41 protein-coding genes and 1 pseudogene are annotated in these 54642 nt (G+C 70.7%); 22 read left to right on the plus strand and 20 right to left on the minus strand.

Annotation, left to right across the window (positions count from 1 at the left end):
- Positions 1 to 151 precede the first annotated feature (151 nt).
- The 5 genes from ACFVS9_RS05685 (at position 152) to ACFVS9_RS05705 (ending at position 5906) form a co-directional block, all read left to right on the plus strand.
- The gene (locus ACFVS9_RS05685; protein ID WP_389930278.1) at positions 152 to 886 is read left to right on the plus strand and encodes an ABC transporter ATP-binding protein; all 735 of its coding nucleotides are present in this window, start codon (positions 152 to 154) and stop codon (positions 884 to 886) included.
- 451 nt (positions 887 to 1337) lie between these two features.
- Positions 1338 to 3881 carry a DUF4118 domain-containing protein gene (locus ACFVS9_RS05690; protein WP_383115324.1) on the plus strand — a complete coding sequence of 848 codons (2544 nt, stop codon included), beginning with the start codon at positions 1338 to 1340 and terminating at the stop codon, positions 3879 to 3881.
- 55 nt (positions 3882 to 3936) lie between these two features.
- On the plus strand, positions 3937 to 4644 hold the full coding sequence (locus ACFVS9_RS05695; protein WP_389930281.1) for a response regulator: 708 nt from the start codon (positions 3937 to 3939) through the stop codon (positions 4642 to 4644).
- Between the two features lie 71 nt (positions 4645 to 4715).
- Entirely contained in the window at positions 4716 to 5132 is a 417-nt protein-coding gene (locus tag ACFVS9_RS05700) for an OB-fold nucleic acid binding domain-containing protein (RefSeq protein WP_383115326.1), read from the plus strand.
- A 3-nt stretch (positions 5133 to 5135) separates the two neighbouring features.
- Positions 5136 to 5906 (plus strand): DUF3159 domain-containing protein, encoded by a 771-nt coding sequence (locus ACFVS9_RS05705; RefSeq protein WP_383115327.1) that lies wholly within the window; start codon positions 5136 to 5138, stop codon positions 5904 to 5906.
- Between the two features lie 102 nt (positions 5907 to 6008).
- On the opposite strand, the gene ACFVS9_RS05710 is transcribed toward ACFVS9_RS05705, so the two are convergent.
- Together ACFVS9_RS05710 and ACFVS9_RS05715 are read right to left on the minus strand one after the other, a co-directional pair.
- On the minus strand, positions 6009 to 6686 hold the full coding sequence (locus tag ACFVS9_RS05710; RefSeq protein ID WP_104789637.1) for a TrkA family potassium uptake protein: 678 nt from the start codon (positions 6684 to 6686) through the stop codon (positions 6009 to 6011).
- On the minus strand, positions 6686 to 7354 hold the full coding sequence (locus tag ACFVS9_RS05715) for a TrkA family potassium uptake protein (protein ID WP_205021562.1): 669 nt from the start codon (positions 7352 to 7354) through the stop codon (positions 6686 to 6688). Before ACFVS9_RS05715 ends, ACFVS9_RS05710 begins: the two co-directional genes overlap by 1 nt.
- A gap of 627 nt (positions 7355 to 7981) precedes the next feature.
- Here ACFVS9_RS05715 and ACFVS9_RS05720 point away from each other — a divergent pair.
- Both ACFVS9_RS05720 and ACFVS9_RS05725 read left to right on the plus strand, forming a co-directional pair.
- Positions 7982 to 10033, plus strand: coding sequence for an APC family permease (locus ACFVS9_RS05720; RefSeq protein ID WP_383118205.1), 2052 nt, complete (start codon positions 7982 to 7984; stop codon positions 10031 to 10033).
- 420 nt (positions 10034 to 10453) lie between these two features.
- Positions 10454 to 11797, plus strand: coding sequence for a class I SAM-dependent RNA methyltransferase (locus tag ACFVS9_RS05725; RefSeq protein WP_389930285.1), 1344 nt, complete (start codon positions 10454 to 10456; stop codon positions 11795 to 11797).
- Between the two features lie 508 nt (positions 11798 to 12305).
- Here ACFVS9_RS05725 and ACFVS9_RS05730 read toward each other — a convergent pair.
- Together ACFVS9_RS05730 and ACFVS9_RS05735 are read right to left on the minus strand one after the other, a co-directional pair.
- Entirely contained in the window at positions 12306 to 12581 is a 276-nt protein-coding gene (locus ACFVS9_RS05730) for a helix-turn-helix domain-containing protein (RefSeq protein WP_383118207.1), read from the minus strand.
- The gene (locus ACFVS9_RS05735; protein ID WP_383118208.1) at positions 12578 to 13321 is read right to left on the minus strand and encodes a hypothetical protein; all 744 of its coding nucleotides are present in this window, start codon (positions 13319 to 13321) and stop codon (positions 12578 to 12580) included. The genes ACFVS9_RS05730 and ACFVS9_RS05735 overlap by 4 nt, the downstream gene beginning before the upstream one ends.
- Positions 13322 to 14165: 844 nt before the next feature.
- Between ACFVS9_RS05735 and ACFVS9_RS05740 the strand changes: the two genes are divergently transcribed.
- The gene (locus ACFVS9_RS05740; RefSeq protein ID WP_389930289.1) at positions 14166 to 16739 is read left to right on the plus strand and encodes a tetratricopeptide repeat protein; all 2574 of its coding nucleotides are present in this window, start codon (positions 14166 to 14168) and stop codon (positions 16737 to 16739) included.
- 30 nt (positions 16740 to 16769) lie between these two features.
- Here ACFVS9_RS05740 and ACFVS9_RS05745 read toward each other — a convergent pair whose 3' ends face one another.
- Positions 16770 to 17669, minus strand: coding sequence for a serine/threonine protein kinase (locus ACFVS9_RS05745; RefSeq protein WP_383118210.1), 900 nt, complete (start codon positions 17667 to 17669; stop codon positions 16770 to 16772).
- 48 nt (positions 17670 to 17717) lie between these two features.
- Here ACFVS9_RS05745 and ACFVS9_RS05750 point away from each other — a divergent pair, with 48 nt between their 5' ends.
- The 4 genes from ACFVS9_RS05750 to ACFVS9_RS05765 are packed head-to-tail and all read left to right on the plus strand — an operon-like array spanning position 17718 to position 26725.
- Positions 17718 to 19286 (plus strand): PD-(D/E)XK nuclease family protein, encoded by a 1569-nt coding sequence (locus tag ACFVS9_RS05750; protein WP_389930292.1) that lies wholly within the window; start codon positions 17718 to 17720, stop codon positions 19284 to 19286.
- The gene (locus ACFVS9_RS05755; RefSeq protein ID WP_383118212.1) at positions 19283 to 20425 is read left to right on the plus strand and encodes a hypothetical protein; all 1143 of its coding nucleotides are present in this window, start codon (positions 19283 to 19285) and stop codon (positions 20423 to 20425) included. The genes ACFVS9_RS05750 and ACFVS9_RS05755 overlap by 4 nt, the downstream gene beginning before the upstream one ends.
- On the plus strand, positions 20418 to 23930 hold the full coding sequence (locus tag ACFVS9_RS05760) for a hypothetical protein (RefSeq protein ID WP_389930294.1): 3513 nt from the start codon (positions 20418 to 20420) through the stop codon (positions 23928 to 23930). Before ACFVS9_RS05755 ends, ACFVS9_RS05760 begins: the two co-directional genes overlap by 8 nt.
- A 32-nt stretch (positions 23931 to 23962) precedes the next feature.
- Positions 23963 to 26725 carry a pPIWI_RE module domain-containing protein gene (locus tag ACFVS9_RS05765; RefSeq protein WP_389930297.1) on the plus strand — a complete coding sequence of 921 codons (2763 nt, stop codon included), beginning with the start codon at positions 23963 to 23965 and terminating at the stop codon, positions 26723 to 26725.
- 755 nt (positions 26726 to 27480) lie between these two features.
- On the opposite strand, the gene ACFVS9_RS05770 is transcribed toward ACFVS9_RS05765, so the two are convergent.
- A complete protein-coding gene (locus ACFVS9_RS05770) occupies positions 27481 to 28182 on the minus strand; it encodes a hypothetical protein (RefSeq protein ID WP_389930299.1) in 702 nt (233 codons plus the stop codon).
- Between the two features lie 516 nt (positions 28183 to 28698).
- Between ACFVS9_RS05770 and ACFVS9_RS05775 the strand changes: the two are divergent.
- Positions 28699 to 29139, plus strand: a pseudogene (locus ACFVS9_RS05775) (restriction endonuclease); the annotation flags it as partial.
- 35 nt (positions 29140 to 29174) lie between these two features.
- Here ACFVS9_RS05775 and ACFVS9_RS05780 read toward each other — a convergent pair.
- Together ACFVS9_RS05780 and ACFVS9_RS05785 are read right to left on the minus strand one after the other, a co-directional pair.
- Positions 29175 to 29642 carry a hypothetical protein gene (locus ACFVS9_RS05780; protein WP_389930302.1) on the minus strand — a complete coding sequence of 156 codons (468 nt, stop codon included), beginning with the start codon at positions 29640 to 29642 and terminating at the stop codon, positions 29175 to 29177.
- On the minus strand, positions 29639 to 30889 hold the full coding sequence (locus tag ACFVS9_RS05785; RefSeq protein ID WP_389930304.1) for an IS256 family transposase: 1251 nt from the start codon (positions 30887 to 30889) through the stop codon (positions 29639 to 29641). Before ACFVS9_RS05785 ends, ACFVS9_RS05780 begins: the two co-directional genes overlap by 4 nt.
- 382 nt (positions 30890 to 31271) lie before the next feature.
- On the opposite strand from ACFVS9_RS05785, the gene ACFVS9_RS05790 reads away from it, so the two are divergent.
- From ACFVS9_RS05790 to ACFVS9_RS05800, 3 genes are all read left to right on the plus strand, one after another.
- Positions 31272 to 31523, plus strand: a complete 252-nt coding sequence (locus tag ACFVS9_RS05790) for a hypothetical protein (protein ID WP_389930307.1) — start codon at positions 31272 to 31274, stop codon at positions 31521 to 31523.
- Positions 31524 to 31766: 243 nt separating this feature from the next.
- On the plus strand, positions 31767 to 32165 hold the full coding sequence (locus ACFVS9_RS05795; protein WP_383114494.1) for an RHS repeat-associated core domain-containing protein: 399 nt from the start codon (positions 31767 to 31769) through the stop codon (positions 32163 to 32165).
- Positions 32166 to 32226: 61 nt separating this feature from the next.
- On the plus strand, positions 32227 to 32670 hold the full coding sequence (locus ACFVS9_RS05800; RefSeq protein ID WP_383114493.1) for a hypothetical protein: 444 nt from the start codon (positions 32227 to 32229) through the stop codon (positions 32668 to 32670).
- A gap of 99 nt (positions 32671 to 32769) precedes the next feature.
- Here the strand turns inward: ACFVS9_RS05800 and ACFVS9_RS05805 are convergent, their stop codons facing one another.
- The 6 genes from ACFVS9_RS05805 to ACFVS9_RS05830 all read right to left on the minus strand — a co-directional run bounded on the left by ACFVS9_RS05805 (position 32770) and on the right by ACFVS9_RS05830 (position 37941).
- Positions 32770 to 33360 carry a hypothetical protein gene (locus tag ACFVS9_RS05805; protein ID WP_389930310.1) on the minus strand — a complete coding sequence of 197 codons (591 nt, stop codon included), beginning with the start codon at positions 33358 to 33360 and terminating at the stop codon, positions 32770 to 32772.
- A gap of 507 nt (positions 33361 to 33867) precedes the next feature.
- Complete coding sequence (locus tag ACFVS9_RS05810; protein WP_389930313.1) at positions 33868 to 34524, minus strand: contact-dependent growth inhibition system immunity protein; 657 nt, start codon at positions 34522 to 34524, stop codon at positions 33868 to 33870.
- An 11-nt stretch (positions 34525 to 34535) separates the two neighbouring features.
- Positions 34536 to 34835 (minus strand): RNase A-like domain-containing protein, encoded by a 300-nt coding sequence (locus ACFVS9_RS05815; protein WP_383114490.1) that lies wholly within the window; start codon positions 34833 to 34835, stop codon positions 34536 to 34538.
- A 58-nt stretch (positions 34836 to 34893) separates the two neighbouring features.
- Positions 34894 to 35454, minus strand: a complete 561-nt coding sequence (locus ACFVS9_RS05820) for a hypothetical protein (RefSeq protein ID WP_389930315.1) — start codon at positions 35452 to 35454, stop codon at positions 34894 to 34896.
- 26 nt (positions 35455 to 35480) lie between these two features.
- Entirely contained in the window at positions 35481 to 35825 is a 345-nt protein-coding gene (locus tag ACFVS9_RS05825) for an RNase A-like domain-containing protein (protein ID WP_389930318.1), read from the minus strand.
- A 922-nt stretch (positions 35826 to 36747) separates the two neighbouring features.
- On the minus strand, positions 36748 to 37941 hold the full coding sequence (locus ACFVS9_RS05830) for a helix-turn-helix domain-containing protein (protein WP_389930321.1): 1194 nt from the start codon (positions 37939 to 37941) through the stop codon (positions 36748 to 36750).
- A 124-nt stretch (positions 37942 to 38065) separates the two neighbouring features.
- On the opposite strand from ACFVS9_RS05830, the gene ACFVS9_RS05835 reads away from it, so the two are divergent.
- Genes ACFVS9_RS05835 through ACFVS9_RS05850 form a run of 4 tightly spaced genes read left to right on the plus strand, consistent with a single transcriptional unit; the run spans position 38066 to position 45320 of the window.
- On the plus strand, positions 38066 to 38764 hold the full coding sequence (locus ACFVS9_RS05835; protein ID WP_389930323.1) for a toll/interleukin-1 receptor domain-containing protein: 699 nt from the start codon (positions 38066 to 38068) through the stop codon (positions 38762 to 38764).
- Positions 38765 to 38774: 10 nt separating this feature from the next.
- Positions 38775 to 40985, plus strand: a complete 2211-nt coding sequence (locus ACFVS9_RS05840) for a PQQ-binding-like beta-propeller repeat protein (protein WP_389930326.1) — start codon at positions 38775 to 38777, stop codon at positions 40983 to 40985.
- A 16-nt stretch (positions 40986 to 41001) separates the two neighbouring features.
- Positions 41002 to 41433 (plus strand): hypothetical protein, encoded by a 432-nt coding sequence (locus ACFVS9_RS05845; protein ID WP_389930328.1) that lies wholly within the window; start codon positions 41002 to 41004, stop codon positions 41431 to 41433.
- Positions 41430 to 45320: an AAA family ATPase gene (locus ACFVS9_RS05850; RefSeq protein ID WP_389930331.1), complete on the plus strand. Its 3891-nt coding sequence runs from the start codon at positions 41430 to 41432 to the stop codon at positions 45318 to 45320. The genes ACFVS9_RS05845 and ACFVS9_RS05850 overlap by 4 nt, the downstream gene beginning before the upstream one ends.
- Before the next feature lie 120 nt (positions 45321 to 45440).
- On the opposite strand, the gene ACFVS9_RS05855 is transcribed toward ACFVS9_RS05850, so the two are convergent.
- The 3 genes from ACFVS9_RS05855 to ACFVS9_RS05865 all read right to left on the minus strand — a co-directional run bounded on the left by ACFVS9_RS05855 (position 45441) and on the right by ACFVS9_RS05865 (position 49705).
- Positions 45441 to 46592, minus strand: a complete 1152-nt coding sequence (locus ACFVS9_RS05855; protein WP_389930333.1) for a M20 family metallopeptidase — start codon at positions 46590 to 46592, stop codon at positions 45441 to 45443.
- Complete coding sequence (locus ACFVS9_RS05860; protein ID WP_389930336.1) at positions 46589 to 48013, minus strand: aldehyde dehydrogenase family protein; 1425 nt, start codon at positions 48011 to 48013, stop codon at positions 46589 to 46591. The genes ACFVS9_RS05855 and ACFVS9_RS05860 overlap by 4 nt, the downstream gene beginning before the upstream one ends.
- Before the next feature lie 129 nt (positions 48014 to 48142).
- Positions 48143 to 49705, minus strand: coding sequence for a GMC family oxidoreductase (locus ACFVS9_RS05865; RefSeq protein WP_383114470.1), 1563 nt, complete (start codon positions 49703 to 49705; stop codon positions 48143 to 48145).
- 142 nt (positions 49706 to 49847) lie between these two features.
- Between ACFVS9_RS05865 and ACFVS9_RS05870 the strand changes: the two genes are divergently transcribed.
- Positions 49848 to 50345, plus strand: coding sequence for a GbsR/MarR family transcriptional regulator (locus ACFVS9_RS05870; RefSeq protein ID WP_383114469.1), 498 nt, complete (start codon positions 49848 to 49850; stop codon positions 50343 to 50345).
- Between the two features lie 160 nt (positions 50346 to 50505).
- Here ACFVS9_RS05870 and ACFVS9_RS05875 read toward each other — a convergent pair whose 3' ends face one another.
- Entirely contained in the window at positions 50506 to 51546 is a 1041-nt protein-coding gene (locus ACFVS9_RS05875) for a hypothetical protein (protein ID WP_383114466.1), read from the minus strand.
- Between the two features lie 245 nt (positions 51547 to 51791).
- A complete protein-coding gene (locus ACFVS9_RS05880) occupies positions 51792 to 52715 on the minus strand; it encodes an RNA polymerase sigma-70 factor (protein WP_389930339.1) in 924 nt (307 codons plus the stop codon).
- A gap of 198 nt (positions 52716 to 52913) precedes the next feature.
- Between ACFVS9_RS05880 and ACFVS9_RS05885 the strand changes: the two genes are divergently transcribed.
- Entirely contained in the window at positions 52914 to 53399 is a 486-nt protein-coding gene (locus tag ACFVS9_RS05885; protein ID WP_389930342.1) for a carboxymuconolactone decarboxylase family protein, read from the plus strand.
- Between the two features lie 91 nt (positions 53400 to 53490).
- On the opposite strand, the gene ACFVS9_RS05890 is transcribed toward ACFVS9_RS05885, so the two are convergent.
- The gene (locus tag ACFVS9_RS05890) at positions 53491 to 54531 is read right to left on the minus strand and encodes a restriction endonuclease (RefSeq protein ID WP_389930344.1); all 1041 of its coding nucleotides are present in this window, start codon (positions 54529 to 54531) and stop codon (positions 53491 to 53493) included.
- Positions 54532 to 54642: the final 111 nt, after the last annotated feature.

Below are 54642 nucleotides of genomic sequence, written 5' to 3' on the forward strand. Positions count from 1 at the left end.
CGCGCACCCGGCAGTACCCGGCCGGTGGGCCGCACCCCGGGGAGGGGGTGCGGCCCACCGGCCTTTCCGTTGCCTCACCGGGTGCCTCATGCACATACTGGCGGCTGCCGAGGGAGCGGTACGCACGGCCGCGTACGCACGGGGGAGAGCGATGACACGCAGCACCGACGGACAGAGCGGCACCGCCCTGGCCGAGAGCCCGGCCGACGGCCCCATGGTGCGGGTCGAGGACCTGCACCGCTCGTACGGGACCGGCGCGGCCGCCGTGCACGCCCTGCGGGGTGTCTCCTTCGAGATCCCGCGCGGAGAGCTCGTCGCGCTCAAGGGCCGCTCCGGGTCCGGCAAGACGACCCTGCTGAACCTGGTCGGCGGCCTCGACGCACCGGACAGCGGCCGGATCACCGTCGGCGGCACCGCCCTCTCCGGCCTCGGTGAGGACGGGCTGCTGGAGCTGCGCAGGGACCGGGTCGGTTTCATCTTCCAGTCGTTCGGACTGATCCCGATCCTGACCGCGGCGGAGAACGTCGGCGTACCCCTGCGCCTGCGCAGGACCGACCCCCACGAGCGCGAGGAGCGCGTTGCGCTGCTGCTCTCCCTGGTGGGCCTCGGCGACCACGCCCGGCAGCGGCCCGGGGAGCTCTCCGGGGGCCAGCAGCAGCGCGTCGCCATCGCCCGGGCCCTCGCCAACCGGCCCGCCCTCCTGATCGCCGACGAGCCCACCGGGCAGCTCGACGCGGAGACCGGGCTCGCGGTCATGCAGCTGCTGCGGGCCGTCGTGCGCAGCGAGGGCGTCACCGTCCTGGTCGCCACCCACGACCCCCAGCTGCTCGCCTTCGCCGACCGGGTCCTGGAGCTCAGCGACGGGCACATCGTCGAGCACGCGTAGCCCCGCGGACCGCGCCGGGGCCGGGCCGCAACGGTACGGCGGCGGGGGAGTGCCCCTCATGCCGTACGCCGCGGGGGTGTGGCCCCCGGGGCCGCACCAGCCGGTTCCGCCTGTACGCGTCGTACGGCCGCCGGGTCCGGCGGGGCCACGCACCGGGGGCGGCAGGCTCCACCCGCACAGGCCGCACGGCGTCCGTGGGCCCGGTCCGGTGCGCGGTGCGGCAGGGCGCGGCCCCTCGCGCCGTACGGGGGCCGCCGGCCCGCTGCCCCGGGTCGTCCCGCACCCGGGTTCCGTGCCGGCCGGCCCGGTCGGCATCCGGTACGGCCGCATCAGAATCCCGTCAAGACGTTCCCCGCGTCCGGCCCTGACCCCATATGCCGGAATTTCTCGGGGTAACTTCGACACCGGCTCCCGGATCGGCGGCGGCCGGTTCAGAGAAGACAATGGGGCCATGGCACGCGGCAAGCTTCGGATCTACCTGGGTGCGGCACCCGGCGTCGGCAAGACGCACGCGATGCTGTCCGAGGCCCACCGCCGGGTGGAGCGGGGCACCGACTGCGTCGTGGCCTTCGTGGAGCACCACGACCGGCCGCGCACGGAGGTGCTCCTGCACGGCCTGGAGCAGATCCGCCGCCGCGACATCGAATACCGCTCCGCGGTCTTCGCCGAGATGGACGTGGACGCCGTCCTCGAACGGGCGCCCGCCGTCGCGCTCGTCGACGAACTCGCCCACACCAACGTCCCCGGCTCCCGCAACGCCAAGCGCTGGCAGGACGTCGAAGAGCTCCTCAGGGCCGGCATCGACGTGGTGTCCACCGTCAACATCCAGCACCTGGAGTCGCTCGGCGACGTCGTGGAGTCGATAACGGGCGTGCGGCAGCAGGAGACCATCCCCGACGAGGTCGCCCGGCGCGCCGACCAGATCGAGCTCGTCGACATGTCGCCCCAGGCGCTGCGGCGCCGGATGGCCCACGGCAACATCTACCAGTCCGACAAGGTCGACGCGGCCCTGTCCAACTACTTCCGCCCCGGCAACCTCACCGCCCTGCGCGAGCTGGCCCTCCTGTGGGTCGCCGACCGGGTCGACGAGTACCTCCAGCAGTACCGCGGCGAACACGACATCAGCGCCCCCTGGCAGGCCCGTGAGCGCATCGTCGTCGGACTGACCGGCGGCCCCGAGGGGCGTACGCTCATCCGCCGCGCCTCCCGGATGGCCGCCAAGGGCTCCGGGAGCGAGATCCTCGCGGTGTACATCGCCCGCAGCGACGGTCTGACCTCCGCCTCACCCAAGGAGCTGGCCGTCCAGCGCACCCTCGTCGAGGACCTCGGGGGCACCTTCCACCACGTCATCGGCGACGACATACCCTCCGCACTCCTCGCGTTCGCCAGGGGAGTCAACGCCACCCAGATCGTCCTCGGCTCCAGCCGCCGCAAGACCTGGCAGTACATCTACGGGCCCGGGGTGGGCGCCACCGTCGCCCGTGAGTCCGGGCCCGACCTCGACGTGCACATCGTCACGCACGAGGAGGTCGCCAAGGGGCGCGGGCTGCCCATCGCACGCGGAGCCCGGCTCAGCCGCACCCGGATCATCTCGGGCTGGCTGGCCGGCGTCGGAGGCCCGGCCCTGCTGACCCTGCTGCTCCAGGGCATGGAGAACGGGCCGGGACTCGCCAACGACGTCCTGATCTTCCTCTTCATGACCGTCGCCGCCGCCCTCCTCGGAGGCCTGGCACCGGCTCTCGCCTCGGCGGCGGCGGGGTCGCTGCTGCTGAACTACTGGTTCACGCCGCCCACCCACACCCTGACCGTCCAGGACCCCGAGAACTTCGTCGCCATCGTGATCTTCTTCGCGGTGGCCGTCGCGGTCGCCTCCGTGGTCGACCTGGCGGCCCGCCGCACCCACCAGGCCGCCCGGCTGCGGGCCGAGTCGGAGATCCTCTCCGCCCTCGCCGGAAGCGTCCTGCGGGGCGAGACGGCCCTGGACGCACTCCTCGACCGGGTCCGGGAGACCTTCGCCATGGAGTCCGTCGCACTCCTGGAACGGCAGAGCGACGTCGATCCCTGGACCTGCGCCGGATCCGTCGGACCCGCGCCGGTGGCCCGGCCCGACGACGCGGACGTGGACATGCCGGTCGGCGACCACATGGCGCTGGCCCTCTCCGGCCGTGTGCTGCCCGCCGAGGACCGCCGCGTCCTCGGCGCGTTCGCCGCGCAGGCCGCGGTCGTCCTCGACCGGCAGCGCCTGGTGGGGGAGGCGGAGGCGGCCCGGCGGCTCGCCGAGGGCAACCGGATCAGGACCGCCCTGCTCGCCGCCGTCAGCCACGACCTGCGCACCCCCCTGGCCGCCATCAAGGCCGCCGTGAGCTCCCTGCGCTCCGACGACGTCGCCTGGTCCGACGCCGACGAGGCGGAACTCCTCGCGGCCATCGAGGACGGCGCCGACCGTCTGGACCACCTGGTCGGCAACCTGCTGGACATGTCGCGCCTGCAGACCGGCACGGTCACCCCGCTGATCCGCGAGCTCGACCTCGACGAGGTCGTCCCCATGGCCCTCGGCGGCGTACCGGAGGGCAGCGTGGACCTGGACATCCCCGAGACCCTGCCCATGGTGGCCGTGGACCCGGGGCTGCTGGAGCGGGCCGTCGCCAACATCGTCGAGAACGCCGTCAAGTACAGCCCCGGCCGGGAACGCGTCACCGTGGCCGCCAGCGCCCTGGGCGAACGCGTCGAGCTGCGGGTGGCCGACCGCGGCCGGGGAGTCCCCGACGACGCCAAGGAACGCATCTTCGAGCCGTTCCAGCGGTACGGCGACGCCCCGCGAGGCGCCGGCGTCGGCCTGGGCCTCGCCGTCGCCCGCGGCTTCGTGGAGTCCATGGCCGGCACGCTGCACGCCGAGGACACCCCCGGCGGCGGTCTCACCATGGTCCTCACGCTCACCGCCGCGCCGGGGCAGGTGCGGGCCGGCCCCGTCCCTCCCGCGCACCTGAGCTCATGAGATCCCCGGGGCGCACCCCCACCCCGTACACGTACTCCGGAAAGGCAGGTCCGCGATGACCAGGGTGCTCGTGGTCGACGACGAGCCGCAGATCGTGCGCGCCCTCGTGATCAACCTGAAGGCGCGCAGGTACGAGGTGGACGCGGCGCCCGACGGGGCGACCGCCCTTCAGCTCGCGGTGGCGCGCCACCCCGACGTCGTCGTCCTCGACCTCGGGCTGCCGGACATGGACGGCGTCGAGGTGATCCGGGGGCTGCGCGGCTGGACCCGGGTGCCGATCCTCGTCCTCTCCGCCCGTCACACGTCCGACGAGAAGGTCGAGGCCCTGGACGCGGGGGCCGACGACTACGTGACCAAGCCGTTCGGCATGGACGAGCTGCTGGCCCGGCTCCGCGCCGCCGTGCGCAGGGCGGAACCGGTCGGCCAGGACGGCGGCGACGACCAGGTGATCGTGGAGACCGAGGGGTTCACCGTCGACCTCGCGGCCAAGAAGGTCCACCGCGAGGGCCGCGACGTCCGGCTCACCCCCACCGAGTGGCACCTGCTGGAGGTCCTGGTCCGCAACGCCGGCCGGCTGGTCAGCCAGAAACAGCTCCTCCAGGAGGTCTGGGGGCCCTCGTACGGCACCGAGACCAACTACCTCCGGGTCTACATGGCCCAGCTCCGCCGCAAGCTGGAGACGGATCCCTCGCACCCCCGGCACTTCGTGACGGAGCCCGGCATGGGCTACCGCTTCGAGCGGGGACGGTCCGTTCCCGAGTGACCGGGCCTCACTCGTTCGGGTGGTGACCGTCCGGGCCCGCCCCGGCCCCGGGAGACCGGTACCCTTCGGGTATGAGCGCCGTTCCCCGATCCGAGAAGCCCGACAGGGCTTCGAGGCCGTCCAGCCGCTTCCGCCGCATGCTCGACCGGCTCTCCAGCTCCCAGGAGGACCTGGAGTCCGAGGAGCTGCGGGAGGACTCGCACGCGTCGGGATGCACGCGGATCTCCGAGTGCTCGGACCGCCAGATCGTCAAGGTCACTGGTACCTTGCGGACCGTCACCCTGCGTCCGCGGGCCGGAGTGCCCGCCCTGGAGGCGGAGCTCTTCGACGGCACCGCGCCGCTCGACGTGGTCTGGCTGGGCCGGCGTTCCATCGTCGGCATCGAGCCGGGGCGCAAGCTCATCGCGTCGGGCCGCGTGGCCATGAGCCACGGGCGCCGGGTGCTGTTCAACCCCAAATACGAACTCCGACCGCTCGGCAAGGAGTAGCCGGTGACGTCTCTCGACAAGCCGACGTCCGACACGGACCAGCCCCACCGCACCGACCAGCAGGACGCCGACGCGAAGGCGGTCACGGAAGCCGCGCTCTTCGAGGCCTTCGGCGGCGTGCGCGGCATGGTGGAGACAGTCCTGCCCGGGCTGCTCTTCGTCACGATCTTCACCATCAACAAGGACCTGACGGCCTCGGCCGTCGCCGCCCTGGCGGTCTCGCTGGCCCTCGTCGTCGTACGGCTGATCCGCAAGGACACCGTCAAGCACGCCTTCAGCGGCGTCTTCGGCGTCGCCTTCGGCGTGGTCTTCGCGAAGATGACGGGCAACGCCAAGGACTTCTACCTGCCGGGCATGCTCTACACGCTCGGCCTCGCGCTCGCCTACCTCGTCACGACCCTCGCGGGCGTGCCGCTGATCGGGCTGATCCTCGGCCCGGTCTTCAAGGAGAACCTCTCCTGGCGCACCAGGAACCCCGGCCGTAAGAAGGCCTACGCCAAGGCCAGTTACGCCTGGGGCCTGATCCTCCTCGCCAAGTGCGCGATCCTCTTCCCGCTGTACTGGTGGGCCGACACCGCCCAGCTCGGCTGGGTGCTGGTCGCGCTGAAGATCCCGCCGTTCCTGCTCGCGGTGTACCTCACCTGGGTCTTCCTGGCCAAGGCGCCGCCGCCCATCGACGTGTTCGCGGAGATGGAGGCGGAGGAGCAGGCCGAGAAGGCCCGCAAGGCGGAGCAGAGCGCCCCGGCCGCGGACGCCCGTTCCTACGATCGCTGAGGGCCAGCCCGTGCGAGGGGCCCCGGACCGTTCCCCGGTCCGGGGCCCCTCGCGTTCGTACCGCTCGTACCGCCCCGCCCAGTCCTCGGGCTCCCGGCGGACTCAGTCCTCGGCGGGCTCCCGGCGGACCGACAACAGGTCCTCCAGCTGCTCCTCGCGCGCCTGCGCGGCCACGAACAGCAGCTCGTCACCGGCCTCCAAGGTCTCCTCCGGGCTCGGCGTCAGCACGCGCGTGCCCCGGATGATCGTGACGAGCGAGGTGTCCTCGGGCCAGGCCACGTCGCTCACCCGGATGCCGGCCAGCGCCGACTCCGGGGGCAGCGTCAGCTCGACCAGGTTGGCGTCGCCGTGGCTGAAGCGCAGCAGCCGGACCAGGTCGCCGACGCTCACCGCCTCCTCGACCAGGGCGGACATCAGGCGCGGCGTGGACACCGCGACGTCGACGCCCCAGGACTCGTTGAACAGCCACTCGTTCTTCGGGTTGTTCACCCGGGCCACGACCCTCGGGACGCCGTACTCGGTCTTCGCGAGCAGCGAGACGACCAGGTTGACCTTGTCGTCACCCGTCGAGGCGATCACGACGTTGCACCGCTGGAGCGCCGCCTCGTCGAGCGACGTGATCTCGCAGGCGTCCGCGAGGAGCCACTCGGCCATCGGGACCCGCTCGACCGAGATGGCGGTCGGTGCCTTGTCGATCAGCAGGACCTCGTGCCCGTTCTCCAGGAGCTCGGCCGCGATGGAACGGCCCACCGCACCGGCACCGGCAATGGCGACGCGCATCAGTGACCGCCCTCCTCGGGACCTTCGGCGAAGGCCTCCTCGACCTTCGCGATCTCGTCCGTACGCATCATCACGTGGACGAGGTCGCCCTCCTGCAGAACCGTCTGCGACGTGGGCAGTATGGCCTCACCCAACCGGGTGAGGAAGGCGACGCGGACCCCCGTCTCCTCCTGCAACGTGCTGATCTTGTGCCCGATCCAGGAGGGCGTGGTGTGCACCTCGGCGAGCTGCACGCCCCCGCTCGGGTCGCGCCACAGCGGTTCCGCGCCCGACGGCAGCAGCCGCCGCAGCATCTGGTCCGCGGTCCAGCGGACGGTGGCGACGGTGGGGATGCCCAGGCGCTGGTACACCTCGGCGCGCTTCGGGTCGTAGATGCGCGCCGCGACGTTCTCGATGCCGAACATCTCGCGCGCCACCCGGGCGGCGATGATGTTGGAGTTGTCGCCGCTGCTGACGGCCGCGAACGCTCCGGCCTCCTCTATCCCCGCCTCACGCAGGGTGTCCTGGTCGAAGCCGACTCCGCTGACCCGGCGGCCGCCGAATCCGGAACCGAGGCGGCGGAACGCCGTGGGGTCCTGGTCGATCACGGCGACCGTGTGCCCCTGCTGCTCCAGGGTCTGCGCGAGAGCGGCTCCAACGCGCCCGCAGCCCATGATGACGATGTGCACCTCGCGCCTACCTCGCCGTCCTGGTCGTCCGGATGACCTGCGAAAACACCCTGCTCACACTTCTCTCTCAGCTTGCGGGGCAAACAATGGGGCAACCACCTTCGGTGGTGCCCGTGGATGAGCTTATGCGGCGGCGCCCGGGCCGCCTCATCCGAGTGTGCGTATCCCCGGGGCCGATGAGCAAAAGGGAGGGCGGCGGCTCGGCCCAGGGTGTCGGCCGAGGGGCGCGAGGGCGTCGGCTCGGCCCAGGGTGTCGGCGGAGGGGCGCGAGGGCGTCGGCTCGGCCCAGGGTGTCGGCCGAGGGGCGCGAGGGGCGTCGGCTCGGTCGTGGGCGGAGGAGCATCGGCCGGTGGGTGCGGTCCGTGGGTGCAGGCGCTGGGTGGAGACGGTGGATGCGGCTTGTGGGTGCGGCCGGTGGGTGGAGACGGCGTCGGTGCGAGGGCTCCGGGTGGGCCGGGAGCGGAGCGGCGGGCGACGGCGTGGTGGCTTCCACCCGCACGTGCCGCAAGGATTTCGTTAAGGATTCCATGGACTTTTCCCATGACGGCGGGTAAATATGAAGGTTTTCCGGCTGTCGAGGGGGTGGTGCCTCGGCGGGGTGTCCCGGCAGCGCTTACGATCCTCACCGTGTCCAAACTGACCGACGTGCCCAAACGGATCCTGATCGGACGGGCGCTGCGCAGCGACAAGCTGGGGGAGACGCTCCTCCCCAAGCGCATCGCGCTCCCCGTCTTCGCATCCGACCCGCTGTCCTCCGTTGCGTACGCACCCGGGGAAGTCCTCCTCGTGCTGTCCATCGCGGGCGTGTCGGCGTACCACTTCAGCCCCTGGATCGCGGTCGCGGTCGTGGTCCTGATGTTCACCGTCGTCGCCTCGTACCGGCAGAACGTGCACGCGTACCCCAGCGGGGGCGGCGACTACGAAGTCGCCAACACCAACCTCGGCCCGAAGGCCGGTCTGACCGTCGCCAGCGCCCTGCTCGTCGACTACATCCTCACCGTCGCCGTGTCGATCTCCTCGGGTGTGGAGAACCTCGGTTCCGCGATCCCCTTCGTCGTCGAGCACAAGACGACGTGCGCCATCGGTGCCATCGTGCTGCTGACGCTGATGAACCTGCGCGGGGTCAAGGAGTCGGGGAAACTGTTCGCCATCCCGACGTACCTGTTCGTGGCCGGCGTCTTCGTGATGATCATCTGGGGTGCGTTCCGGGGTCTCGCCCTCGGCGACACCATGCACGCGCCCACCTCGGACTACGAGATCAGGCCCGAGCACCAGGGGCTGGCGGGCTTCGCGCTCGTCTTCCTGCTGCTGCGCGCCTTCTCCTCCGGCTGTGCGGCCCTCACCGGAGTCGAGGCGATCAGCAACGGCGTCCCCGCCTTCCGCAAGCCGAAGAGCAAGAACGCCGCGACCACGCTCGCGGCGATGGGCCTGCTGGCCGTCACGATGTTCTGCGGCATCATCGGCCTCGCCATGGCCACCGACGTGAAGATGGCGGAGAACCCCGCGAAGGACCTGATCCACAACGGTGTCGCGGTCGGCGCGGGCTTCACCCAGGACCCGGTGATCTCCCAGGTCGCCGAGGCGGTCTTCGGCGAGGGCACCTTCTTCTTCGTGTTCCTCGCGGCGGCCACCGCCCTGGTGCTCTTCCTCGCCGCGAACACCGCGTACAACGGTTTCCCGCTGCTCGGCTCCATCCTCGCCCAGGACAGTTACCTGCCGCGCCAGCTGCACACCCGTGGAGACCGGCTGGCCTTCTCCAACGGCATCGTGCTGCTGGCCGGGGCCGCCATCCTGCTCGTCTGGATCTACGGGGCCGACTCGACCCGGCTCATCCAGCTCTACATCGTCGGCGTCTTCGTCTCCTTCACCCTCAGCCAGACCGGCATGGTGCGGCACTGGAACCGGCACCTGCGCACCGAGAAGGACCCCGGCGTACGGCGGCACATGATCCGCTCCCGCGCCATCAACACCTTCGGCGCGTTCTTCACCGGCCTGGTCCTGGTGGTCGTGCTGGCCACCAAGTTCACGCACGGCGCCTGGGTCGCGCTGCTCGGCATGGTCATCTTCTTCGGCACGATGACCGCGATCCGCAAGCACTACAGCCGGGTCGCGGAGGAGATCGCCGCTCCGGAGACCCGGCCCGACGACAGCATCCGGCCCTCACGCGTGCACTCGATCGTCCTGGTCTCCAAGCTCCACCGGCCCACGCTGCGCGCGCTCGCGTACGCCAAGCTGGTGCGCTCCGACCAGTTGGAGGCGCTCTCCATCAGCGTCGACCCGGCCGAGACGAAGGCACTGAGGGAGGACTGGGAACGCCGGGGCATCGACATCCCGCTGAAGATCCTCGACTCGCCGTACCGCGAGGTGACCCGCCCGGTCATCGACTACGTGAAGGGCCTGCGCAAGGACCGGCCGCGCGACGTGATCAGCGTCTACATCCCGGAGTACGTGGTCGGCCACTGGTACGAGCACCTCCTGCACAACCAGAGCGCGCTGCGTCTGAAGGGCCGGCTGCTGTTCACGCCGGGGGTGATGGTCACGTCGGTGCCCTACCAGCTGGAGTCCTCCGAGGCCGCGAAGGTGCGCGCCAGGAGGAGCGCGGACTGGACGGCACCGGGCTCGGTACGCCGCGGCCCGGTGGAGGGCCGCCAGCCCAGGGAACCCAGCGGGAAGGGCTGACGCCGGGTTCGGCGGGTTCGGCGGACGGTGCGGGTTCGGCGGACGGGGCGGTGGGGGTCGGGGTCGAGGTCGGGCTGAGCTGGGCTTGTGGGGGCGGGCTCGGCCGGTGGGGGCGGGCCCGGCCCGCTCCACCCCGTGGTGCCGTGGCTTGGTCCGGGGTTTGGTCAGTGGCTGTGCACCCGGCCCGCGGCGCTGCTGGGCCCGCGGCGCTGCTGGGCCCGCGGCGCTGCTGGGCCCGCGGTGCTGCTGGGCCCGCGGTGCTGCTCGGCGGAGCGGTGCCGCGCGGTGCCGCTCCGCCCGTGGTGAGCGGCCGGGCTACGCCGACGTAGACTGGTGGGCTGTTGTCCGGCTGTTCTCCGTTTTCCTCTCCGGGCCTCTTCTCCTCGTGCCACTCTTTCCCACCTCTGGAGCCACCCCCTCATGCAGAACGAATCCACGTCGTCGCAGGCCGGGGAGTCGCTGATCGGCCAGGAGTACGAGGTCGAGGTCGGCCCGGTCGCCCACGGCGGCCACTGCATCGCCCGTACCTCCGAGGGCCGGGTGCTCTTCGTGCGCCACACCCTCCCCGGCGAGAAGGTCGTCGCGCGGGTCACCGAGGGCGAGAGCGACTCGCGCTTCCTGCGCGCCGACGCGGTCACGGTCATCGAGGCGTCCAAGGACCGGGTCGAGGCCCCCTGCCCGTACGCGGGTCCCGGCAAGTGCGGCGGCTGCGACTGGCAGCACGCCAAGCCGGGCGCCCAGCGCCGCCTCAAGGGCGAGGTGATCGCCGAGCAGCTCCAGCGCCTCGCGGGCCTCACTCCCGAGGAGGCGAACTGGGACGGCACGGTCATGCCGGCCGAGGGCGACAAGCTCCCGCCGGGCCAGGTCCCGGCGTGGCGCACGCGTGTCCAGTACGCCATCGACGCGGACGGCCTGCCGGGCCTGCGCAAGCACCGCTCGCACGAGGTTCAGCCGATCGACCACTGCATGATCGCCGCCCCCGGCGTGAGCGAGCTCGGCGTCGAGAAGCAGGACTGGCCCCAGATGGCCACGGTGGAAGCGATCTCCGCCACCGGTTCCAACGACCGCCAGGTCATCCTGACCCCGCGCGAGGGCGGCCGGCTCCCGCTGGTCGAGCTGGACAAGCCGGTCTCCGTGATGCGGGTGGACGAGAAGGACGGCGGGGTCCACCGGGTCCACGGCCGGGCCTTCGTCCGCGAGCGCGCCGACGACCGTACGTACCGTGTCGGCTCGGGAGGCTTCTGGCAGGTGCACCCGCAGGCGGCCGACACCCTCGTACGCGCGGTCATGCAGGGGCTGCTGCCGCGCAAGAACGACACGGCGCTGGACCTCTACTGCGGCGTCGGCCTGTTCGCGGGGGCCATCGGCCAGCGGATCGGCGAGAAGGGCGCGGTGCTGGGCATCGAATCCGGCAAGCGCGCGGTCGAGGACGCCCGGCACAACCTGAAGGACCTGGACCGGGTCCGCATCGAACACGGCAAGGTCGACCAGGTGCTGCCGCGCACGGGCATCACGGAGTGCGACCTCATCGTCCTGGACCCGCCCCGCGCGGGCGCGGGCAAGGCCACGGTCAAGCAACTGGTCACCCTGGGCGCGCGCCGCATCGCCTACGTGGCCTGCGACCCGGCGGCGCTGGCACGGGACATCGCGTACTTCCGGGAGGGTGGATACCGGGTGCGGACGCTGCGGGCGTTCGACTTGTTCCCGATGACGCACCATGTGGAGTGCGTGGCGATTCTGGAGCCTGCTGCAAAGGGCGTCTGACCTGCTGGTTTCCTAGGTTGCGCAGGTGCGGCGTGGTCTGATCGACCTGTTTCCCGGAGTGCATGACGTGGAGCCTGTCACGTGACGGATGCGCGCCTCTGACCTGCGCTTCTGTGGAGGTCGTGCTGGATGAACGGTTCGCTGGCCTGGTCATCGCGGGAACGCTGAGGAGTCATCTCGACGCTCGTCCGACGCTGCTTCTGACGATGTGTCATGCCTATCGGTCTGCTGCCCATGCTCTGTGGCTTCCTTGCCTTGGATCCCCGGTGCGCATACGGAGGTCTTCCTCCGCATAGGGAACTCGAACCCTGGGTCACAACCGGCGCCGAGGTCTCACCTCAGGTCGACCAGGCCGCTCTGCCATGGCACACGATCATCCGGGTGCGGCGACTCGGTGGGACAGCACCGGCTGACGGACCGGGTGAGCGTGGAGACGCAGGGCCGTGCGGCCCCGTGGCTGATGCCACGGGGCCGCGCGCGGGGGACATGAGGCCCCTCTTCTTCCTTGTCAGAAGTCGGGGCTCGGGCCGTCCGTGTCCAGTTTCAGGTCCACGCTGTACAGGGGACGGTCCTCGATCCCCAGGGCGCGCATCAGCTCGTTGGTCGGAATCCTGTACCTGCGTCCGACGCGGCGGATGGAGCAGGGGAACTCGCCCTCGCGGATCAGCCGGTACGCGGTCGTCGAACCGATCCCGAACGCTCGGCACGCCGTCCGCAGGTCCACTGTCACGGGCAGGTCGAACATCTCGGAGAAACTGAGTCGGCCCTCTGCCGGGTCCTTCATGCTCGCCTCCCCGCAGGGCGGACCGGCCGGGTGCCCGCGCGGCGCTCGGACCGTCGGTTCTTCCGGGGTGCGTGGTGCGTCGAACGGTTCCTCGTCCCGTCGTCGGTGTCGGCGAGAGCACCCTTGCGCAGATGCTCCGGGCGCACCCGGAAGCGCAGCGGGGCGCGCAGCCCGTCCGGGCCGTCCGGACGGTCGACCCGCACGTCCAGGCACTCCTCGGCCGGAGCGTCCGCCTCCCCGTCGGACGCGCTGAGCGCGCGATCCTGGGCGATGCGCTCGACATGGGTGGAGGGGAGCTCTCGCAGGCCGTCGCGGGCGAAGCACCACGCCCTGGTGCGCGCGGCGTGGATCAGGGACGAGTCGGAGAGGCGGCTCGCGGCGTCCGGAGCCGCCAGTTCCTCCAAGAGGGTCAGGATCATCTCGGCCTCCACGTCCGACCGATCGGCGTGCAGGCGCGTGCAGACGCGGCGGACAGTCCCGGTCAACCGGGGCAGGGCCAGCCAGATCGCCAGGAGCCTCCCGGTGCCGTGTGGAGCGAGGTCGCTCAGCGCGGTGCTGAGTACCTCCTTCCAGATCGCGGCGGCGAACTGCGGTTCGGAGCCGGGCCCGTACAAGGCTTCGTACGTCCCGACAGCGGTCAGCCGGACTGGCTCCGCCCCCTCGATGTCTGAGGGAACGGTCACGAGGACCGAGTCGCCGACCCGGGGGTCGTCGAAGTGCCGCCTCACCGAGGCGAACATACCACTGGATGGTAGATACATCAGTAAATATCCCTTCTCTGGGTTGAAGGTGCCGAAGATGCTGAAGGCGCTGGAGGTGTCGATGTGCTGGACAGGTTGAAGAGTCGCCGAGGTCGGTCTTGTTGACCGGCAATCGCCGCCTTCGACCACGAGCGTGTGACAGTGCGGAACGGCCGTGAGCTCGCCGGTCGGAGTAGTTTCAGAGGGGTGGGGCCGCAGTGGGTGCCCGCCCGGGACGGGCACCCACCCATGAGCTGTGGAACTCAGGCGGTCTCGGAGGGAGAGTCGTCCGGCGCTTCGGCGCGCGGGGTCGCTGGCGTGGTGCCCTCGGTCCGGTCGGCCGCCCGCCGGCGCCGGGTCGGTGGCCAGTCGGGGGACTGGCGCAGACGGCTCGCCCGGCGGTTTCGCTGACGGTTGTTCATAGGGCCTGCGGTTCCTTCCTGATGGGTCGATGGATGACTACGCTGCCTTCTCGCCTTTCTGTGAGCGGCTGGTGCCATCGTGCCCGGGGACGGTAGGAGGCCGCGGAGCGGAAACTGAGGGAAAACTGAGGCATGGGGGCGTGAAGGAGTACGTGCGTGTGAAGCGGCACATCGCAACGTACAGATGAAGGGGGCGCCGTCGCGGGGCCCGGACCACTGCTTCCGGTGCGGAAAGGGGAAGGGCGATGGAGGGGTATGTGCTGGGCCCGGTAAGAGTCGAAACGGACGGCGGCGGAAGGGTCTGCGCAGGTTCGAAGGCGGCCGGGCTGTTTGCGCTTCTGGCGACATCAACGGGCTGCCGATGCACCAGGAAGGAGGTCGCCGAAGTCCTCTGGGAGGGCGAGGAGAACACCCGCGGCCTGGTGGACCGTGCTGTCTCCGACCTGCGGAAGCGACTGGGCCCGGAGGTCGTGCCTCATGGTGGCAAGTCGGGTTACTGCACGCTCCGCGCGCCGGAGGGTGGCGTCGACCTGCTCCGCTTCCGTGACCGTGTGGCGAGGGCCGCAGGGCTGAACCCTCCGGAGCGGTTCGAGTTGCTTGGCGCGGCCCTCGAAGATTGGGACGGAGGCGAACCGCTGCGCGGGCTGACCGGGAGCGGCTTCCAACTGCGCCGGGAGGCGCTGCGGGTTGAGTTGATGGCCGCCGTGCACGCCCGGATGGACGCCGCCTACAAATCCAGGGAGGAGAAGTGGCTTCGCGAGGAGACGGAGAAATGGTTCAAGCGCGCACCAGACCTGCCCCAGGTCTTCCGGTTCTACCTGCTCGCCCACGATGACCTGGCGGAGCGCCGACGTGAACGGCTCATCAAGGAGTGGACGAAGCGCAACGGAAATCCGGACACCGACTTGCGGAGCGCCTTCGACCAGGTCCGGGGAGTCGCCCACCGGCCCGGCGGGACGCTCCTGCCGCCCGTCCCCGACCAGTTGCCCGGTAGCAGTCGCAGGCCGGTCGGGCAAGACGAACTGATCCGCAGCCTCGTGGAGGTCGTGTGCGAGGAACAGGACGCCGGCAACCTGGCCTTGGTCCTCATCAGCGGCATGGCGGGCGTCGGGAAGAGCACGGTGGCCAACCACCTTGCCCGTCGGCTTCGGGAGCGGTTCCCCGACGGGGTGCTCCACGCCGGACTGAACGGGTTCGCTGACGGAGATGTGCGGCCCGCCGAACCGGACGAGGTCCTGGACGGGTTCCTGGCCGTGCTGCCGCCTTACACCACGGTGACCGGACCGGAGAGCAAGAGCAATGCGCTGCGGTCGGCACTGGCCCACCGCTCGGTACTCATCGTCCTGGACGACGCGCTCAACGCTCAGCAGGTGATGCCGCTGCTCCCCGGAGACGGCACCTGCGCCGTGATCATCACCAGCCGCAACGACCTGTTGCGCCTGCAGTCCGAGAGAAAGGTGCTGTTCCGCAAGATGGAACCGCTGCAAGAGGCAGACGCCCTGGAGGTGCTCCAGGAGAAGGTGTCGGTCGAGGACCGGGCGAAGCACGTACAGGCTTTCAGCGAGCTGGTCCGCCTCTGCGGACGGTTGCCGTTGGCGCTCACCGTGGTGGCTCGACTCCTGGAAGGCGGTGCGCGTCCGCTGCGTACCCTCCCCGCTCTGGTGCGGGACATGGAGGAGGAGCGGGCGAGGTTGGACACCCTGGACCTGCCGGAGCACGAACTATCGGTCCGCGCAGCGCTGAACTGCTCCGTACGCGTGCTCGGTGAGGAGGCCCGGCTGCTGCTGTGGCAGCTCGCCGTCCACCCCGGGCCCACCGCCTCCTGGGAGGCGGTGATGGACTTGGGAAGGGCGGCGGGCGAAGGAGCGCGCACCGACCGGGCCTTGATGGAGCTCGTGGCGGCGAACCTGGTGGAGCTCCAGGGTGACCGGTACGGGCTGCACGACCTCGTGCGGGCCTTCGCACGCCGACACATGCAGCCGGGGGCGGACGGACAGACGGCGGACATCGAGCAGGCGACCATACGGCAGGTGCTGGAACACCAGCTGCACAACGTCCGCGCCTGCGACCGTGTGCTCGATCACGAGCGCGCCCTGCCCATCGGCGAGCCCGACGGGGTCACGGTCACCGACCCCGCGGAACCGGGGCAGGCGATGGCGTACTTGGACGAGGAGTACGCCGCTGTCCAGCGAGGCATCCGATTAGCCATCGGCCAGGGCATCGAACGGTACACATGGCTGCTTTCGATGGCCCTGGTCACCTATCAGTGGCGCCGACACCTCCTCGGCGACGCGCGGAGGAATCTCCTCCACGCCGTCGACGCCGCCGAATCCGCCGCCGCCCCGGTCGATTGCGCCATGGTCCACCGGATGCTGGCAGGGACACAGTGGCGGTTCGGCAAGTACGACGCGGCCGTGGGCCACCTACGCCGTGCCGTCCGGCTCAGCAAGGAGGACGACAGTGAGGCGGGTCGGCTGAGTCTTGCCCGTTCGCTGCACCGGCTCGGGATCACCCTGCGCAAGCAGGGCGACCGGACGGGGGCGGAGGAAGCACTCTGCCAGGCACTGGAGTTGTGCCGGGAGGTGTCCGACCCGGTCGGGGAGGCCGCCGCCCTGAACGCCCTCGGCGCGCTTCACCACGACCGGGGCGAGCACGCGCAGGCGCTCCGTCGGTGCGCCGACGCCCTGGGTGTGGTGGAGCGCACGGCGGAGCGCAGCGGCCTGGCCGACGTGCTGTTCACCCTGGCTAAGGTGCACCTGGCCCGCACCGAGAGGGACGAGGCCATCCGCCTGTACCGCCGGGCCTGCGACATCTACCGAGAACAGGAGAACTGGCCCAACGAGGACAAGACGCGGATGCTCTTCGCGGAGGTCCTGGTGTCCGCCGGTGAAACCGACACAGCGGTACGGGAGTTGGAGAGAGCCATCGTGTTGCGCGAACTAATGGGCGGCGACGGCGTACGCGAGGTCCGGGAGTTGCTGGAAGGGCTGAGGTGACCCGCCCGACCGGCGGCCTCCGGAGCACCGTCACAACCGAGGCGGATGCGTGCGGTAGTACTCGGTCGGGTCGGGGCGCAGCCGCCTCGACGGACGCGGCGAGCCCAGCTGGGGCAGGTATCGGCGGAGTTCGTCGAACACCTCACGGACATCCGCCGGGCGTTCCTCCGCCTTCCACTGGACCATCCACAGTGCGAGGGAGGCGAACTCCGGGGGGAGTTCGGCGAGTCTGTCAGCAGGCAGCACCGGGCCGCCCGGTTCCGCCCGCTCGTCCAGTCCGCCGTAGGGCAGCCGCATGACAGTCATCTCCAGCAGGATGCAGCCAAGCCCGAAGATGTCCGCCCGCCGCGTCAGACCTGAGGGGCATTCGTCGGACTGCTCGGGGGAGGCCCAGCCACGCGTGCCGCGCTCGAAGGTCGGCACGCCCGCCGTGATCGCGTGGCCCATGTCGATGAGACGGAGACGGCCGTCCGGTTGCACGATGACGTTCTCGGGTTTGAGATCGCAGTGCACAAGATTCCGTTCGTGCACTTCCCACAGAATTTCGCACAGCTGGCCGATGACGGACGCGACGGTCCCGGGATGCCTGACGGGCCGGGCCGCCAACAGGACGTTCTGCAGTTGGTGTCCCTCGATGAATTCCATGACCAGGCATCGGCGTCCTCGGTGCGTCCCTGTGGCGAAAACTTCGGGAATCTCCCGAATTCCCGTCAGCATCATCATGCGGGAGCCCTCTTCGAGAAGGTTTCTGCCAGCCGAGCGGAAGTAGCTCTCGGGGCCGAGGTCCCGGGCCTTCTGGAGCTTCAGCGCCACTCTCTCCCCGCTCCTGCGGTCACGGCCGAGGAAGAGGTCGCCCTGGCCGCCGTCACCGACCATGTCCAGCACTTCGTAGCGCTTCTCCGCATCGCCGATCTCCTCGATCTCCCTCATGGCAACCCTTCTTTCCTCTCTTTCCTCCGTGCAGAAATGGAGCAGAAAATGTCACAGCCGTGGCTGCCCCCCGACGGGGTGACCCGCACCTCCGGAGTCATCACGGTATCCGCCGGAATGTTCAAAGGGGGCGAATTCCGGTGCCCTGCCGCTGACGCTCTCAAGACCCGCGGTTACCACACTGCCGACCCCGTACCGCGCCGCCGCGAGCGGTTGGAGAACTTCACTCTCGGCCCCTTCATGGCCGCCTGCGACGCCCGCTTCCGGCCCTCCGGCAGCCTGCCCCGGACGCGTACCGCGCCCTTGCACGACGGCCTGAGGACATGGTCGGACCATGGCGTGAAGGCGTACGAGGCGGCCTTCCCCGCCGACCCGGAACGCCTCCTGAACGAGGTCCACGAGCCGTGGACGTACCGCTACCGGCCGTCCGGCCCCGACTCGCGGAACGCCCAGGAGTACCGCTTCACCGTGTGGGGCCGCTGCCTGGTCTCCGCCGACGGTGCCTACCGTGAACTCCGTCTGCCCGTGCACCGCCTGAACCGGGAGTTGCCGCCCGACGGGTTCGTCGCCGCCGTCGCCCTAGTGCTGGCCGAGGGCACTCCCGGGCCGCGGCCAGAGCATGTACGGATCGTGGAGTTCGCGCTGTTCGACGGTCGTACGCGGGAGCTTTTCGCCGGCAGCCGGGCGCAGGCGCTCGCCCGGTACCGAGAGCACGGCCCCGACGCCCTGGCTGGCGTACTGGACGGACGGGAATACCGTCCCGGTTCGGCCTGTGGCGGATGCCCCTACCTGTCGGTCTGCCCGGCCCTGCGCGCGGCGCCCGGACTGTTGGGCATCGATTCGCCGAACAACCGGCCCCGCCGCACCTGGTCGGTGACCAACGGGCGCAACTACCGGGCCTGCCCGGCCCGCGACCATATGCGTCGGCTGCACCTGCCCACGGCGGACTCCGTCGAGCGCGAGGTGACGGCCGAGCGCGGTCGGGCTCTGCACGCCTACCTCGCCGACCGGCATGGCCACGGATCGCCTCGACCGTGCACGGTCGAGGTTCCCGAGGAGTGGGTGCCGGACGGATTCGACCTGCCCGACCGCGAACTCACCCTCGGCGCAATTCTGTTGCGGCGGCACGCCGCGGTCTGCCCGCTGCGGTGCGTCGGGGACGGAACGGACGTGCGGACCGAACCCAGGGTAGTGCGGCACGACACCGTCGCCGACGTGGTGGTAATCGCCGCACCCGATCTGCTCTATCGGGACGCCGGCTCATGGGTGTGGCGCGAGACCAAGACCTCCGCCACCGACCGGCGGTCCAACCGTCCCCTGCTGGAGCTCTACCCTCAACTGGCCCTGGCGGTCGTGCTGATCGGCCGCGGTGACCTGGGCGGCGCTCCGTCCCGTGCCCGGGTCGAGCTTGAGGTGCTCCGCCCCGGCGGTGCCGACCTGGAGATCATCGACCCCTTCGCCTCCGCCAACCGAACCGCCGCTGAGGGAGTCCTGCGGACGATGGTGGCCGACTGGCACGGGGACGACCGCTACACGGCCGTGCCCGGACGCTCCTGCCAGCGGTGCGAAGTGGCCCGCTGGTGCTCGGTGTCGGCCGCCACCGAGGCCGCGGCATGAGGGCGGGGGCGGCCCACCGGGCCGACCGGCCGGACACCGGGGAGGAGTCTGAGGGCGCGGGCAGCGAACTTTTCCGCGAGCTTGCCCGCATGGTGGCCGCCCTGGCCGAGTTCCAGGGCCTGCGCTCGTTCGCCCTGCCCTACCCCGGCCTCGCCCAGCGTGCGCTGGACCGCACGGTGATGCACTGCCTAGACGTCGGGGAGACACCGCCGAGGAGCCTTCCGGAGCTGTGGGAGTGGTGCCGGACCAAGCCGGCGGGCGATCCGCTCTTTGCGGTTCCCGCCTCCCTGGTCACCCCGGGCGCGACGCTGGTACACCCGGTTCGGATGCCGACGCGGTCGTGCCTCGAAGTCGCCTCGCACGGGCCGGACGGGGGCGTAGCGGCGCAAGCCTGCGCGCTTCTTGGCGACCTGGAAGCGCGGTGCGGAACGGGCGAGCGCTACCGGCAGTGTCGGAGCTTCCTGGCCCGCCACCCGGTGGTCCACCAGCAGGACCGCTTCGGGCCCGGCTGGAGCAAGGCCGTTTGGAGCCGCGTCAAGGACCTCTACGGGCCGTTGCCCGAATCCCTGCTCGTCGATGGAGACTTCCTGCGCTGCCCCTCGTGCGGGCTCCCCGCGCTGCCCCGGGACCGGGCCATGCCCGTACCCGGGCGCTCCGCCACCGACACGGACATCTGGTGCGAGGGGGAGGAATGCCCGCGCGACGACCCTTTGCAACTGATCCGCGAGCCGGAACAGACGTGGATCCTGCGGAGTTCACTGCGGACGTTCCTCGCACTGCCGCATCGGACCGAAGAGGCTGTCCGGGACGCACTGGATCGCGCCGGGATCGACCATGAGGCCCTGTCGGGGCCTCTGTCCGCCTACAGGTTGAGGGACACCGGTCCCGGAATCGTCGACATCCAGGTGTACGACCGCCTGCAGCCGGCCCTCCTTGCCGCGCATCTCGCCGACAGTGCACCCCTCGCGGACCGCACCCTCGTGGTGGTCCCGGACGCGCTCGCCGGACGGGACGGCTACCGCGGGGCCTTCACCGATGCCCTTCCCTCGCTTCTGCGGGACCGGCTGGTGCTCACCACACCCGTGGACCTTGTGCCCGCCCTGGGTCGGGCACGGAGAGAGGAGAAGAACGATGCGTAGCATCACCCCGCCGCTGACCGACGTACTCCGCGCTCTCAAGGCGTTCCTTGGGCAGCCCGTCCCCAAGCCCGCCTTGGAAGCCCTCTGCCAGGTGGAACTCGGCCTGTACCTCCAGCAGAAGCTGATGCCGGGCAGTCCCGCGGGCAGCGCCTGGGTACTGTTCAGCGGATACGGGTTCGCCGAGGCACACGGATCGCGGCTGCCACCGGACGCCGCGCGGACATTGCGTGTCGCCCGGTACTCGCTGTGGACACTGCGCAGGGGCCGTACATGGCGCGAGGCGTTGGAGAGCTACCAGCTGTTCGACCCCAGGGTGCGCGGCTACGACGTACCGGACACCGAGTCGCCCGCCACCCGCCGCGAACTCTCCGTCGCCGGCGACCGCTTCTCCGTCTACGAGCAACTGCTGTGTGCCGCACCGCCGCTGGCGGGCAAACGCATGCCGGTCGCAGGCCAGGGCCCGCACGCCTTCCCCGTGAGCCGCACCCTGGCCGTCGTTGACCTGCCGTCCGTCCCCCACACCCCCCTCGTCGCCCACAACATGGACCTGGAACCGGCCGGCGGCGGAGAGCCTCTGGTCTTCACCAGGAAGAGTCTGGAGCGCACAGCGGCGGAGATGGACGCCACGCACGCCCGTGTCGGCGAGGAAAGGTCGCCGCGCTGGCTGGAGCGGCTGCGGGCCTTCAACCTGTCCACCAAGGCGAACGGCACGTTCCACAAGGCCGGCAAGGACGAGGACTTCACGTTCTCGGTCGACGGGATCCAGCACCTGCTCGGCATCGTCGGAGCGGGCAAGAGCACGCTGCGCGACATCATCGCCGTCCATCTCGCCAAACTCGGCAAGCGCACCACCATCGTGGTCACCGACGTCGCGGAGGTGCTGAAGCTCGTCCGGCTTTACGACCTCTACACCGACGGCGCCGCCGCACCCGTGCTCGGCTCCTCCGGCCGGGAGCGGCACGCCCAACGGCTGCACCGCCGGCTGGCGGGCCGGGGCGAACACCGGCTGCTCGCCCACGACGACCCCGCCTTCGCCTACCTCGGGACCTCCTGCGTGCTCAACGTCAGGCGGCAGGTCGCCACTTCGTCCACCGAGCCGCTCGCCTTCGGCGAGGCACCCTGCTCCCGGCTCCGGCCACCGTCGGACCCGCGGCGCGACAAGGGTGGCGGTCGGGCCTCCGAATGGCAGAAGAGCGCGACGAGTTGCCCGTACTGGTCCGCCTGCCCCCGGTACCACGGAGCCCGCACCCTGGTCGGCGCCCTGATCTGGGTGGCCACGCCGGCCGGTCTGATCGATGCCTCACCGCCCCGTCCCCAGAACGGCGAGCGCATCCGCTACCTCGAACTCGCCTGCCGCCGCAGCGACCTCGTGATCATCGATGAAGCCGACCGTGTGCAGATGCAGCTCGACCAGACCTTCGCACCCGCCGTCGTCCTCGCCAGCGACGAGGACAAGGGTCTTATCGACCAGCTGAGCCGGCACAAGATCCGGGAACTCGCGGCGAGCGGGCGCACCCAGCTCTCCGAACGGGACGTGGAGACCTTCGCCGCCGCCCTCAACACTGCCGGATCGGCCACCGACCGGCTGTACGCGATGCTCGTCGCCAGGTACGACCTGCGCAGGTGGGTGCGGACGGGCTACTTCAGCGCTTGGACGTTGCAGCTCGGACTGCTCGACGAACGCTATGAACTCCCCGACGGCAGCGGGCCGGAACACCGGAACCACGCCCCCAGACTGGCTCTCGGCAAGCTTTTCGACGCCTTTCGGGACAACCCCTTCGGCGACCGCCGCCGCAGGACGGAGGAGGAGTTCAGTCGGCTGACCGCCCTCCTCAACGAACTGCTCCACACCGGCAACCCGGAAAACACTCGGCGCCACCTGGCCGAGGTCATGGACGAGGTATTTCACATCGACCCTCAGTACATGGCTGTCCGGATGCAGAAGTACAAGGAGGAGTACGACGAGTGGCAGCGCCAGGAGGAGGAACGGCAAAAGGGGCGAGGCCGTCGCCGAAAGCCCAAGCCACCGCCCCAGACCCCCGAGCAGTGGCATCAGGAGCTCGCCGAGCGCTTCGAGTTCACGCTGCTGCTCAGCGCCCTGGAGCCTCGGCTCGCCATGATCAACGCCATGTGGCCCCGCGTCGAGGCCGCCCTCAGCCTGGGCTACAACACGATGTACCGTCGGCCGCTCGACTACGGCCCGATGGTGCCCGAGGCCCCGATGGGCAACGTACTCGGCTTCCAGTTCCGGGTCCCGGGCGAGGACAAGGGCGGAGTCCGCAGCGGCGAGCTGACCTTCTTCCGCTGCAGCGGCGTCGGACGTGAACTGCTTCGCGCCATGCCCCACCTCGCCTCCGTCGACGGCAAGCCCGGCGCCCATCTGCTGCTCATGTCCGGCAGCAGCTGGGCGGGCGCGTCCAGCCGCTACCACGTCTGCGTCCCGGTCGGCGTGATCATCGAGCCGCCGGCCGAGGTGACCGAACGCATCGCGAACGAGAGCCTGATGCGTTTCGAGTTCATTGACGACGGCGACGAGAAACTGCGCCTGTCGGGAACCCACCCGGACGACCGCCCCGAGAAGCTGCGCCGCATCGCCACCCATCTTGGCGCGGGGGAGTACGACGCCCCCGAAGGAGGTCCGCTGGAGCGCGAGTTGCTCTCACTTCGCCATGGCAAGCGTGACCAGATCCTCCTGGTGGTCGGCAGCTACGCCGAGGCGCGCATCGTGGCCGACACCCTGCACAACCTCAACTCCCGCTGGCGCGACAGCGTGCTGTGCCTGGTCTCGGACGACGAGGAGATCGCCCCGGAGGACGAGGCGCCGTCCGCCTACCGCGCCCGGTCACTGCGCCGGGGCGACGTCGAGCACCTGAAGGACCTCGACGCGAACATCCTCGTGGCGCCCCTGCTGGCCGTGGAGCGGGGCCACAACATCCTCAACGACGACGACGAGGCGGCCATCGGCACGGTCTACTTCCTGGCCCGGCCCAATCCGCACCCCGAGGACCTGTCCCTGGCCGTCCACGCTGTCAACGACTGGATCGTCCGCGCCGTCACCGGCGGTGACTTCGACACCTGGGTACAGGGACAGGCCACCGTCGAGGAAGGTGCCGACGAGGTCCGTCGCCTCGCTCGTTCGCGCTGGTACAAGGTGCTCGCCCGCTCGATGGCTTGGAGCCACCTCGGCGACGAGACGCGGGAGCAGGTTACTTGGGACATGTTGGTCCTGATGTGGCAGGTGATCGGGCGGCTGGTGCGCGGCGGCGTACCGGCCAGGGTGGTCTTCGTCGACGCCGCCTTCGCCCCGAACCGCGGGGCCGTACCACCGCAGGCCGACACCCCCAAGTCCAGCCTGCTGCACAGCGTCCTCGACGTGTTGGACCCGTACTTCGAGGGCGACACGAAGAGCGCGGAGGAGCAGTTCATCGCCCACGCCCTGTACGAACCCCTCCGGCGCATGCTCACCCGCCTGCTCGCCCCTGCTCCCGATCCGGCCCACCCGTAAGCGCCGAACTCCGGCTTCCAGGAGGAAATTTCGTGTATCACACCATTCGCAACGCGGCCTACGAATCCGACCCGCTCCAGGGACCGTGGCGGGAAGAGATGAGCGTGCTGCGGCTCGGCGATGAGTTGCACACCGAGCTCACCAGGATGCACGCCGAGGCCGACCAGGGCTCCCTCCGCCCTGATCGGCTCCCCGTACGCAGGCTCAACTCGCTGCTCCAGGCGATGGCCCCCGGTGTCATCGCGACCGGCCGCAATGCGGGAACGGACGGTCGCCTGCCGTGGCTCTACGCACGGGAAGCCGTCCCGCCGGAGGTGCTGGCCCCGGTGATCGGCACCTGGGCGGCGGGCATGTACCGGGAGGAGGACGAAACCGAGGGCGCCGATCTGGAGGAGAGGCTCCGCTCCGACGACCCGGCCGAGGCCGTCCAACTGCCACATTGGGAGACCGAATCGGTCGACCTCACCGAGACCATGACCTCGGCGGGCGGAACAGCCGAACCCACCGCACGGCTCTACGGCCTGCTGCCCGAGTGGGTCGCCTTCCGGCTGGCCGCCCGGACGTTCCGCACCGGGGGCACCACACTCCACTTCCGCGTCGAGAGCTCGGGCAACGGCGCGCGACTCGTCTCCTGGCCGCCACAGCGGTACGAGCGCCGCGGGCAGACCTGGTACTACTCGGCCTGCCTCAACATCACCGTCCACACCGCGCCGTTCGCCCCACGGTTCCGCGTCCATGTGTCTGCCCAGGTACGCCGGTGGGCCACTCAGCTGGACGTGCGCCCCCACCAGCTCGGCGGCACGACCGTTCTGCTCGACGCTCCGCTGCCATGGCCGGGAGGGCCGGACCGGAGCCACCGGTTGATGGTGAACACCCTCGGCTACGACCGCCGGCTGAAGGAACTGGCCTGGCGCCACCACAGCGCCGCGCCGCTCCTGCCTGAGCTGGACATCGTACGCAACTACCCGCAGCCCGAGGCCCTCTTCTCTCATCCGGAACGCTGGATCAACGGGTCCGGGGACGTGGCCGCCGGCATCGTCTACCACCCGTCGATCGGCCCGCATGAGGTTGGACCGGGGCTGATGGCACGGGAGCGGGCGGATCTGGACGCCTGGGTCGAGGAAGGGCTGCGCCCCATGCTGAGCCGGGTCCCCGACCTCACACGGGTTACCCGGAGCAACACCCCCTCATTGCTGCCTCGTTCGGGAGCCGGACGTGGTCCGGGCGTCCGGGACACGCAGCTGGCCCTGCAGCGGCGGGCGGCGTTGGCACGCGCACTCAACGGCCGTCCTCTGGAGATCGACGTCTTCTGGCAGTCCCCGGAAACCCGTGCTGCCCTGCTCGCGGAACTGCCCAAGCTCATCGGCTTTCCTCCCGGGGAGAGCGAGGGGCCGGCTGACGACGACACCTGGCGGTGGCGGGGCGAGGGGGTCGAGATCCGCGTACGGGCCCGGCCCGCGGGACCCCTGGCCGACGCCCTGCCGGTCTCCCGGGAGCGCAGTCGCCCCAGGGCCGTCCGGCTGGCCGAAGCCGTCGAAGGGCGCTGTCGACTTGTGGCAGACCGAGTGGTCCCTCGACCCGACGCGGTCGGAGTCGTGATCACGGAGATCGCTGGCAAGGAGCGCCTCGCCGCCGTTCCGGACTCCGACCCCAAGTACGCGCTGCGCATTGCCTGGGCGCGGCAGGGTCGGTTGAGCCAGTTCGTCAACCTGCTCGACGACACGGACGGCGGCCTGGAGCACCGGGCCAGGTGGACCTGGCTGGACGCCTTCCGTCAGCTCGGTGCGATCAGCCCGCCTGCCCACCGAGTGGGGGCCGGAGTTCCCGGCGACCTCCAGTACGTGGCGCTCTGGCTCGTGCGCCACACCAGGAAGGGGCCCACGCGGTGCCCCGCCCGCCGACTGGTCGCGGTGCGGGTCCTCCCTGGGGACGGGGGACCGGGGGCCATCGAGGGGTGGGACGCCGAGCGCGCCGAATGGGTGACGTACCCGAAGCTGTTGCTGCTGCTCTCCCAGGCAGTGGAACCGGTGGCGGAAAAGGCTGATACGGGCGGTCCTGGCGATGGCGCGGCCGCCCGGGGAGGGATCCGGCCCTCGACCCGCCCGGGCGTGGAGCAGCACAGGCAGCGGGAGACCGAGCGGCAGATCCGCGCACTGCTCTTCCAACTTCGCGACCGCCCGACGCTCCTGCTGGCGGACGCCGGCAATCTGCGCCAGTGCTGGCCCGGCCTGCGCAACGGCGAACTGGACCGCGACATGCTCGGCTTCGGCACCGAACCCGCCCAGCGCCACACGCTCTACGGCGACGACCTGCGGGTGGTGCTCGTACGGGACGCCAACGCGAGGGAGGAAGTGGCGGCGTGGTATGCCCACGACGCCAAGGGCAGCGTCGGCTTCGCCGAGGGCGTGTGGGGGACAGCGGAGACGGAAAGCCGTGTCTTCGCGAGTACGGCCTCGAAGCCGCACACGGTGGCGAAACTGCCGAAGGGACTCATGAAGCTGGCGCCCACGGCACAGGGCCGGACAGCACCCGGGAAGACGGCCTGGAACCCCGGGCAGCTGGAGATCACGGTGCTCGGCTGCCTGTCGGAGAAGGCGCTGGCGGACTCGGGGCGTGAAGGAGATCCGTCTGACCGGCCGGCGGAGTGGGCGACGCTCACGCACCAGCTGCGCTACCACGACGACTACCCGCCGCTCGCCCGGCCCCTTCCGCTGCACTTGGCGCGGCTCGCCGGCGAGTACGTGCTTCCGGTGGCCGGAATGAAGGGGGAGGGGAACACGTCATCCGCTCCGTAAGCGAGGCGCCGCCTGCGTGGGGCATCCCAATGGTTGACGCTGATAAGAATCATCGTTTCCTCGTGTGAGTGGCAAAGTCTGAACCTAACCATGGTTGACGGCGTCTGGTGCGCTCCTTGCTGGGATCACCGCGCGCCATTGCTTTCTCCGCCGTGACGCTCGTTTGACGCTCTGCGCGCCTGGTGGCCCTCAAGCGGAGGCGAGAGATTGCACCTGACCTGCGGTTTTCTCTGAGCTCACCCGGGCGACATGCTTCCGATGACGCACCATGTGGAGTGTGTCGCGATCTTTGAGCCTGCCGTAAAAGGCTCCTGACCTGCGGTTTTATCCTTCTTGCGCCATGTGCGTTACGTGCACACTTTTGACGCTCAAATGACGCTCCGAGAGGCGTCCTGACGCTCGATCTGATGGCGCGTCAGTTCTCTCTGCCTGTTCAAACGGGCCTTTAGGGCGTCGGGGTGCGTCGGCACGCCCAGGAAATCAGTGCCCCGATCCTCCTCTGGTCGACCCTCTGGCGTGCGGCAGCTCCTCCGTGAGATCCGGGCTGCTTCGGGGAATCTGTTGGCCCGGCTGGAAATATCCAGTACCTGCTCGGCGTTCTTGCTCTCTCAGTCGAAAGTGCGGCTTGAGGAGATGGATCAGAGGCACCCGCAGGCATGCGGGGAGATGCGGGCGGCGGACGTGAAGCTGGCCGAAGCGCGTGCCAACCTCTGACCGCCCTTCCCGCTGGGCGCTCACCGCATCGCCGTGCGTGCTCAGCTCTTGAGGGCGTGCTCGATCCGCTCGAAGTCCTCAGGGCTGAAGTTGCCCCGGCTGATCTGCACGCTCCGGTTCTGTTTCGGCGTCACCACATTCGGATACGACGCCAGCTCCGGCACGGCGATCTTCCAGGTGGCCGCGATGCGCCCGAGGACGATCACCGCGTCACGGGACATGGCGCGGCGCACCAGGTAGAAGACGAAGGACTGGGAGGGCAGTGTGTACGGGATCGGCCGCCACGATTGCGAATGGGAGCCGTGGAACTGCACGGCAAGGATCTGCCGGGCGAGTTCGTCGTGGCTGTGCCCCTGCTTCGTCAGGCCGTTCAGGGTCCGGGACCACCACCGGAGTCCTGGATGGTCCTTGTCGGGGTGTGTCAGGAAGTGGTTGGGGGTCCCGCCGGCGTTCGCGATGTGTTGCAGCGTTCGCTCGGTTACGCCGGGCCGGGCGTAGGCGGCCGGGTCTGCGTCGCTCACGCCTGGGTTGGCCAGCAGCATGACCAGGGGCGCGTCGTGGAGGCCGATGAACGGTTCCGGCGGGAGTGTCAGGTTGAGCCGGTACGGCGCGTGCGAGGGGTGGACTTGGGTGTCGGCGAGGGCTTGCAAGTGCGGCAGGTCTTCGGGGACCGCGTACGGTGCGTTCCTGGTCGTGCGGGTCCACGGATTGAGCACCTGATCCCCCGCTATCCGCGTCGTCATGGCATGCAAGCCTACGAGCATCCTGCGAGCGGAACGTCACCGTGCCGACCAGCCCTCGGCGCAGGGAGCCCTCCCCGTCTTGATCAGGTAGCGAGTTCGAGGGCAACGACGGCACGGACAGCGCTGAGATCCGGATGGCGCTGCAGCGGAGTTCCTTCAGGAGCCGCCGAGGCTTGAGGATGCCACGGCGCGTTCGCCGAGGCTGCAGAGCCTGGCTTGATCGCGATTGTGGCAGGCATGTGAGGTCGTCGAACGCCTTGTCGTGGCAGGCGAGTGGCGGCCGGGCGATGCGCAAGCCGGTTCCGGTGCCGTGCGTTGCCTCTCCGCGTGGGCGGGCTGTCCGTTGCAGTTGGGGCAACTCCTCAGAAGCACGTCGAAGATCGGGCTAACATGCGGCGGTGATTCGACAGGGAGCGGGGAGCCGGAGCGGTCAGGTTTCGGGGGAAGAAGCAGGAGCCGTGGCAGCACTTCGAGCAAGAAGTCGCCGAACTCGCCGAGAGCCTCGATTCATGCGCCACTGTTGAACCAGACGCCCACTTGACCGGCTTGGTCAGCGGGGCCACGCGACAACTCGACGCCTTGGTGCGCGGGCAGGTTGTCGGCCAAGACATCACGATTGCTATCGAAGCCAAGCGATACAAGCGGCCGGTAAGCATCGGGACCATTGACGAGTTCGTTGGCAAACTGCTCGACGTCGGCTGTGACCGTGGAGTGCTCTACGCCGCGGGTGGTTTCTCCGAAGCTGCTCTGTCCCGGGCAAGCAATGCGCGGAATCCCGGGACCGGGTGCGTGCACCTTGCTCCGCGCGCAGACGGAGCCCTGATGCGTTCCTGTACGGGGCTGGGCCCGGGCGAGCTGGCGTACGAGGAGCATCTGGATCGGATCGTCGGAGTCCACCGGACTCAGGAATACGATGTGTGGATGCGCAGCGGTGTAGCCAATTTGTACCGCCACTAGACGAGCAATAGTCAAGAGTTGTGGGTGAGTTGATTTCAGCTCTCGCTGCGGTGGCTGAGGCTGGTCCTGGCAGTGTTGCGGATCCGTTTGGTGCGGCCGGCTTCGGCGAGGATCTCGATGGCCTCGGTGTTCGTCCCGGCGGCGGTCTTGAGCTGGAGCCAGTTGGATGCCGCGAGCAGGTCGTCCGGTTGCCAGGGCAGCTTGAGTGTGACGGCGCGGAAGAGTGACCACTCCCGCAGGTGCTGAGCCAGGAAGGGGTGGTCGATCGTGGCCTGGGTCAACGCCTGCGCCCATCCCTCGTAGGCGGGACCGGGGTAGAGGCCGGCGGCTCGACGGTCCAGGTGCCGCAGCACGGCGGACTGGGCCATCGTCTGGTCCGGATCAGTGAGCACGCTGCCGACCAGGTCGACCTCGTCCGGGTCGGTAACGTGCCCCAGCTTGTCGAGGTAGGCCGCGAAGCGGACGTGCTCGTCCGGGTTCTGCAGGATCTCGTGGACGTTCATGCGGCCCGCTCCTCGCGCTCGGCCAGGACGCCGTTCTCGAATCGTGCGCCCGCGCGGACCAGGGACACCAGGTGGGCTCCGGTGATCGCGCGCCATCGCGCCTGGGCGGACTCGACCAGCTTGAACACCATCGCGAGCGCGGCCGCCGGGCTGCCGGCGCCTCGCGTGACCTTGGTGCGGAGCTTGACCGTGGAGAAGGTCGACTCGATGGGGTTGGTGATCCGCAGATGAATCCAGTGCTCGGCAGGGAAACCGTAGAACGCGAGCAGCTCGTCCCGGTCCTCGGTGACGTTCGCGACGGCCTTCGGGAAATTTGCCCCGTAGGTCTTCGAGAACGCCTCGATCGCTTTCCCGGCGTGGGAGCGGTCCTCGGCGTTGTAGATCTCCTGCATCGCCTTCGTCGCGCCGGGCTGCGCGGACTTGGGCCGGCAGTTGGCGACGTTGCGGGCTTTGTGAACCCAGCACCTTTGCGGCCCGGCCGCCGGGAACACCTCGGCGAGCGCCCGCCAAAGGCCCATGGCGCCGTCGCCGATGACCAGCTCGGGGTCACGCATGCCGCGTCGGCGGCAGTCGCGCAGCAGGTCGGCCCACGCCTCGGTGGACTCCCGCAGGCCCTCGGCCAGGGCGATCAGCTCCTTCGTGCCGTCCAGACGTACCCCGAGCAGGACCAGGACGCACGAGTGGGCCTGGCCGAGCCGGACCTTCAGGTGCACGCCGTCCGCCCACACGTAGACGAAGTCGCGGTCGGAAAGGTCCCGGTTCTGGAAGGCGGTGTGGTCGTCGCTCCACTGCTTGGTCAGCCGTGTCACGGTCGCGGCCGACAAGCCGGCCGTGCCGCCCAGGAACTGCTCCAGCGCCAGGACGAAGTCGCCGGAAGACAGGCCGTGCAGGTAGAGGAGCGGCAGCACTTCGGAGATCTTCGGGGACTTGCGGCACCACGGCGGAAGGATCTTCGAGGGGAACCGCTTGCGCTCGCCGGTCTCATCGTCGACGCGGCGGTCGTTGATCCGCGGGGCCTTGACCTCGATCGGTCCGGCGGCGGTGACCACGGTCCTTTCCTCGTGGCGGCCGTTGCGGACCACGAGACGTCGGCCGTACCCGTCGGTCTCAGCCGACAACTCGGCTATGCACTGGTTGACTTCCGCTTCCAGCGCGGCGGCCACCATCCGGCGGGCGCCTTCCCGCACGATCTCGTCGATCAGGGAGCCAGACTGTGTGGAGCCGTCGTCGGTGACTACGCTGAGCACGGGCGTACCTTCCCGACCCGCGCTGCAATGTGGGCCTACTCGGAGACCTTAAAGATCATTCGGGAAGTTACGCCTTCTGCATGCCCTTCCGGAACCGATCCACAAGTCCTGAGCATTGCTCCCACTAAACTGCGCCGTGCTTCATCGGCCCTGATCCACCCCGCCTGCTTGGCGCTCGCCCACTACGTATCCGCGCCCCCTTTGCGGACCGCAGCTGCGTATTGCCCCTCATGCAACAGCTGGGTGGCGGGTGTGCACCGCGGACTCGCGGATTCCCTAGTGTCCCCGTACTGGTTGTCCCGGCGGCAGGAGGGGCGCGCTGTCGCCAGGGCGAGACCTACCGGTCCCCGGCCGCGCCGGTTTTGCGGGACCCCTGGATGCGGTGAGCCGTTCCATCTTCGCGAGCGGGCGGCCGTCGCTCTCCGCGTTCCGTTTCGAACGGGTCGCAGTACGGGAGGACATCGAGCACGGGCAACGTGTGATCGCCGGGGCCTGGCGGCGCATCGCCACCGGCTACCAGCGCGTCCTGCCGCTGCCCGGACCCGTCACCGCGAGCCGCGTCCACATCAGGATCCAGTCCTCCCGCGCGAAGCCCCGCCTCGGACGGACCACGCTCCACCGGGCCACCGACTGAGCCGACACGCAGCCTTGAGCCACACGTCCCAGTCGACTGCATCCTGGAGAACTGCGTCAAACTGGATGCCGAACCCCCGGACCCCGACTGCGCGGTGCCGTCCGGAGTCCGACGCAAGTGGCCGTTGCTGCTACGCCAAGATCGGGTGTGACTACCCCCTGAACATCGTGACAGGGCAGAAGTCGGCTGCGGGGTCGGCGGCGAACAAGCACGACAAGTGCACCAAGGAGAAGTGCGGAGAGGGTGAGCCGGTCGACGTCGCAACCGGCGAGCCACCTCCGGTACCACGACCCGGATACGGCTCGATTCCTCACCCCGGACCCGCTTGGTCTCACTCCTTCGGACAACCACCATGCGTACCCACGAAACCCGATCCGGCTGACCGATCCGCTCGGGCTGGCTCCCTACGACCTCGAACCCGAGTCGGAGAAGATCGCGGACCATGCCAACGGTGAAGCGCTCCGCCCCGACGGCAACGGAACGTACTACGTGCGAGGAGTCGACCCCAAGGCCCTGAAGTCCTACGTCGACGGAGTGATCAACGAACGCATACCAAATATCGAACCGAAATACGGACTGCGAAATGGCCGAGAGGCATTCTGGGACCCGGAAAAGGAGGCCGTGGTCATCGTGACCCGGTGACGGGGGAACCGTGTTCACCCCTAAGAATGGATACTCCTATTTCGAGGAACTGGAATAAGATATGTCCGAGCAGAATCGCCGCAGCGTCAGTCTCTCCTACTCGGAGTTCACGAGGCTTTACTCCCTGACGCGCGAACTCAATGAGTTCCCCGCCGAGAGACTGCAGGGTTTCGGATGCGATGCCGAACAACTGGATGATCTGTTGTCGCGGCTCAGGAGTGCTCGTCGGAAGTCCAAAGAGTATGGGGAAGCCAACCGTTTGACACTTGTCTTCTCGACGGCGCTCCCTGAATCGGACGCCGCACCAGCTCTTGCCACCGACGGAGACACCGACCCTTGTGCGGCGCTCGCCCACATGACCGTCACCGTTCCCGCGAGCGTCGCGCAGTGGTGGGCCCCTGCGGTGCGCTGGATCCTCCATGCTCACAGTCCGCGGGAGATGTCCCTTCGCACTGGCTACTCAGCCGATGAGCTGCGCGAAGCACTGGAAACCTTGCCGGACTGAGACCGATTCGTGCCTGGCCTTCTCACGGAGAAGTGCCGACGGCGTGCCGGGCGGACACTGAGGCTGAGGACGGTCTGACCGCCGCTGGAGGTCAGTCGGTCAGGGCTGCGAATGACGGCGGGGCGGCGCGAGCGTGTACCGCTGGCTGGCGTTGGGCGAAGGCCAGTTGGCAGCGGACCCTTTCTCCAACCCGGCGGATGGGCCCACAGGGGTGCTGTCATCTGCGACGTCAGCTTCCAGCCACGGTGCAACTACCAGAGGACTCTCCGACCGCGGCTCCTCCATTTGCAACTGAGCTGGGCCGATGCAAGAACAGTCTGCGGATTCCAGCGCCGGCTCGTAGCGGAAGACCTCGCCGTGGCCATGAAGTTCAACCACGCACAGGAGGTCGCGACGGCTCACGCCATGACCAGCCTCCTCGCTGCCGACCGGGTCGATACCCGCGAGGACCTCCACGCCTGGCTCGATCATCAGGCCAATCGCGCCGCTCTGCGCACGGTGAAGGGAGTGGGGCCGAAGAGCATCGACCACATAGGCAATCTCGTCGGCCGTTCGCACGTCGCCGTTGACGTACGCCTGCGTGCCTTTGCCGTGGATGCTGGTGTTCCGGACCTCCCATAGGCCCAGTTGCGCGCCGTGTATGAGGAAGCCGCCGCGCTTCTCGGGCACGACAAAGGCGGGCTGGAGCATGCCGTTTGGCGGCATAGGTCGAAGGCCACGTAGCCACCCAGCGGGCCTGGCCGTTGTAGGTGCGGTTGCAGCAGGCTGATCTGCTCGCCGTGTTCGTGGACCTTGTCTCACGACGGTGACCTGCGAGAAGACGGGAGAGATGCCCAGAGTGCGGCTGGGCAGATCGATGCCGGGCGGGTAGACAAGCACACGAAAGCTCCTGGCGGACCCGTGATCTTGGTCGTGAACCTTCTACCAGGAGCTTTCTTCATGCCCGCCGCCGGGGCTGCCAGCCCAACCACCAGTGAGCGCGCCTGGCAGGCTCTGCGGTATGGAGTGGAGCTTCGAATTGCACGGGGGACCGCGGCCGGGTTGAGTACCCTACTGCTGTTGCTCGTTGCGCTCATGTGGCTGCCGGGGGTCTTGCCGCTAACGGGCTCGGAGTGGCCGATGGTGGCGATCGTGGTGCTTCTCTTCCCCATCTTGATAGCTGCTGTGGAGCGCCCGTCCCCCGACCGCCCAACCGGATCAGACGCCGGACAGCGTCGCCGCCGGCGACTGGAACCAGGCGCCGTGGGAGAACGGCTCCGGCGGGCCCACCTCCATGCCGAGTTCGGCGGCGGCCAGGGCATAGTCCCCCTCGTCGAGGGGAAGGGCGAGCAACTCGTGCAGTTCTCCCACGAGGCGGGCGACCAACTGCGGGTTGGTGGTGTCGGCGTAGTCGGTGACCGCTGCGTCGTGGTCGGGGAACTCGTCGACGATGTCCTGGGAGAACCAGCCGCCCAGCAGTTGCGCGGTCTCCGGGAAACGCGCGTGCCACTCCCAGTGCGTCTGCGGGGCCGATGGCTCCGGGACGTCGCCCTCCTCGATGCTTCTCTTCAGGCGGTCGGCCAGCAGCATCAGCCAGTCGCCGATGTCTGACTGGGGCTTACCTGTGTCCGGGATCGAGTAGAACTCGCCCAGCTCCTGCCGGATGCGGCCCGGAGGATTACGGCTGTACTCGCGCAGCTGTCGCTCCGCTTCCGCGACGGCCGCAGGGCGGTTATGCCAGGTGTGACGGAGATACGCGTCCAGGGCGCGACTGCGCCGCTCCGGGGTGTCGTCCGCCGGCTGACCCAGATATGCGCGCATCACCTGGTCCAGCTCGCCGTACCGCCGGTCGTGTTCGAGGGGCTTCATGGACATGTGTGTGACCCCTACAGGTAGAACGGGACGGTCGTGTGGACGACGAAGCCGAGCGGACTCGTCACCTCGCGGCGCAGCACCACGCGCGCCGAGCGCACGTCGACGGGGCCGCGCCCGGCCAGCAGGTCGCCCTCCAGTTGGACCCGGCCCACGGGCTCCTCACGGGACGGCCAGGCTGCCTCGAGGGTGAGGCGGGCCCGGGTGTTCTGGGCGAGCCAGCGGTGGACGGCCTGTTCATTGGCGGTCACAACCTGCTGGGTGGCCCACTGGGCGGTCTCCCGGTCGGGATAGGAGGCGGAACGGGTCAGCACGGGGGCATCCTCTCAAATTGCCTCGTCAGGAGCCGAACTCCTGAGGGTGGCGGGCGGTTCAGTAGTCGGCGAAGTTCCAGAACATGCCCACCTCGGTGTCCGAGACGACGATCAGGCCGTAGTCCTCCGAGTACACGCTCAGCGGGCTGTACGCCCAGCCCGACGATGTGAAGTCGAGCGTGCCGCTCACGTGACCGGGCTTGTTGACGTTGGTGTGGAAGCTGGCGGAGTCTCCGTAGCGCGTGAGGACCGTGCGCGCCATCGCCCGGAGATCCGCCTCGCTTTCGGCGAAGCGACTCAGGTTGGACAGGGTGCAGCCGTCGTCCGTAAGGGCGAGGAGCAGGTTCTCGGCACTGTCCCGATCGATCTCCTGGAGGCGCCTCGCGATGTACTCCGGCGGGTGGGCGACGAATGGATGCGTGGGGGACGCCTCGCGCTCCGGGTTCTGAGCCGCGTCATCGAGACCGGTCCAGCCGCGGGGGTCCGGGGCCCGTGCCATCAGAGCCAGGACGTCGAGGACCCAGTTCTCGTGGCGACGCGGGCCCGTGGCGTCGTACGGGTACGCGTCCTCGTACAAGTGGCGTACCGCGGCTTCCCAGGACGTCTGGTCGACGGACATGTGGTGCTGGCCTTTCTCGGCTTTCGCTAGGACTTGGAGGGCATCGACGTCATGACAGTGAACGGAGGGTTGCGGCCGCTGTCGTAGCGGATACGCGTGTCGACGCCGCTCACGTCGTACGCCTTGGCATCCAGACCGCCCTGCTTGTACCCGGACAGCGGGTCGTTGGGGTCCACCGGCTGCTTGCTCACGCTGCGGCCACTGGTCTCGCCGCTCGGCACCGTGTCGTAGAACGACTTGACGTCGCCGTCGGAGGCTGGCGAAGGCCCCTTGATCCATGCCTCGATGGCGGCCTTGTTCGTGTTGAGGTTGCGCTCGGTCAATTCCTCGGCACGCTGGTAGTTCGGGAAGGCGGAGGAGCCGCTGGGCATCGGCTGCGGTCATCTCCTGGGGGTACGGGTAGCGGGAGTCCTTCCAGGCGCGCGCCGCTCTCGCCGTGAACACGATGTGCTCCTCCGAGGCCTTGGTGAGAGCTTCGAAAGTGAGCACGGCATCCGATCCCAAAGAAGGGATCTCGCTCCAGGCGTCGCATGTGGCCGCCCGCCCGCTCCCGCCCTTCGACAGGCCCAGGTACTCGTTCTTCCAGTAGTCCCGGTTCTGATGCAGGGCCTCAGCGGTGGCGGCATCGTCTCGCGCCTTGTCGCGTTCCTCCGTGCAGCTCTGTGCCATGTTTTCCCAGGACGTGGCGTCCTCTTCGAGTATGCCGAGGCCGCCGTCGACCTCAACCGCGATGTCGCGGACGAGCTCCACCGCGCACAGGTGCAGTCCCACACGGTTCACGATGAACCGCTTCTCCTCGGAGTCGAGCGCTCCAGGTACCCACACTCAGGGTAGCGAACTAAGGAATGGTGTCTGACCTGGGCTTTTCCGGGACTCGACCAGGTCAGCGTCTTTCCGATGACGCACCATGTGGAGTGCGCGGCGATCCTAGAGCCTGCTGCAAAGGGCGTTTGACCTGTGGTTTTGTGGTCAGGGTGGGTTGCTCGACCTGCTTCGCTCCGTGATCCGGGTCGAGCAGGCGACATGCCCTTCCAGGCCACCTGATCTGCGAATTCATGAGGGATGGGATTGCAGCGGCGACGTCCTCAGACTCTCTTCCGGAAAGTCTTGACGCCCGGATGCTGTCCGCAGCGGAGGGCTGAATCTGCCGCACCTCCCAAGGTGTGGCAGATGGGGGCGGTTCACGTGTCGAGGCCGAGGAGTTCGCCCTTGGGTCAGGCATCCAGACGGCCAAGCGGCCAGACGGCCACACCGTCAGATCGCCAGCCGCCCAGCCCCCAGCCGCCCAGCACGTCAGCCGGTCGCGAGGGCGGCTGATGCGTCGATCAGGGCGAGCTGGCCCGGGCCCGCTCTCCGGGTGCGGGCCTGTTCCACGAAGCGGCCCAGTTCCGCGCGGACCGTGGCCGAGTCGATGCGCCTGATCACGGGCATCGTGACCTCGACGATCTGGCAGGCGTCGTCGAGGCGGTCGGCGCCCGCCAGGGCCGTCGCCTGCCGGATCGCGAAGCGGGCCTGGGAGTTGCTGTCCGACGGGGCGGCCGGACGGAGTTCGCGCTCGGCGGCGAAGAGGTCGGCGGCGGGCTCGAAGCGGCGGAGGCTGAGCATGCACGTCGCCTCGATGAGGCGGGGGCTGCCGTTCTCGACGCGCGGGCCCCAGTGACGGGTCCGGTCGCCGACGGCCTCGGCGGCATGGCCTCTGAACCGCTCCAGTGCCTCCCGGCACGCTCCCGCGTCGCCACGGCGCGCGTGTGCCTGGGCCGCGCGTCGCGCGGCGTGCGCGCGGATCACGGGGGTGGCCGCCGGATGCCCGGCCGCCCGCTCGGCGAGCTCGATCGCCGTACCGGTGTCACCGCGGTGCTGGGCGATGAACGCCTTGCGGACCAGGGCGTACGCGGCCACCGTCTCGTCCCCGCCCTCCGCGCCCCAGCGGACGGCGAGATTCGTCCAGCGCAGCGCCTCTGCGGGATTTCCCGCCTCCTGCGCCATCCACCCCGTGTATTCGGCGAACCGTGACGCCAGCAGCCAGATCTCGACGCGCTGCTCGCCGACGGCGTGCGGAGCGGCATCCGTCAGGACCCGGGTGATCGACTTCATCGAAGCGGTGACGAAGCTCGGTCCGGTGGACCTGCCGATGTTCCGCAGCTCCCACAGGACCCGCTCGTATCCGGCGACCACGGGGCCGGCCTCGACGACCTCCTCGGCCCGGGCGCCGCGGCGGCCGGCCCCCGCCAGCTCGACGAGTCCGCCGCCGGTGCCGAGGGCCGCGTCGCAGGCCGCCGCCACGGCCGGCGTCGGGTTGCGCAACCCGCTCTCCAGGTTGCAGATCTGCCCTTCGGACACGTTCGCGCGCCGGCCGAACTCGCGCACGCTCCACCCCCGGCGGGCCCGGAGCGTGGCCAGGACGACGCCGAAGTCGCCCGGTGGCAGCCGCAGGCCGGCCGGCCCCCTCGCCGGGGCCGTCCCTGCCGCGCTGTCCGCCGGATCCATACCCGTCAGCGTACGGAGCCCCGTGGCCGCTATTCAATCCCCGGCGAATAGCCTCCGGACGCGTACCCCGCCCCTAGGGTGAGCACCATTCAGGACGTCAAGGCGTCCCAGAGAGGGGGCAATTGTGCCGCGCATCTTCCTCAGCTTTCGCAAACCGGACTCCCGGTGGATGCGAAACCGCGTCTACAGCGTGCTGTCCGACCGCTTAGGCGCCGACGAGCTCTTCAAGTCGGGCCGGTCGATCCCGCCCGGGGCCGATTTCGCCGAGATCCTGCGGCGGCAGGCCGCCGAGTGCGAGCTCATGTGCGTGCTGATCGGGCCGGGTTGGCTCGACGCGCGGGGCGAGGACGGTGTGCGGCTCCTGGACCGGTCCCACGACTGGGTCCGCCTGGAGATCGCCACGGCGCTGCGGGCGGGAAACCGCGTCGTCCCCGTCCTTCTGGGTGACGCGACGATGCTGCCCGACGCCTCAGCGCTGCCGGCCGAGATCGCGTCGCTGGCGCGTCTGCAGTTCCTCCGCGTCCCGGAGACTCATCTGGCCGACGGGCTGGCGCACTTGGCCGACGCCGTGACCGCTCTCCTGTCCGGCGCCGGCGTGATCCCCGCTGCCAGCCCTGACCCCGACCCTGCCACCGGACCCGGACCCGGACCCGGACCCGGACCCGGACCCGGACCCGGACCCGGAACCGGCCCCGGACCCGGAACCGGCCCCGGCACGTCGCCCGCCGCCGGTCCGGAGCCGTCGATGACCATGACGGCCCATGTGTCCGGGGGCGGCAGCGCCTACCAGGCGGCCCGTGACCAGACGATCAGGCCGGCTTGAGGGGCGGACGATGGATCATCCCGGAGCGGACGGTGCTCGTCGGACCGGCCCGTACACACTGCTCGGACCAGGGCGCCCGGACGGGGGGAGCGAAGTCTTCGCGGCCCGCACGGACGAGGGGCTCCTCGTCACCGTCACGGTCGTGGGGCCGGAACTCGCCACGGACCCGGGGTTCCGGGACCGGTTCCGGGCCGGGGTCGAGGTGGCGCGGACGCTGTCCGGCGCCTTCCTCCTGCCGGTGGTGGATGCCGACGCCGACGCGCCGGTTCCCTGGGTCGCGACCCGGTTCACCGCCGGGCTGTCGCTCCGGCAGGCGGTGGACCGGCACGGCCCGCTGTCCGAACCGGCCCTGCGGATGCTCGCCGACGGCCTCGCCCGCGCGCTGGCCACACTCCACGCGGCCGGTACGGCCCACGGCGCGGTGAGCCCGGACTCGGTGCTGCTGAGCATGGACGGGCCCCGCATCACCGCCCTGGGGACGGCGGGAGGCACCGCCGGTACGGCGCCCTCACCGACGGACGACATGTCCGCCCTCGGGTCGGCCGTGCTGTTCGCGGCCTCCGGGGGCGGGCCGGACATGGACGCACTCCCCGTGTCGCTGCGGGAGGTGATCGGCGGCTGCCTGTATCCGGAACCGTCGGACCGTCCGACCGCGGAGCAACTCGTCGCCTACCTGCGCCATCAGAACCTGCCTGCCCTGAAAGGCAGTTGGCTGCCAGCGGCCGTGACCGCCGACATGGCCGCCGCGGCCGCCGCGGTGGGCTCGGCGTCCGCCGGGGGCGGCGAGCGGGGTGCGTTCCCGCCGCCGGGGACCGGTGCCGGTCCGGGTGTCAGCCGCCGCAAGCTGATCATCGGGCTGGCCGGGGGCGTGGCCGTACTCGGCGCGGGCGCGGCGGCACTCGCCTTCTCCGGCGACACGTCACCGGCCCCCGACGGCCGCACCGGGGCCACCGCGCGGCCGGCGTCCCCGTCAGGCGGCCGGTCCACCGCGGCCTCCTCTCCCTCGCCGTCCTCGGCGGACGGACCGGAACCGACCGTTCTGGCCGGACCCGACGCCGTCAAGGCCTGGTCGGGCGCCGGGAAGAACGCCCCCACCTGTCTGGAGGCGTCCGACAAGGTGGTCATGGTGGTCACCGGCAAGGCCACCTCCTTCCTGGACGCCGCGACCGGAAAGTCCGTGTTCGGCCAGATGAACACGACCAGCGAGTTCCGCACGAACAGCCAGACGTACCCCACGGCGTACGCGGACGGCGCGTTCTACCTGCTCTGCGACACACCGACCCAGTCAGGCATGCTGGCGGCGTTCGACGCCGCGAGCGGGAAGGCGAAGTGGGCGACGGCCCTCGCCTGGGTCGACCGCAGCGGTCCGCATACGGAGATGTACCGGCCCAACTACGTCGCGGCGGCGGGCGACACGGTCTACGTCTGCGGGCTGGTGACCCAACTGGACGGGAAGTTCTCGACCGACTCCCCGACCATCGGGTACATCCGCGCGTTCAACGCCGCGACCGGCAAGGGAACATGGCAGGTCAAGGGCACGGACATCAACAACGTGCTGGTGCCGCCCACCGGCCCCCACCTGCTGGCCGCCTCGGCGGTTCCCGCGAAGAAGCCCAGCCGCGTACAGATGATCGACGCCGGCCGGAAGGGTGCCCGCGGCTGGAAGGTGTCCATCCCCTCCACCTCGTACTACTTCAACCCGGGCTGGCCGATGACGTGTTACGCCTCCGGACTCTTCCTCTTCGGCGGTGGCGGCGGCGACACCCTGTTCGCCGTCGACGCGGCCACGGGCAGCGAGAAGTGGCATCAGCGCTTCGACGCGAAGAACGGGGACCAGGTGCGGATCGGTACGCCGTTCTCCAGCCCGGACGGCGCGACCGTCTACCTGGGCATCGGCAGCGACCTGGTCGCCCTGGCCACGGCGGACGGCACGCCCCGGTGGATCGCGACACTCGACGGGGCGAGTGAGAGCGGCACCTCCAACCTGTTCAACGCCTCCCTCACCCTGGGCGGCAAGAACGCGCAGTGCTCGGCCGACACCGTCTTCGCGTCCGACAGCGCCAAGACACTGTGGGCCATCGACGCGGCCACCGGAAGGGCCCGCTGGAGATACAGCGACCCCGGGCAGCCGGACGTGGGGTTCATGTGGACGGTGGGCGGCGACCACGTGTTCATCGCCTCCCACCTGACCATGACAGCGATCGCTGCCCACGGGCGGTAGGGGACAGGGAGAAGACATGGAGACGAGTGTGGAACTCGCCGGCCTCGCGTCGGCGGCCGCGGCGCGCCTGATCGATCTGCTGGCGACGGACGGCTGGGGCGCGGTCAAGTCCTCCGTCCTGGCGCTGTGGCGCACGGCGCACCCGGAGCGCGTCGAGGAGGAACTCGGCGATGCCCGGGACGAGTTGCTCCAGGCGCGGCGGACGGGCGACGACGGGGAGCTCCAGGGGCTGCTGATCGCCGAGTGGCAGGCCCGCATCATCCGGCTCATGGCCACGCGGCCCGACGCCGTCGACGAGCTGCGCGCGCTGCTCGGCCCGGAGCCCGGCACGTCCGGAACCCCGGAACAGCGGATCACGGGCTCCATGACGCTGGAGGCGCACGTCTCCGGCGGTGACGCGTTCCTGGCCGGCCGGGACATGACCGTCACCAGGGGCGAGCAGGCGTGACCGAACCCAGCACCGGTGCCCCGCCACCCGATGGGCCGCCCCTCTGGCAGCCGAGACGGCAGGAGGCGCACGTCTCCGGCGGCGGCAGCGTCTACCAGGCAGGACGCGACCTCCACGTCCGCCACGGCGACGAGGGGCGCCGGACCACGGCCGGCCCCGGCGCCGACCAGGTGCCCTGCCCGTACCCGGGTCTGGTTCCGTTCGACGCGCGGCACAAGCAGTGGTTCTACGGACGTGAGCGCATGGTCCACCTCGTGTGCGAGCGGATGGACGCCCGGATGCGTGAGGGCGGCCCCCTGGTGCTGATCGGCCCCTCGGGGGCCGGGAAGTCGTCGCTGCTCGCGGCCGGGGTGCTGCCTGCCCTGGACGACGGACGCCTTCCGGTGGCGGGTTCCAGCACCTGGCCGCGGCTGGTGCTGACCCCGACGGCGTCCCCGGCCCTGGCACTGGCGGCCGCCGCCGGGCTCGACGCCGGGACCGCCCGGCGGGCGGCACCGCAGTGGCGGACGGATCCCGAACGGTGCCTCGCCGAGCTGCGCGGGATCACCGGAGCCGGTGATCCCGTGCCCGCCGGGGAGGCCCCCGGCACGGGCCTGTTCGTCGTGGTCGACCAGTTCGAGGAGATCTTCACGGCCTGCGCCGACGATACCGAACGGCACTGGTTCATCGACGTGCTGGACCGTCTGGCCCGGCCGACGGGCGGCGCCGTCGTGGTGCTGGGGGTGCGCGCGGACTTCTACGCCGCGTGCGCGGCCCACCCGCAGCTCCGGGCGGCGCTCCGGGCCGGACCGGTCCTGCTGGAGCCGATGACGGAGGACGAACTCAAGGACGTGATCCGCCGCCCGGCCGGCAACGTGGGACTCGACGTCGAGGACGGCCTGGTCGAGGTGCTGCTGACGGACCTGGGCGCGGTCGGCGGACCGGTCGGGACCAGCACCACGGGTCGCCTGCCGCTGCTGGCACACGCGCTGCGGGTCACCTGGCAGCAGCGTCATGGGCACACGCTCACCGTGGACGGGTACCGCGTCACCGGAGGCATCCAGGGCGCCATCGCGACCACGGCGAACAGGCTCTACGACACCCTGCCCCCGCCCTGCCAGGAGGCCGCGCGGTGGGTGTTCCTGCGGCTCGTCATCGTGGGACGCGACGCCGACGACAGCCGCCGGCGTGTCCGGCACGACGAACTGCTGCGTCGCGCGCCGGACCGGGAGGCGGCCGCCCGGGTGCTGGACGACTTCACCCGCGGCCGGCTGCTGACCCGGGACCGGGACACGGTGCTGATGACCCACGAGGTGCTCATCCGTGCCTGGCCCCGTCTGCGGGGCTGGATCGAGCACGACCGCGGCGGGAACCTCGTACGACAGGACCTGGAGGAGGCGGCCGAACTCTGGGAACAGGCCGGCCGGGAGACGGCCGGCCTGTACCGCGGCAACCGGCTGGAGGCCGCTCTCGCCTGGGCGGAGACGCACGCGCCGGAACTCAGCGGCGCCGCACGGGCATTTCTGGAAGCCGCCCGCCGGCACCAGCGACGCGGGCAGCGGCTCAGGCGCGCCGCGGTCGCCACCATCACGGCCCTGGCCGTGGTCGCCTCGCTGACCGCGGTGTTCGCCTTCCAGCAGGAGTCCGACGCCAGGGAATCCGCCGCCGAGGCCCTGCGGTCCCGCGACCGGGCCGTCAACGCGGCCGTCACCGCCGCCTCGATCCAGCTGTCGGCGACCGATCCCTCACTGTCCGCCCAACTCGCCCTGACCGCCTACCGCATGGACCCGAGCCCGGATGCCGCGTCCCGGCTCATCACGACCGAGAACACACCGCTCGGTACGCGGCTCCCCGGTCCGCCCGGCGCGGTGTACACCCTGGCCTACAGTCCCGACGGGCACATCCTGGCGGCCGGGAACGTCAAGCAGAACCTCGTCCGGCTGTGGGACGTCTCCGATCCCGGCCGCCCGGTGACACTGGGGCGGCCCGTCCCCGTGGACCGCTCCGTCAACTCGATCCTGTCGCTCGCGTTCAGCCCGGACGGCCAGGTGCTGGCCGTCGGTGGCCACACCAGCCACAACGGGGACGCCGGTTCCGGCGGATTCGTCGACCTGTGGAGCCTGACCAGCCCCAGCCACCCGGTCCTGCTCGGCCGGCCGAAGACCCCCGGCGTCGAGGGCCTGGACGCCGCGACCTCCGTGGAGTCGCTGGCGTTCGCTCCCGACGGCCGGACCCTGGCCGCCGGGTGGCACGGCGGACTCGTCAGTCTCTGGGACGTGACCAGCCCCGACGACGTCAAGCCCGTGGGAGCGCCCCTCGTCCTCGGCTGCCCCGATGTCTTCTCCCACCGCATCGCGTTCAGCCCCACGGGTCACACCTTGGCCACCGCGTGCGATGACGACGCCGGCACGATCAGCCTGTGGGACACCACCGACCCGGCCCACCCCGCCCGCGGCCGTTCCCTGAAGACCGGGCATGCCGTCAACCCGCTGGGCTTCAGCCTTGACGGCCACACCCTGGCCGCCGGGTCCACCGACGGCACGGTCCACCTGTGGAAGGTCACCGATCCCGGCCACCCCACCCCCGTGGGCAAGCCGCTGAAGGGTACGGCCGAGGCTGTCATGTCGTTGGCCTTCAGTCCCGACGGCCACACCCTGGCCGTCGGCAGTGCCGACCACGCCATCCGCCTGTGGAACGTCACCCACCCCGGGGCCATCGGCACCCTCGGCCGGCCGCTCACGGGTCCCGGCAGCGCGGTCACCGGTGTGGTGTTCAGCCCCGACAGCCGCACCCTCGCCGCCGCGAACAGCGACGGCAACGTCGATCTGTGGAATCTTCCGCCGACCCGGATCATCGGCGCCGGCGGCAATGTGGCGTCCGTCGCGTTCAGCCCCGACGGCCGCACGCTGGCCGCGGGGAACCAGAACAGGACCGTCTCGCTGTGGAACACCTCCGACCCGAACAACCCGGCTCCCCGCGGCGCTCCGCTCACCGGACCCGCGGACCCGGTCGACTCCGTCGCGTTCAGCCCGGACGGGCGTACCCTCGCCGCAGGCGACAGCGGTGGCAACGTCACGCTGTGGAACACCGCTGACCCCGGCCACCCCGTCCGCCTCGAGGAAACCCTCACCGGGGCGGACGGGTTCATCTTCTCCCTGGCGTTCAGTCCCGACGGCCGCACGCTGGCCGCGGCGGGCGACGGCCAGTCCGGCAGAATCGCCCTGTGGGACGTCAGCGACCCCGCGCACCCCGTCTCCGGTCCGGTCATCTCCAACTCGCGTACGTCGTCCGTCGAATCCCTGGCGTTCAGCCGCGACGGGACGATGCTGGCGGCCGGCGGTGACGGCAGCAACGGCTCGGTGGGGCTGTGGAGCACGACGGACCCGGGGACCCGCGTCGGGCAGCCGATCAAGCAGCCCACCGCCACCAGCACATGGGTGGCGTTCAGCCCCGACGGCCGTACGCTCGCCACCGGGAACAGCCGGGGAGTCGTCACCCTGTGGGACGCCACCGACCCCAACCACCTCACGGTCAGGGGCAGTCCCTTGACCGTGCCCGGCGGCAGCCTGTGGTCGGTGGCGTTCAGCCCGGACGGGCACACGCTCGCGGCGGCCGGCCATACCGACGACGGCACCATCACCCTGTGGGACGTCACCGATCCCGACCACCCCACCGCCATCGGCCGGCCGCTGAACGTGGAAACGGGATTCGTCGCCGTCCTGGCGTTCGGGCCGGACAGCCGCACGCTGGCCGCCACGACCGACGACGGCGTGGCCACCCTCTGGGACCTGAACGTCGAGACCGCGATCAGCCGTATCTGCGCCGGGAGTTCCGGAGCCCTGACCCGGCAGCAGTGGAGCCGGTACGTTCCCCAGCTTCCGTACGACCCACCCTGCGCGACCACGTAGGAGGGCCTGGCCGACCGGATACCGGCCTTGGTAGGCCGGGTGACGGAGGGGGCCGCCGGTGCGGAGCGACCGGGGCCGGGGCGGGCAGGGGGCCCGCCCCGGTATCCGGTGTGCCCACGGTCATGACGTACGGACGGCGGCCGTGGCGAGGTCGGCGGCGGTCCAGGCCATCGCGAGGGCGCCGTCGAGGACGGCACGGTCCGCGGCCGGTGTGACGCACGCGGCCGTGAACTCGCGTTGGTGGTTGACCGCGGGTGCGCAGTCCAGCCCGAGCATGGGGTGGATGGCGGGCACCGCGTGGGAGACGTTGCCCATGTCGGTGGCGGCTCCGACGGCGGCGCCGTCCGGCAGGGAGGGGAAGGTGCGGCCGAGGGCCTCGGCGTTCGCCCGGTACAGGGCCAGCAACGTGGGGTCGGGGCGCAGGTCGGCGTAGTCGGGGCCGACGGGCGTCGTGGTGAGTTCGCACCCGGTGGCCAGCGCTCCGGCCTCGAAACAGCGCGCCACACGGGACGCGAGGGGCGCGAGCGCCTCCACGCTGTCCGAGCGGACGATCCATCGGCCACGGCTGGACTCCGGGATGACGTTCGCCGCGCTGCCGGCCTCGGTGACGATGCCCTGGATGCGGTCCGAGCCCGTGGTCTGCTGGCGCAGCAGGCCGATGGCCACCTGGGCGACGGTCATCGCGTCGGCGGCGTTCACCCCGCGCTCGGGGTAAGCGCCCGCGTGCGCGGGCGTGCCCCGGTAGCGGATGTCGAACTGCGAGACCGCGGTGCCGGGCATGGCGTCCATCTCGGTGGCGGCGGGATGCACCATCATGGCGGCGTCCACCCCCTCGAACGCCCCGCGTTCGAGCATGAGGATCTTCCCGCCGCCGCCCTCCTCGGCCGGTGTCCCGAGCACGGTGACCGTCAGGCCCAGGTCGTCGGCGAGTCCGGCGAGGCCCACTCCCGCGCCCACCGCGGCGGCGGCGATGACATTGTGCCCGCAGGCGTGGCCGATCCCGGGCAGGGCGTCGTACTCCGCGCAGACGGCGACGTGCAGCGGACCGGAGCCGACGGTGGCGCGGACGGCGGTGGACAGGCCGTAGCAGCCGTGCTCGACGTCGAAGCCGGCCGCGCTCAGCTGCTGAGCCACCCAGGTGCTGGCGCGGACCTCCTCGAAAGCCAGTTCCGGATGGGCGTGGATGCGGTGGGACAGCGTCACCAGGTCGCGCTCCGCGCCGCGGATCCGCCGCTGGATGACGGTCCTGTGATCCGTCGGCGCGGACCTCACGACGCGGTCCCGGCGGCGATGTGGACGGAGGCCGGACGGGTGGCGGCGTCGTAGGCCGCGGTCGAACCGGTGGCGCCCATGCCGCTGTCGCCGGCCGGTTCGTAGAGGCGTTCGGGGCCACCGCCCTGCCACTGGTTGATCCAGACGACGCCCACCGGCATCCGGGCGGCCGCGGCCACATGGGCGGGGTCGCGGGTGTAGACCGTGGCCGCGAGGCCGAAGCGTGAGCGGGAGGCGCGTTCGAGCCCTTCCTCGAAGGAGGGGACGACCACGACGGGGGCGAGCGGTCCGAAGGTCTCCTCCGTCATCACCGACATCGACTCGTCGACGCCGGTGAGCACCGTGGCCGGGTAGAAGAAGCCCTTGCCGTCCGGTTCGACTCCTCCCGCACGGACCGTCGCACCGCGCGCGACGGCCTCGGCGACATGCCGGCGGACCGTGTCACGCTGCCGCGCGTCGGACAGGGGGCCCATCATGACGCCCTCGTCGTGTCCGTCACCGGCGGTGTACGTCCCCGCCGCCTCCACCAGCGCCTCGACGAACTCCTCGGCGATGTCCTGGTGCACGTAGACGCGTTCCATGGACGTGCAGATCTGGCCCGTGTTGATGAACGCCCCGAACGCCACCGCCGCCGCCGTCTCGACGGGATCGACCCCGGCGTCCACCACGACCGGGTCCTTGCCGCCGAGTTCGAGGACGGCGCGGCGCAGCAGCCCGCCCGTTCCCGCACCGACCTTCCGGCCTGCCCCGACCGATCCGGTGAAGTGCACGAGCCGGATGTCCGGGTGCTCGGCCAGCGGCGCTCCGGCACGCGCGTCGCCGAGGACGAGGTTGACCACGCCGGGCGGAAGGCCGAGCAGCTCGAAGAGCCGTACGGCGGACAGCGGCGACCGTTCGGAGGGCTTGACGACCACGGTGTTGCCTGCGGCCAGCAGCGGGCCGAGCGCGCCGAGCACCATCGCCACGGGGAAGTTCCACGGAGTGATCACCGCCGTGGCACCCAGCGGATGACGCAGGACCTTCGTGCAACTGCCGTCGGGACGGCCGATGTTCTCCTCGAAGCCGTACGACAGCGCCTGGGCGGCGGACGCCTTGAGTCCGGCGACGGCTCCGTCGATGAACACACGGCCGACACCGACCGGCTTGCCCATCTCCCGGCACTCCAGCTCGGCGAGTTCGTCCGCGTGCCCGGCGACGGCGTCGGCCCAGGCCGTGACGCGCGCGACGCGTTCGGCCAACGGCAGCGCCGCCCACGCGGGCTGCGCCTTCACCGCCGCTTCCACGGCCCGGTCCACGTCCGCCCGGCAGCCCCCGGGCAGACGGGCGACGACCTCCTCGGTCGCCGGGTTGACGACGTCGAGCAGGGCGTCCCCGAGGGAGTCTCCCCAGACGCCGCCGGTCAGGTTCTGCAAGGTCTTCATCGGGAATCTCCTCCATGTGAGGGACGGATGCACGCACCGGACGCGGGCGGCCGGGCCGTGGCCGTGTGCTGGTTCCTGGGGCGTCGCAGGCGCTCGGCGTACCGGCCTCGGCCGGGGCGGCGGCCCGTGTCAGGCGATCCGGTCCGCCATGAGCTCACCCGCCATGATCGTGACCAGGTTGGTGTTGGCCCTGGGGACGGACGGGAAGACCGAGGCGTCGACCACGTACAGGCCCTCGACGCCGAGGACGCGGCACCCGCTGTCCACGACGGTGCCGGGGTCGTCGGCCGGGCCCATGCGGCAGGTGCTGGTGCCGTGCTGCGCGTCCACGACCGTCCTCAGCAGGTGGTCGTCCAGGCCGCGGTCGCTGTCCAGGACGGAGAACAGCGCCGCGTTCTCCTCGGCCGGCGACCCTTCCGTGATCGCCGCCGTCTCGGGCCGGCGCACCAGGTCGACGAGCGCCCGTACGCCGTGGCGCATGCGGCTGAGGTCCCGTTCGTCGGCCAGCATCCGCTGCCGCACCAGCGGCTGGTCGCGGGGGTCGGCGGACGCCAGTGTCAGTACGCCCCGGGAGTGGTTCTGGTTCAGCCAGACCCCGAACGCCCCGGACGCGGTGGTCGTCGCGGCGGTGGCCATCGCCAGGACGTTCTGGTTGAGCGAGACGAACATCAGGTCGTTGTCGGGGGCGCCGTCGCCGCTGGTCCACCGGACACAGACGTTGGTGTGCCGGTCGTGGGGCGTCCTGACCGCCGCCGACTCCCGCAGCGGGATCGACACCAGCGCCATCGGGTGGTCCTGCATGCCCTGGCCCACCGGCAGGACGTGGCGTACGCCGATGCCGAGCGCGCGCAGCTGCGCAGCGGGCCCGATGCCCGAGCGCATGAGGATGGCGGGGGAGTGGATGACGCCGGCGCTGAGCACGACCGTGCCGGCGTGCTCCGTCCGTACCTGCCCGCCGACGAGCAGCCGGACCCCCACGGCCCGGTTCCCGGCGAACACCACGCTCTCCACCAGGGCGTCCCCGCGTACCGTCAGCGTGCTCGACTCCCGGGCCCGTTCCAGGTAGGCGTCGTTGACCGACACCCGGCGCCCGCCCCGGGAGTTGATCGGGTAGGGCGACACCCCGTGCGCGGAGGGGGCGTTGACGTCCTCGGCCCAGCCGTACCCCGCGGCGAGGGCGGAGCCGGACAGGGCGGTGTCGACGCCACCCCACTCGTCGCGCGCCGTGCGGTGGATCGGTGTCGGCCCGCCACGGCCGTGGTACGGCTCGTCACCGAACTGCTCGTCGTCCTCCAGCTTCGCGAAGTACGGCAGGACGTCCGCCGGGGACCAGCCCGTGCACCCGGCGCCGCTCCAGTCCTCGAAGTCCGTCATCGGGGGCCGGATCGCGATCTGCCCGTTGACCGACGAGCTGCCGCCGACGCCCCTGCCGCGCCAGTACGGCGACGGGGCCTGCGCGTCGGTGCGCGAGGAGTTCAGGCCCGTCCACAACATGCCTTCGGCCGCGGTGGGATCCATCAGCGCGACCGCCGGATTGGGCGAGCGCCAGGCCTCGTGCATCTGTGCCGAACGGTAGTCGGGGCCGGCCTCCACGAGGAGTACGCTCCTGCCCTTCTCCGCCGAGCGCACGGCGAACGCGGCGCCCGCGGAACCCGCCCCCACCACGATGACATCCCAGTTCGTGCTCGTCATGCTTCTTCTCCCGCGTAGGGCGATCCGACGTGGCCTAGGTATCGGGCCGGAGAGCTTGTAATATCGACCCCACGGTCAGTTCAGTCAAGACTGAACGTTCATTTTCTACTGACTTTCCTTGCTGTCGACCTTCAGGAGTTCCGTGTCCCAGCCGGCCGAGCACGGCACAGACGACGCGCCCGACGCGCTCGTCGACGATTTCGGCACCCATGTCGGCAGGGCCATGGGCTGGCCTCGGATGGCCGGCCGCGCCGCGGGGCTGCTGATGATGAGCGACAGGCCGCTGACCCTCGCCCAGCTCCAGGAAGCCCTGGGCGCCAGCAAGGGATCGGCCTCGGAGACGACCCGGCTGCTCATCGCCAACGGCACCGTGGAGCGCTACAAGGCGGAGGGGGCGCGGCACTTCGTCTACCGGTGGCGCGACGACGCCTGGGTCGGCTGCCTGCGCCACATCGTGGCCGCGACCACCGATCTGCGCGAACTCGCGGCGCACGCCCGGGAGCGCGGCGCCGGCATGTCCGAGGAGCAGCGCGGGCGGCTGGACGACATGCACTCCTACTACCGCTTCATGGTGGGGCACCTGGAGCTGATGCTGACGGAGTACACGGCGGCCTGGACGGAGAGCAGGGACCGGGCGTGACGGGGGAGGCGGGGGCCCGGCTGTCGCGGTGAGCGGGGGACGGTCGCTGCGGCCGGCAGGGGCGGTCGTGGCGCGCGGGGGGCCGGGGCTGCGGCGGCGGGCGCGGGCAGCGCGGCGGGCCGGCTGATCCCGGGGAGTGTGTGCGGTCGTCCGGCGGGCTTCAGGGGGCGATGCGCGCGCGGTTGCCGCGCGCGTCGTCCTCCGGGGTGCCGTCCCGGTTCTTCCGCTTCGGGGCGGCGAGTTCCGTCTCCTGGTGGTTGTAGATGCCGATCGGCTTCGGTGACGTCTTCTGCTTGTTCTCGGTCACCTTCGCGCGGGTGCGGACCACCGCGTACAGGTCGGAGTCGGAGGTGGAGGCCGTCCTGTACTGCTCGTACTGCTCGGGGGAGATGTACTTGGCCTTGAAGACGCCGAGCACGGTCTCCGCGTCGAGCCCGCCCTTCACCACGACCTCCTGGGACGCCTTGGCGAAGTTCTCCGCGCTGCCGCCGCTGTCACCGAAGACGGCCGCGAGCTGTTCGGGGTCCGTGGTGTCGTAGACCCTGCCCTCCGCGATCCGCGCCTTGTCCGGCAGCTTCACCTTGGCGATGCGCGACTCGTTCTCCGCTGCCCAGGCCGCGGCCGTCTTGAGGCTGCGGGTGAAGGAGACCCAGGAGGACTTGACCTTCGCCTTGCTGCCGGCGCGGATGTGGTCGGCGGCCGACTTGGCGGGGTCGTTGCCTAGCGGCGGGCGCAGGCCGTTGCGCTGGGGCAGCTCCTCGGGTCGGAGCGTGCGGTAGGCGATGGTGGGGTCCTCGCTCTCCGAGTCACCCTCGGACTCCGCGTGGACGTCCCGGTAGCGGGGCATGATGCTGCGCAGCGCCCGCTCGGACAGGCTGTCCCGCTCGTCGGGGTGCGCGGCGCGCAGGCGGTCCAGCTCCTTGGCCTTCTTGGCCCGCAGCAGCTGGGTCGCGAGCTGGACGCGTTCCTCGGGCGAGAGGCCGTCGCTCTCCACGGACCGCTTGGAGCGCGGGTCGGTCACCGGGGCCCGCTGGACGACGGGGCGCAGGGTCCGTACGACCGCGGCGTTGCCCGCGGCGCGCTGGAGGGCGAGAAGCGCCTCGGGGCCCTGCGGGCGAGTACCCGGGCGGGGCCCCCGCGCGGGCCCCTGCCGCCCGACGTCCTGTGCGCCTCGTTGTGCTCGACGCCCCTGGGCGTACATGGACCACTCCTTGGTCGGGTCGGCGTCCGCGCAGCGTATCGGGCCGCTCCGTGACCCGAACACCCGGTCCCATCAGGCGCGTTCGCCGGACGGTGGGAGAACGACGGTACCGTCCGTCCCGGAGGAAGCCCGCTCCAGGGGCCCTTGGGCGGGCATCGCGTTCCCGGCGGAGGCCCGGTGCGGGGCGGCCCCGGCTGCCGCCCGGAGCCTCGCGCCGCCGGAGCCTTCCCGTACGTGGGCCGAGCTCAGCGGCCGAGTGCCGTCTCCCGGCCGACGCGTGACAGTTTCCCGGGGTTGCGGACGGCGTAGAGACCGGTGATGAGGCCGCCTTCGAGGCGTACCGCCAGGACGGTGTCGATCTCGCCCCCCGTACGCAGGATCAAGGCGGGGGAGCCGTTGACCTGGGCCGGCCGGAAGGTCGCGGAGGTGAGCCGGCCGAGTACGCCGGCCACGTCCCGGGCGCCCACGACGGGGCGCAGCGCGGCCCGCACTACTCCGCCGCCGTCGGTCAGCAGCACGACATCCGGGGCGATCACGTCGAGCAGACCCCGCAAGTCACCGGTCTCGACCGCCTGCTGGAAGGCGGCCAGAGCCTTGCGTGACCGGGCGGGCGACACGCTCTCCCGCGGTCGGCGGGCCGCGACGTGGGCCCGTGCGCGGTGCGCGATCTGCCGGACCGCGGTGGTGGTCCTGCCGACGGCCTGCGCGATCTCGCCGTACCCGAGGCCGAAGACCTCGCGCAGCACGAACACGGCCCGCTCCGTCGGCCTGAGCGTCTCCAGCACGAGCAGCACGGCCATGGAGACGCTGTCGGCCAGCTCGACGTCCTCGGCGACATCGGGAGAGGTGAGCAGGGGTTCGGGCAGCCAGGGGCCGACGTAGGACTCCCTGCGCCGGCTCAGCGCACGCAGCCGGGTCAGTGCCTGGCGCGTGGTGATGCGCACCAGGAGGGCGCGCGGCTCCCTGACCGTGGCCTGGTCGACGTCCGCCCAGCGCAGCCAGGTCTCCTGGAGGACGTCCTCGGCGTCGGAGGCGGAGCCGAGCATCTCGTAGGCGACGGTGAACAGCAGGTTGCGGTGGGCGACGAACGCCTCCGTGGCGGCCTCCGCGCCCCCGGTGCCGGCGCTGCGCCCGGTCACGTCCGCCGCTTGCCGGGTGGGCTCGTCCATCGTCGGCTCCTGTCTGCCACGCCTCGTGTCCGTTCCCCCACACGTCGCCGCTCGGCGCTCTCCTGTGACACCGGAGCCGAGTGGGCTGTGTCACACCGGAGTTCCGTCACACGGCTGCGGCGGCCGGCGACCCATGAGCGTCAGGACGCCGCGCGGACGATCCGCGCGGTACACGATTCCGCACGTGAGGACGTGGTCATGGAACCCCGTACGAACCTGTTCGCGAACGAGACCGGCGCCAGGATCGGCAAGCGGATCTTCGCGGTGAGCCAGGTGATCCAGGCGTCGACGCTGCCCAGGCCCACCCAGGAACTGGTGCAGCTGCGCGCCAGCCAGATCAACGGCTGCGGCTTCTGCGTCGACATCCACGGCAAGGACGCCGCAGCTGCCGGCGAGAGCGCGGCCCGGCTGAACCTGGTCGCCGCCTGGCGTCATTCGACCGTGTTCACCGGGGCCGAGCGGGCCGCTCTGGCTCTCGCCGAGGAGGGCACCCGCATCATCGACGGCCACGGGGGCGTCTCCGACAGGACCTGGGACCAGGTCCGCGAGCACTACGACGAGGACCAGGCCGTCGCGCTGGTCGCGTTGGTCGCGATGATCAACGCGACCAACCGGCTGGGTGTGATCCTCGGCAACCGGGGCGGCTCCTACGAGCCCGGAGACCTCGCCGCCATCGCCGGCTGAACCCGCACGCCGACGCCGCGGGACCGGCCCCCGGTCACCCGTTCCGGGCCGGTCCGGCGGCGAGTTCGTCCCGTCCGCCCGGGCCGTCCGGTCACCGCCGGTCGCCGTCGGGGTCACCCGGCCCGGGCCCTCGGCCCCCGTCAGCCGTCCGCACGTGCCGGCGGATCAGCAGCGCGGACGTCAGCAGACAGAGTGCGATCGGGGTCGCCGGGAGGAACAGGTCGGAGGCGTCGCCCTGCCACAGCTGCGCGTTGGTCGCCCACGCCACGGAGAGGCTCAGCAGGAAGTGGCTCAGCCCGATCGGCCAGAACGGGCGCCGCGACTCCGTGACGGCGGACCACGTCAGCAGGCAGCAGGGAATGACCAGCAGAAGGGCCGTTGCCACCAGCCGGTCGGGGTGCGGGGTGTACGAATCCGAGGCGGGGAGGAGCAGCGCGACGGCTGCCAGGAAGACAGCGAGAAGCACCCGCTCGGTTCTCCGGCCCCTGGCCTTTCGCGCGGCCCCCGGAGGTTCCGGAGGCGAGGACGGGGAACCGGAGCCCCGGTGGTCACGCCCCGGGGACGCCGGGGCGGGTTCTGCCCGGTGACCCGCGCGGCGCGTCTCCCCGCCACGCGTCTCCCCGCCGCGCGTCTCCCCGCCACGCGTCCCCCCGTCCGGGTGCGCTTCAGGTGCCGCCCGTCCACCGGTAGCCCGCGCGGACTCCGCTGCCCGCGCCCGGTCCATGACGCGGTGGGCCGGAGCGTTGCGTGCCTCCATCGATCCGTCGAGGCCGTACACGAACAGGGCGATGCCGTTCTCGTCGGCGTACCGGAGGGCCGGTGCGGCGTAGCTGCTGCCGGTGAAGAAGAGCAGCTGACGGTCCAGCTGGCGGCCCCGGGCGCCGAAGAGGAGCTGAAGCTCGGGACGGCCCACCGCCGCCGCCACGTACTTGACCTGGCCGAGCGCGCGTGCCGACCGTATGTCTATGCCGCCGTCGGGACCGCCGGGCCTGGCCCGTGCGTCGGTGTAGCCCCAGTGCCGCATCCAGGCCGCCGCGTTGTGCTCGGCATCCTGCCAGGACCGGACCGGACGTCTCTCCGGCGTGGTCGCACCGGGCTCGCGTCCCGTCCGCGTGGTCTCTTCGCTGCTCACAGCCGGGAATTATCCCAGGGGAGCGCCACTGCGGGGCGGCCGGACCCCACGGTGTCCGGCCGCCCGCCCGGCCCGACGGGGCCGAAGCAGGGGGGTGCACGCGATGTAACG

This window comes from Streptomyces sp. NPDC058008, assembly GCF_042886395.1.
GTDB lineage: Bacteria > Actinomycetota > Actinomycetes > Streptomycetales > Streptomycetaceae > Streptomyces.

What these genes read in the sequence shown, in the direction of transcription:
- ACFVS9_RS05695 (WP_389930281.1), top strand. Translation starts at nt 3,937, where the DNA reads ATGACCAGGGTGCTCGTGGTCGACGACGAGCCGCAGATCGTGCGCGCC.
- ACFVS9_RS05830 (WP_389930321.1), bottom strand. Translation starts at nt 37,941, where the DNA reads ATGGATCCGGCGGACAGCGCGGCAGGGACGGCCCCGGCGAGGGGGCCG.
- ACFVS9_RS05755 (WP_383118212.1), top strand. Translation starts at nt 19,283, where the DNA reads ATGAGGGCGGGGGCGGCCCACCGGGCCGACCGGCCGGACACCGGGGAG.
- ACFVS9_RS05875 (WP_383114466.1), bottom strand. Translation starts at nt 51,546, where the DNA reads ATGTACGCCCAGGGGCGTCGAGCACAACGAGGCGCACAGGACGTCGGG.
- ACFVS9_RS05800 (WP_383114493.1), top strand. Translation starts at nt 32,227, where the DNA reads ATGTCCGAGCAGAATCGCCGCAGCGTCAGTCTCTCCTACTCGGAGTTC.
- ACFVS9_RS05760 (WP_389930294.1), top strand. Translation starts at nt 20,418, where the DNA reads ATGCGTAGCATCACCCCGCCGCTGACCGACGTACTCCGCGCTCTCAAG.
- ACFVS9_RS05730 (WP_383118207.1), bottom strand. Translation starts at nt 12,581, where the DNA reads ATGAAGGACCCGGCAGAGGGCCGACTCAGTTTCTCCGAGATGTTCGAC.
- ACFVS9_RS05735 (WP_383118208.1), bottom strand. Translation starts at nt 13,321, where the DNA reads ATGTTCGCCTCGGTGAGGCGGCACTTCGACGACCCCCGGGTCGGCGAC.
- ACFVS9_RS05860 (WP_389930336.1), bottom strand. Translation starts at nt 48,013, where the DNA reads ATGAAGACCTTGCAGAACCTGACCGGCGGCGTCTGGGGAGACTCCCTC.
- ACFVS9_RS05770 (WP_389930299.1), bottom strand. Translation starts at nt 28,182, where the DNA reads ATGACGACGCGGATAGCGGGGGATCAGGTGCTCAATCCGTGGACCCGC.
- ACFVS9_RS05690 (WP_383115324.1), top strand. Translation starts at nt 1,338, where the DNA reads ATGGCACGCGGCAAGCTTCGGATCTACCTGGGTGCGGCACCCGGCGTC.
- ACFVS9_RS05700 (WP_383115326.1), top strand. Translation starts at nt 4,716, where the DNA reads ATGAGCGCCGTTCCCCGATCCGAGAAGCCCGACAGGGCTTCGAGGCCG.
- ACFVS9_RS05840 (WP_389930326.1), top strand. Translation starts at nt 38,775, where the DNA reads ATGGATCATCCCGGAGCGGACGGTGCTCGTCGGACCGGCCCGTACACA.
- ACFVS9_RS05710 (WP_104789637.1), bottom strand. Translation starts at nt 6,686, where the DNA reads ATGCGCGTCGCCATTGCCGGTGCCGGTGCGGTGGGCCGTTCCATCGCG.
- ACFVS9_RS05725 (WP_389930285.1), top strand. Translation starts at nt 10,454, where the DNA reads ATGCAGAACGAATCCACGTCGTCGCAGGCCGGGGAGTCGCTGATCGGC.
- ACFVS9_RS05825 (WP_389930318.1), bottom strand. Translation starts at nt 35,825, where the DNA reads ATGCCCAGCGGCTCCTCCGCCTTCCCGAACTACCAGCGTGCCGAGGAA.
- ACFVS9_RS05685 (WP_389930278.1), top strand. Translation starts at nt 152, where the DNA reads ATGACACGCAGCACCGACGGACAGAGCGGCACCGCCCTGGCCGAGAGC.
- ACFVS9_RS05820 (WP_389930315.1), bottom strand. Translation starts at nt 35,454, where the DNA reads ATGTCCGTCGACCAGACGTCCTGGGAAGCCGCGGTACGCCACTTGTAC.
- ACFVS9_RS05805 (WP_389930310.1), bottom strand. Translation starts at nt 33,360, where the DNA reads ATGCTCCAGCCCGCCTTTGTCGTGCCCGAGAAGCGCGGCGGCTTCCTC.
- ACFVS9_RS05845 (WP_389930328.1), top strand. Translation starts at nt 41,002, where the DNA reads ATGGAGACGAGTGTGGAACTCGCCGGCCTCGCGTCGGCGGCCGCGGCG.
- ACFVS9_RS05780 (WP_389930302.1), bottom strand. Translation starts at nt 29,642, where the DNA reads ATGAACGTCCACGAGATCCTGCAGAACCCGGACGAGCACGTCCGCTTC.
- ACFVS9_RS05745 (WP_383118210.1), bottom strand. Translation starts at nt 17,669, where the DNA reads ATGAGGGAGATCGAGGAGATCGGCGATGCGGAGAAGCGCTACGAAGTG.
- ACFVS9_RS05880 (WP_389930339.1), bottom strand. Translation starts at nt 52,715, where the DNA reads ATGGACGAGCCCACCCGGCAAGCGGCGGACGTGACCGGGCGCAGCGCC.
- ACFVS9_RS05885 (WP_389930342.1), top strand. Translation starts at nt 52,914, where the DNA reads ATGGAACCCCGTACGAACCTGTTCGCGAACGAGACCGGCGCCAGGATC.
- ACFVS9_RS05810 (WP_389930313.1), bottom strand. Translation starts at nt 34,524, where the DNA reads ATGTCCATGAAGCCCCTCGAACACGACCGGCGGTACGGCGAGCTGGAC.
- ACFVS9_RS05865 (WP_383114470.1), bottom strand. Translation starts at nt 49,705, where the DNA reads ATGACGAGCACGAACTGGGATGTCATCGTGGTGGGGGCGGGTTCCGCG.
- ACFVS9_RS05750 (WP_389930292.1), top strand. Translation starts at nt 17,718, where the DNA reads ATGTCACAGCCGTGGCTGCCCCCCGACGGGGTGACCCGCACCTCCGGA.